The sequence below is a fragment of the Nocardia elegans NBRC 108235 genome (genome assembly GCF_001612845.1).
Lineage (GTDB): Bacteria > Actinomycetota > Actinomycetes > Mycobacteriales > Mycobacteriaceae > Nocardia > Nocardia nova.
The window spans coordinates 1-56,124 of sequence record NZ_BDBF01000053.1; the positions used below are offsets into that span (position 1 = coordinate 1).

General features: G+C 66.9%; 53 protein-coding genes, 2 tRNA genes and 1 pseudogene. 27 read left to right on the forward strand and 29 right to left on the reverse strand.

What is annotated here, in order from left to right:
• Positions 1 to 21 precede the first annotated feature (21 nt).
• Both ilvD and NE2_RS29120 read right to left on the reverse strand, forming a co-directional pair.
• Positions 22 to 1,863 carry a dihydroxy-acid dehydratase gene (gene ilvD, locus NE2_RS29115; RefSeq protein WP_063031268.1) on the reverse strand — a complete coding sequence of 614 codons (1,842 nt, stop codon included), beginning with the start codon at positions 1,861 to 1,863 and terminating at the stop codon, positions 22 to 24.
• Between the two features lie 508 nt (positions 1,864 to 2,371).
• The gene (locus tag NE2_RS29120; protein ID WP_233429908.1) at positions 2,372 to 2,944 is read right to left on the reverse strand and encodes a PH domain-containing protein; all 573 of its coding nucleotides are present in this window, start codon (positions 2,942 to 2,944) and stop codon (positions 2,372 to 2,374) included.
• A 350-nt stretch (positions 2,945 to 3,294) separates the two neighbouring features.
• Between NE2_RS29120 and NE2_RS29125 the strand changes: the two genes are divergently transcribed.
• The 3 genes from NE2_RS29125 to ilvC are packed head-to-tail and all read left to right on the forward strand — an operon-like array spanning position 3,295 to position 6,811.
• Positions 3,295 to 5,259 carry an acetolactate synthase large subunit gene (locus NE2_RS29125; protein WP_063031272.1) on the forward strand — a complete coding sequence of 655 codons (1,965 nt, stop codon included), beginning with the start codon at positions 3,295 to 3,297 and terminating at the stop codon, positions 5,257 to 5,259.
• Positions 5,256 to 5,759, forward strand: a complete 504-nt coding sequence (gene ilvN / locus NE2_RS29130) for an acetolactate synthase small subunit (protein ID WP_040720620.1) — start codon at positions 5,256 to 5,258, stop codon at positions 5,757 to 5,759. Before NE2_RS29125 ends, ilvN begins: the two co-directional genes overlap by 4 nt.
• Positions 5,760 to 5,797: 38 nt before the next feature.
• On the forward strand, positions 5,798 to 6,811 hold the full coding sequence (gene ilvC / locus NE2_RS29135; RefSeq protein WP_063031274.1) for a ketol-acid reductoisomerase: 1,014 nt from the start codon (positions 5,798 to 5,800) through the stop codon (positions 6,809 to 6,811).
• Between the two features lie 236 nt (positions 6,812 to 7,047).
• On the opposite strand, the gene NE2_RS29140 is transcribed toward ilvC, so the two are convergent.
• From NE2_RS29140 to NE2_RS29155, 4 genes are read right to left on the reverse strand one after another with little or no spacing between them, the layout of a single operon-like run.
• Positions 7,048 to 8,322 carry a CHAT domain-containing protein gene (locus NE2_RS29140; protein ID WP_063031276.1) on the reverse strand — a complete coding sequence of 425 codons (1,275 nt, stop codon included), beginning with the start codon at positions 8,320 to 8,322 and terminating at the stop codon, positions 7,048 to 7,050.
• Entirely contained in the window at positions 8,319 to 9,839 is a 1,521-nt protein-coding gene (locus NE2_RS29145) for a tetratricopeptide repeat protein (RefSeq protein ID WP_063031279.1), read from the reverse strand. Before NE2_RS29145 ends, NE2_RS29140 begins: the two co-directional genes overlap by 4 nt.
• A complete protein-coding gene (locus tag NE2_RS29150) occupies positions 9,839 to 10,864 on the reverse strand; it encodes a hypothetical protein (protein WP_063909512.1) in 1,026 nt (341 codons plus the stop codon). Before NE2_RS29150 ends, NE2_RS29145 begins: the two co-directional genes overlap by 1 nt.
• Positions 10,861 to 12,264 carry a hypothetical protein gene (locus NE2_RS29155; RefSeq protein WP_063031282.1) on the reverse strand — a complete coding sequence of 468 codons (1,404 nt, stop codon included), beginning with the start codon at positions 12,262 to 12,264 and terminating at the stop codon, positions 10,861 to 10,863. The genes NE2_RS29150 and NE2_RS29155 overlap by 4 nt, the downstream gene beginning before the upstream one ends.
• Before the next feature lie 154 nt (positions 12,265 to 12,418).
• On the opposite strand from NE2_RS29155, the gene NE2_RS29160 reads away from it, so the two are divergent.
• The 4 genes from NE2_RS29160 to NE2_RS29175 all read left to right on the forward strand — a co-directional run bounded on the left by NE2_RS29160 (position 12,419) and on the right by NE2_RS29175 (position 16,483).
• Positions 12,419 to 12,955, forward strand: a complete 537-nt coding sequence (locus tag NE2_RS29160; protein ID WP_030512959.1) for a lipoprotein LpqH — start codon at positions 12,419 to 12,421, stop codon at positions 12,953 to 12,955.
• A 17-nt stretch (positions 12,956 to 12,972) separates the two neighbouring features.
• A complete protein-coding gene (locus NE2_RS29165; RefSeq protein WP_063031284.1) occupies positions 12,973 to 13,776 on the forward strand; it encodes a hypothetical protein in 804 nt (267 codons plus the stop codon).
• A 127-nt stretch (positions 13,777 to 13,903) separates the two neighbouring features.
• Entirely contained in the window at positions 13,904 to 15,265 is a 1,362-nt protein-coding gene (locus NE2_RS29170; protein ID WP_063031286.1) for a DUF2252 domain-containing protein, read from the forward strand.
• A gap of 183 nt (positions 15,266 to 15,448) precedes the next feature.
• Positions 15,449 to 16,483, forward strand: coding sequence for an acyl-CoA thioesterase (locus tag NE2_RS29175; protein ID WP_063909513.1), 1,035 nt, complete (start codon positions 15,449 to 15,451; stop codon positions 16,481 to 16,483).
• Here NE2_RS29175 and NE2_RS29180 read toward each other — a convergent pair.
• Complete coding sequence (locus NE2_RS29180; protein ID WP_081879183.1) at positions 16,480 to 17,085, reverse strand: TetR/AcrR family transcriptional regulator; 606 nt, start codon at positions 17,083 to 17,085, stop codon at positions 16,480 to 16,482. The genes NE2_RS29175 and NE2_RS29180 overlap by 4 nt on opposite strands.
• 113 nt (positions 17,086 to 17,198) lie before the next feature.
• Between NE2_RS29180 and NE2_RS29185 the strand changes: the two genes are divergently transcribed.
• The gene (locus NE2_RS29185; protein WP_030512964.1) at positions 17,199 to 17,945 is read left to right on the forward strand and encodes an SDR family oxidoreductase; all 747 of its coding nucleotides are present in this window, start codon (positions 17,199 to 17,201) and stop codon (positions 17,943 to 17,945) included.
• Between the two features lie 8 nt (positions 17,946 to 17,953).
• Here the strand turns inward: NE2_RS29185 and NE2_RS29190 are convergent, their stop codons facing one another.
• Together NE2_RS29190 and NE2_RS29195 are read right to left on the reverse strand one after the other, a co-directional pair.
• Complete coding sequence (locus tag NE2_RS29190) at positions 17,954 to 18,790, reverse strand: enoyl-CoA hydratase/isomerase family protein (RefSeq protein ID WP_063031288.1); 837 nt, start codon at positions 18,788 to 18,790, stop codon at positions 17,954 to 17,956.
• Positions 18,791 to 18,807: 17 nt separating this feature from the next.
• Entirely contained in the window at positions 18,808 to 19,578 is a 771-nt protein-coding gene (locus NE2_RS29195; RefSeq protein ID WP_063031290.1) for an SDR family NAD(P)-dependent oxidoreductase, read from the reverse strand.
• A 262-nt stretch (positions 19,579 to 19,840) separates the two neighbouring features.
• On the opposite strand from NE2_RS29195, the gene NE2_RS29200 reads away from it, so the two are divergent.
• Both NE2_RS29200 and NE2_RS29205 read left to right on the forward strand, forming a co-directional pair.
• Positions 19,841 to 21,508, forward strand: a complete 1,668-nt coding sequence (locus tag NE2_RS29200; protein ID WP_507756721.1) for an SEL1-like repeat protein — start codon at positions 19,841 to 19,843, stop codon at positions 21,506 to 21,508.
• A 107-nt stretch (positions 21,509 to 21,615) separates the two neighbouring features.
• A complete protein-coding gene (locus NE2_RS29205; protein ID WP_373862289.1) occupies positions 21,616 to 22,419 on the forward strand; it encodes a DUF1460 domain-containing protein in 804 nt (267 codons plus the stop codon).
• A gap of 26 nt (positions 22,420 to 22,445) precedes the next feature.
• Here NE2_RS29205 and NE2_RS36040 read toward each other — a convergent pair whose 3' ends face one another.
• The 7 genes from NE2_RS36040 to NE2_RS29245 form a co-directional block, all read right to left on the reverse strand.
• A complete protein-coding gene (locus tag NE2_RS36040) occupies positions 22,446 to 22,844 on the reverse strand; it encodes a hypothetical protein (protein ID WP_063909515.1) in 399 nt (132 codons plus the stop codon).
• 80 nt (positions 22,845 to 22,924) lie between these two features.
• On the reverse strand, positions 22,925 to 23,815 hold the full coding sequence (locus tag NE2_RS29215; RefSeq protein ID WP_063031304.1) for an HNH endonuclease: 891 nt from the start codon (positions 23,813 to 23,815) through the stop codon (positions 22,925 to 22,927).
• Positions 23,816 to 23,923: 108 nt separating this feature from the next.
• Complete coding sequence (locus NE2_RS29220; RefSeq protein WP_063031306.1) at positions 23,924 to 24,523, reverse strand: GNAT family N-acetyltransferase; 600 nt, start codon at positions 24,521 to 24,523, stop codon at positions 23,924 to 23,926.
• On the reverse strand, positions 24,520 to 25,872 hold the full coding sequence (locus NE2_RS29225; protein WP_063031308.1) for a helix-turn-helix domain-containing protein: 1,353 nt from the start codon (positions 25,870 to 25,872) through the stop codon (positions 24,520 to 24,522). The genes NE2_RS29220 and NE2_RS29225 overlap by 4 nt, the downstream gene beginning before the upstream one ends.
• A 1,020-nt stretch (positions 25,873 to 26,892) precedes the next feature.
• Positions 26,893 to 28,410, reverse strand: a complete 1,518-nt coding sequence (locus NE2_RS29235) for an HNH endonuclease signature motif containing protein (protein ID WP_063031312.1) — start codon at positions 28,408 to 28,410, stop codon at positions 26,893 to 26,895.
• A 170-nt stretch (positions 28,411 to 28,580) separates the two neighbouring features.
• Entirely contained in the window at positions 28,581 to 28,955 is a 375-nt protein-coding gene (locus NE2_RS29240; protein WP_063031314.1) for a pyridoxamine 5'-phosphate oxidase family protein, read from the reverse strand.
• Between the two features lie 57 nt (positions 28,956 to 29,012).
• Positions 29,013 to 29,633, reverse strand: a complete 621-nt coding sequence (locus NE2_RS29245; protein WP_063031316.1) for a LysE/ArgO family amino acid transporter — start codon at positions 29,631 to 29,633, stop codon at positions 29,013 to 29,015.
• 69 nt (positions 29,634 to 29,702) lie between these two features.
• Here NE2_RS29245 and NE2_RS29250 point away from each other — a divergent pair, with 69 nt between their 5' ends.
• The gene (locus NE2_RS29250) at positions 29,703 to 30,602 is read left to right on the forward strand and encodes a LysR family transcriptional regulator ArgP (protein WP_063031318.1); all 900 of its coding nucleotides are present in this window, start codon (positions 29,703 to 29,705) and stop codon (positions 30,600 to 30,602) included.
• Between the two features lie 54 nt (positions 30,603 to 30,656).
• Here the strand turns inward: NE2_RS29250 and NE2_RS29255 are convergent, their stop codons facing one another.
• Positions 30,657 to 31,343: a hypothetical protein gene (locus tag NE2_RS29255; protein WP_174553995.1), complete on the reverse strand. Its 687-nt coding sequence runs from the start codon at positions 31,341 to 31,343 to the stop codon at positions 30,657 to 30,659.
• Positions 31,344 to 31,446: 103 nt separating this feature from the next.
• On the opposite strand from NE2_RS29255, the gene NE2_RS29260 reads away from it, so the two are divergent.
• On the forward strand, positions 31,447 to 32,196 hold the full coding sequence (locus NE2_RS29260) for a TetR/AcrR family transcriptional regulator (RefSeq protein WP_174553996.1): 750 nt from the start codon (positions 31,447 to 31,449) through the stop codon (positions 32,194 to 32,196).
• A 51-nt stretch (positions 32,197 to 32,247) separates the two neighbouring features.
• On the opposite strand, the gene NE2_RS29265 is transcribed toward NE2_RS29260, so the two are convergent.
• The 6 genes from NE2_RS29265 to NE2_RS29290 form a co-directional block, all read right to left on the reverse strand.
• Complete coding sequence (locus NE2_RS29265) at positions 32,248 to 32,583, reverse strand: hypothetical protein (RefSeq protein ID WP_146165262.1); 336 nt, start codon at positions 32,581 to 32,583, stop codon at positions 32,248 to 32,250.
• A 138-nt stretch (positions 32,584 to 32,721) separates the two neighbouring features.
• Positions 32,722 to 32,997, reverse strand: coding sequence for a hypothetical protein (locus NE2_RS29270; RefSeq protein ID WP_146165263.1), 276 nt, complete (start codon positions 32,995 to 32,997; stop codon positions 32,722 to 32,724).
• Between the two features lie 91 nt (positions 32,998 to 33,088).
• Positions 33,089 to 33,505, reverse strand: a complete 417-nt coding sequence (locus tag NE2_RS29275; RefSeq protein WP_063031324.1) for a PPOX class F420-dependent oxidoreductase — start codon at positions 33,503 to 33,505, stop codon at positions 33,089 to 33,091.
• 33 nt (positions 33,506 to 33,538) lie between these two features.
• Positions 33,539 to 34,207: a dihydrofolate reductase family protein gene (locus tag NE2_RS29280; protein ID WP_063031326.1), complete on the reverse strand. Its 669-nt coding sequence runs from the start codon at positions 34,205 to 34,207 to the stop codon at positions 33,539 to 33,541.
• 80 nt (positions 34,208 to 34,287) lie between these two features.
• Positions 34,288 to 34,848, reverse strand: coding sequence for a carboxymuconolactone decarboxylase family protein (locus NE2_RS29285; protein WP_063031328.1), 561 nt, complete (start codon positions 34,846 to 34,848; stop codon positions 34,288 to 34,290).
• Between the two features lie 96 nt (positions 34,849 to 34,944).
• Positions 34,945 to 35,436, reverse strand: coding sequence for a MarR family winged helix-turn-helix transcriptional regulator (locus NE2_RS29290; RefSeq protein WP_063031330.1), 492 nt, complete (start codon positions 35,434 to 35,436; stop codon positions 34,945 to 34,947).
• Positions 35,437 to 35,588: 152 nt separating this feature from the next.
• Between NE2_RS29290 and NE2_RS29295 the strand changes: the two genes are divergently transcribed.
• From NE2_RS29295 to NE2_RS29330, 8 genes are all read left to right on the forward strand, one after another.
• Positions 35,589 to 36,620, forward strand: coding sequence for a sugar ABC transporter substrate-binding protein (locus NE2_RS29295; RefSeq protein ID WP_084494408.1), 1,032 nt, complete (start codon positions 35,589 to 35,591; stop codon positions 36,618 to 36,620).
• 13 nt (positions 36,621 to 36,633) lie between these two features.
• Positions 36,634 to 37,683 carry an ABC transporter permease gene (locus tag NE2_RS29300; protein WP_063031332.1) on the forward strand — a complete coding sequence of 350 codons (1,050 nt, stop codon included), beginning with the start codon at positions 36,634 to 36,636 and terminating at the stop codon, positions 37,681 to 37,683.
• The gene (locus NE2_RS29305; protein WP_063031334.1) at positions 37,680 to 38,495 is read left to right on the forward strand and encodes an ATP-binding cassette domain-containing protein; all 816 of its coding nucleotides are present in this window, start codon (positions 37,680 to 37,682) and stop codon (positions 38,493 to 38,495) included. Before NE2_RS29300 ends, NE2_RS29305 begins: the two co-directional genes overlap by 4 nt.
• A 97-nt stretch (positions 38,496 to 38,592) precedes the next feature.
• Positions 38,593 to 38,829: a cold shock domain-containing protein gene (locus tag NE2_RS29310; RefSeq protein ID WP_063031336.1), complete on the forward strand. Its 237-nt coding sequence runs from the start codon at positions 38,593 to 38,595 to the stop codon at positions 38,827 to 38,829.
• Positions 38,830 to 39,376: 547 nt separating this feature from the next.
• Positions 39,377 to 39,580, forward strand: a complete 204-nt coding sequence (locus NE2_RS29315) for a cold-shock protein (RefSeq protein WP_063031338.1) — start codon at positions 39,377 to 39,379, stop codon at positions 39,578 to 39,580.
• A gap of 235 nt (positions 39,581 to 39,815) precedes the next feature.
• Entirely contained in the window at positions 39,816 to 41,414 is a 1,599-nt protein-coding gene (serA, locus tag NE2_RS29320; RefSeq protein ID WP_063031340.1) for a phosphoglycerate dehydrogenase, read from the forward strand.
• Between the two features lie 485 nt (positions 41,415 to 41,899).
• A complete protein-coding gene (locus NE2_RS29325) occupies positions 41,900 to 42,907 on the forward strand; it encodes a 3-isopropylmalate dehydrogenase (RefSeq protein ID WP_030512992.1) in 1,008 nt (335 codons plus the stop codon).
• A gap of 313 nt (positions 42,908 to 43,220) precedes the next feature.
• On the forward strand, positions 43,221 to 43,775 hold the full coding sequence (locus NE2_RS29330) for a Uma2 family endonuclease (protein WP_233429910.1): 555 nt from the start codon (positions 43,221 to 43,223) through the stop codon (positions 43,773 to 43,775).
• A 193-nt stretch (positions 43,776 to 43,968) separates the two neighbouring features.
• Here the strand turns inward: NE2_RS29330 and NE2_RS29335 are convergent, their stop codons facing one another.
• Complete coding sequence (locus tag NE2_RS29335) at positions 43,969 to 45,144, reverse strand: MFS transporter (protein ID WP_063031365.1); 1,176 nt, start codon at positions 45,142 to 45,144, stop codon at positions 43,969 to 43,971.
• Positions 45,145 to 45,309: 165 nt separating this feature from the next.
• Here NE2_RS29335 and NE2_RS29340 point away from each other — a divergent pair, with 165 nt between their 5' ends.
• From NE2_RS29340 to NE2_RS29355, 4 genes are all read left to right on the forward strand, one after another.
• Entirely contained in the window at positions 45,310 to 46,083 is a 774-nt protein-coding gene (locus NE2_RS29340) for a fumarylacetoacetate hydrolase family protein (RefSeq protein ID WP_030512995.1), read from the forward strand.
• A gap of 14 nt (positions 46,084 to 46,097) precedes the next feature.
• The gene (gene gltX, locus NE2_RS29345) at positions 46,098 to 47,555 is read left to right on the forward strand and encodes a glutamate--tRNA ligase (RefSeq protein ID WP_063031342.1); all 1,458 of its coding nucleotides are present in this window, start codon (positions 46,098 to 46,100) and stop codon (positions 47,553 to 47,555) included.
• Between the two features lie 215 nt (positions 47,556 to 47,770).
• Positions 47,771 to 47,842: transfer RNA gene (locus NE2_RS29350), tRNA-Gln, on the forward strand.
• Positions 47,843 to 47,980: 138 nt separating this feature from the next.
• Positions 47,981 to 48,053 (forward strand) — tRNA-Glu (locus NE2_RS29355).
• A gap of 55 nt (positions 48,054 to 48,108) precedes the next feature.
• Here NE2_RS29355 and NE2_RS29360 read toward each other — a convergent pair.
• Both NE2_RS29360 and NE2_RS29365 read right to left on the reverse strand, forming a co-directional pair.
• The gene (locus tag NE2_RS29360; RefSeq protein ID WP_063031344.1) at positions 48,109 to 48,609 is read right to left on the reverse strand and encodes a PPOX class F420-dependent oxidoreductase; all 501 of its coding nucleotides are present in this window, start codon (positions 48,607 to 48,609) and stop codon (positions 48,109 to 48,111) included.
• Positions 48,610 to 48,662: 53 nt separating this feature from the next.
• The gene (locus tag NE2_RS29365; protein ID WP_030512998.1) at positions 48,663 to 49,364 is read right to left on the reverse strand and encodes an IclR family transcriptional regulator; all 702 of its coding nucleotides are present in this window, start codon (positions 49,362 to 49,364) and stop codon (positions 48,663 to 48,665) included.
• Between the two features lie 146 nt (positions 49,365 to 49,510).
• Here NE2_RS29365 and leuC point away from each other — a divergent pair, with 146 nt between their 5' ends.
• From leuC to NE2_RS29380, 3 genes are all read left to right on the forward strand, one after another.
• Positions 49,511 to 50,935, forward strand: a complete 1,425-nt coding sequence (leuC, locus tag NE2_RS29370; RefSeq protein WP_063031346.1) for a 3-isopropylmalate dehydratase large subunit — start codon at positions 49,511 to 49,513, stop codon at positions 50,933 to 50,935.
• Positions 50,936 to 50,971: 36 nt separating this feature from the next.
• Complete coding sequence (leuD, locus tag NE2_RS29375) at positions 50,972 to 51,580, forward strand: 3-isopropylmalate dehydratase small subunit (RefSeq protein ID WP_063015191.1); 609 nt, start codon at positions 50,972 to 50,974, stop codon at positions 51,578 to 51,580.
• A 156-nt stretch (positions 51,581 to 51,736) separates the two neighbouring features.
• Positions 51,737 to 52,390, forward strand: a complete 654-nt coding sequence (locus NE2_RS29380) for an HU family DNA-binding protein (protein ID WP_063031354.1) — start codon at positions 51,737 to 51,739, stop codon at positions 52,388 to 52,390.
• Between the two features lie 96 nt (positions 52,391 to 52,486).
• Here the strand turns inward: NE2_RS29380 and NE2_RS29385 are convergent, their stop codons facing one another.
• The 3 genes and pseudogenes from NE2_RS29385 to NE2_RS37345 form a co-directional block, all read right to left on the reverse strand.
• On the reverse strand, positions 52,487 to 53,386 hold the full coding sequence (locus tag NE2_RS29385) for an NUDIX hydrolase (protein WP_063031367.1): 900 nt from the start codon (positions 53,384 to 53,386) through the stop codon (positions 52,487 to 52,489).
• A gap of 146 nt (positions 53,387 to 53,532) precedes the next feature.
• Positions 53,533 to 55,749, reverse strand: coding sequence for an RNA degradosome polyphosphate kinase (locus NE2_RS29390; protein ID WP_063015193.1), 2,217 nt, complete (start codon positions 55,747 to 55,749; stop codon positions 53,533 to 53,535).
• Positions 55,750 to 55,820: 71 nt separating this feature from the next.
• Positions 55,821 to 56,124 (reverse strand): annotated as a pseudogene (locus tag NE2_RS37345) (2-phospho-L-lactate guanylyltransferase); the annotation flags it as partial.

A 56,124-nucleotide genomic window follows, 5' to 3' on the forward strand; every position in this document is an offset into this window, starting at 1 on the left:
ACTGCCAGCGTAGTTCAAAAGCTAGGGCACGCGGCGGACGGCGCCCTTGTCGGCGGAGGTCGCCAATGCGGCGTACGCGCGCAGCGCGGTGGTGATCGGCCGATCACGCTGGACCGGCTGCCACGGCCGCTCCCGCGCCTCCATCTTGGCGCGGCGCTCGGCGAGCACCTCGTCGTCGACCAGCAGCTCGAGCGCGCGGGTGTGCACGTCGATGCGGATGCGGTCGCCGTTCTCGATCAGGCCGATAGCGCCGCCGCTGGCCGCCTCGGGGGAGATGTGGCCGATGGACAGGCCGGAGGTGCCGCCGGAGAAGCGGCCGTCGGTGATCAGGGCGCACACCTTGCCCAGTCCGAGGCCCTTCAGGAACGAGGTGGGGTGCAGCATCTCCTGCATACCGGGGCCGCCGGCGGGGCCCTCGTACCGGATCACGACGACGTCGCCGGGGGTGATCTTCTTGCCGAGGATCGCCGAGACCGCGTCTTCCTGGGATTCCAGCACCACGGCCGGTCCTTCGAAGGTGAACAGGTCCTCGTCGATACCGGCGGTTTTCAGGATGGCGCCGTCGAGGGCGATATTGCCCCGCAGCACGCACAGCCCGCCCTCGACGGTGTAGGCGTGCGCGATATCGCGAATACACCCGCCCTCGGCGTCGGTGTCGAGCGAGGACCAGCGGTTCTCGGTGGAGAACGGCACGGTGGTCCGCACTCCGCCGGGCGCGGCGTGAAACAGTTCGATCGCTTCGTCGGAGGCCTTGCCGGAGCGGATGTCCCAGGTGTCGAGCCACTCGTCGAGGGTGGCGGTGTGCACGGTGGTCACATCGGTTTCCAGCAGTCCGCCGCGGCGCAGTTCGCCCAGGATGGCGGGAATGCCACCGGCGCGGTGAACATCTTCCATGTGATAGTCGGAGTTGGGGGAGACCTTCGACAGGCAGGGCACCCGGCGCGAGATCTCGTCGATGGTGGTGAGGTCGAAATCGATCTCGCCTTCCTGGGCGGCGGCCAGGGTGTGCAGCACCGTGTTGGTGGAACCGCCCATCGCGACGTCGAGGGCCATCGCGTTGCGGAAGGCCTTGGCGCCCGCCACGTTTCGCGGCAGGACGGAGTCGTCGTCCTCGCGGTACCAGCGGTTGGCGATCTCGACGACGGTGCTGCCGGCCCGCTCGAACAGCGCGCGCCGCGCCGCGTGGGTGGCGAGGGTGGAACCGTTGCCGGGCAGAGCGAGGCCCAGTGCCTCGGTGAGGCAGTTCATCGAGTTCGCGGTGAACATGCCGGAACAGGAACCGCAGGTAGGGCAGGCGCTGCGCTCGACCTCGCTCAGCCCCTCGTCGCTGACCTCGGTGGAGGCGCTGGCGGCGATCGCGGTGATCAGATCGGTCGGCGCCTGCGCCACACCGCCGACGACCACGGCCTTGCCCGCCTCCATCGGACCGCCGGAGACGAACACGGTCGGGATGTTGAGCCGCATGGCGGCGTTCAGCATGCCGGGAGTGATCTTGTCGCAGTTGGAGATACACACCAGCGCGTCGGCGGTGTGCGCGTTGACCATGTATTCGACCGAGTCCGCGATGATTTCGCGGCTGGGCAGCGAGTAGAGCATGCCGCCGTGACCCATCGCGATCCCGTCGTCGACGGCGATGGTGTGGAATTCGCGCGGCACACCACCGGCGGCGCGCACCGCGTCGGCGACGATCTCGCCGACATCCTTCAGATGCACGTGGCCGGGCACGAATTGGGTGTAGGAGTTCGCGATCGCGACGATCGGCTTACCGAAATCGGAGTCGGTCAGGCCGGTGGCCCGCCAGAGTGCGCGTGCGCCTGCGGCATTGCGTCCGGCGGTGGTGGTGCGTGAGCGAAGCGGTGGCATGAATTCGGTCCTCGGTGGTCGGCGCGGTGGCCGGAGCGGCTCTACTCGGGCAGGGCTCTGCTCGTCGGTGCTCATCGTCCGGTGGGTCGCCGGGGCCGGGGCCGAGGGCTGGTCGGCCGCCGTGCGGAGCGTCTCTTCGGCGAGTGGTGTCGTCGGCAGAGGTGTCTGTTCGCAAGAGCAGAGTGTCTGTTCGGCGCTTCAACGTTACTCCCGCCACCGGAGCGTGCTCACCGGAGGCAGGTGGTCGTGCGGCCGCGGGGTGGCGCGGCAGCACGACGCACGTCGAGCCGGTCCGAGCGGCCGTCACCGGGTGGGGTCTCGACCACGGACCCGCACCGCGACGCGATGATCGCGGCGACTGCGCCCCGAGTGGGGACGTAGTCAGGGCAGCATCGCGAAAGCGCGGATTTGTTCCCGGAGTTCGAGGTTGGCGGGAGAGTGTGAAACATCCCACTCGAGGGAGAGCTGCGACAATCTGCCGAAGTGGCGGAGCTGGAGTGGAGCCCGCTCAGTCGTCCGTGGAGGTGTCCGGCTTCTCGGCAGCTTCGGCCGACGGGCTGTCCGCTGCGCCGGATTCCGCGCTCTCGGCCTCGACGCCGTCCTGATCGCCGTTCTTGTCGCCGATGCTCGCCGCGCTCTTCTCCGGCCGCGCGAACGGATCCGGAATCCGCCCGTCCGATGCCGCGACCAGATCCTTCAGCCGGTCGTAGCTCACCGCCGGCAGGGCCACCTCGGAGTCGTCGCTCAGATGCGCTCGCACCCAGCCGCGCTTGGGGATCCGCAGTCCCTGGATCTGCGACCAGTCGAGGTGCCGGGAGCCGAAGATCGTGCGCAGGTCGAGCCCGCTCGTCGATACCGTGGTGCGGGACCGCTCCACCCACCACGCGACCGCGGCCGGGATGAGAAACAGGATCCACAGCACCGCGGGCCAGCCGAAGAACGGGAACGCCGCGCAGAACAGCAGAATGAACACCCCGAGGTGCGCGAGCCGGGGGATACGGATCACACGCCCCGTATCGGTTCCGCCCTCGGTGGTGTGGGACGATTGAGCTGGTGGCACGGACTGCTGCGGCGATGACACACCTCCATCCTCGCATCATGGTGAAGCGACACTCGAACCGCCCCGTCTCACATAATGAGACACCGCACGTCAAGTAATTTGACTCATCGACTCTCGCGCGCATACCGTCGAGCGCGTGAATCGAAACGAGCTTCTCGTAATCGGCCGGCGCGTCCAGCGCTGAGCCTGACGACTCGAGGTCGACTACGTCAGCTCGCAACTGCGACGCGCCACCCTCGCTCAGCCATCGGCTGACGGGGGCTTTTTTGTGTTCGGACAAGTTGTGTTCATGGCTTCGAAGGTCGCTCGAGCGCCGCGCAGGCGCCGCGTGACAACGAAGCGGTGAACGACAAGCAGTAAGGAAAAAGACGGTGAGCGCACCAACTGCACGGCCCGGGCCCTCGGCCCGCAGGCCAGCGCCCTCGGCCTCCCAGCCGACCCCCGCGGCTGCCGCCGCGACCGGAAACCGCCGCCAGGTCCCGCCCGAGAAGGTGACCGGCGCCCAGTCCGTCGTCCGCTCCCTCGAGGAGCTCGGCGTCGACACGGTATTCGGCATTCCGGGTGGTGCGATTCTCCCCGTCTACGACCCGCTCTTCGACTCCACCCGCGTGCGTCACGTCCTGGTCCGCCACGAGCAGGGCGCCGGTCACGCGGCGACCGGTTATGCCCAGGCCACCGGCAAGGTCGGTGTGTGTATGGCCACATCCGGTCCGGGTGCGACCAACCTCGTCACCCCGATCGCGGACGCGCAGATGGATTCGGTGCCGCTGGTGGCGATCACCGGACAGGTCGGCCGCGGCCTGATCGGTACCGACGCCTTCCAGGAAGCCGACATCTCCGGCATCACCATGGCGTGCACCAAGCACAACTTCCTGGTCAACGACGCCATCGACATCCCGCGCATCATCGCCGAGGCGTTCCACCTCGCCTCGTCGGGCCGTCCGGGCGCGGTGCTGGTCGACATCCCGAAGGATGTGCTGCAGGCGCAGACCACCTTCAGCTGGCCGCCGGAGATGCGGCTGCCCGGCTACCGTCCGGTGACCAAGCCGCACGGCAAGCAGGTGCGTGAAGCCGCGCGGATGATCGCCGAGGCCAAGGCGCCCGTGCTCTACGTCGGCGGCGGCGTGATCAAGGCCGATGCCTCGCCCGAGCTGCTGGAACTGGCCGAGCTCACCGGCATCCCGGTGGTCACCACCCTGATGGCGCGCGGCGCGTTCCCCGACAGCCACACCCTCAACATGGGCATGCCCGGTATGCACGGCACCGTGGGAGCCGTTGCGGCCCTGCAGAAGTCGGACCTGCTGATCACGCTGGGCGCCCGCTTCGACGACCGCGTCACCGGCCAGCTGGACTCCTTCGCCCCGCACGCGAAGGTGATCCACGCCGATATCGACCCCGCCGAGATCGGCAAGAACCGCCACGCGGATGTGCCGATCGTGGGTGACTGCCGCGAGGTCATCACCGAACTGATCGAGACCCTGAAGTCCGATCCGGCCTTCACCAACGCCGAGGCGCCGCTGCTGGACCTGGAGTCCTGGTGGACCTACCTCGACGGTGTGCGCAAGCAGTACCCGCTCGGCTACGGCCCCACCTCCGACGGCTCGCTGTCGCCGGAGTACGTCATCGAGACCCTGGGCCGCCTGGCCGGACCCGATGCCATCTATGTGGCCGGTGTCGGCCAGCACCAGATGTGGGCCGCGCAGTTCGTCAAGTACGAGAAGCCGCGCACCTGGCTGAACTCCGGTGGTCTGGGCACCATGGGCTACGCCGTGCCCGCGGCGATGGGCGCCAAGATGGGCGCGCCGGACAAAGAGGTGTGGGCGGTCGACGGTGACGGCTGCTTCCAGATGACCAACCAGGAGCTCGCGACCTGTGCCGTCGAGGGCGTGCCGATCAAGGTCGCGCTGATCAACAACGGCAACCTGGGCATGGTCCGGCAGTGGCAGACCCTGTTCTACGAACAGCGCTACTCCAACACCGACCTGGGCACCCACACCCTGCGCATCCCCGATTTCGTGAAGCTCGCCGAAGCGCTGGGCTGCCACGGCATCCGGGTGGAGAAGGAAGAGGACGTCGAGGCCGCGATCCGCGAGGCGCAGTCGATCAACGACCGTCCCGTGGTGATCGACTTCATCGTCGGCAAGGACGCGCAGGTGTGGCCGATGGTCGCCGCCGGCACCTCCAACGACGAGATCATGGCAGCGCGCGGCATTCGCCCGCTGTTCGACGAGGACGAGCAGGCCTCCGAGCCGGCCGTCATCCATGAGGCCATGTCCCACGACAAGGCGACCCTGGCGGCGCACGAACGGGCCTCGCAGAAGGAGACCAACCTGTGAGCACGACCCATACCCTCAGCGTGCTGGTGGAGGACAAACCCGGCGTGCTGGCCCGGGTGGCGAGTCTGTTCTCCCGGCGTGGATTCAACATCGAATCCCTGGCCGTGGGTGGCACCGAGGTTCCGGACATCTCGCGGATGACCATCGTCGTCACCGTGGAGGATCTGCCGCTGGAACAGGTGACCAAGCAGCTCAACAAGTTGGTGAACGTCATCAAGATCGTGGAGCAGGACGCCGACGCCTCGGTGGCCCGCGAGCTGATCCTGGTGAAGGTGCGCGCCGATGCCAGCGTGCGCACCCAGGTGATCGAATCGGCCAACCTGTTCCGGGCTAAGGTCATCGACGTGTCGCCCGACGCGCTGACCATCGAGGCGACCGGCACCCGGTCCAAGCTCGAGGCGCTGCTGCGGATGCTGGAACCGTACGGCATCCGTGAGATCGTGCAGTCCGGCGTGGTGGCCGTCGGTCGCGGGCCGAAGTCCATCACCGCGACCCGCTAACACTTATTCAGAAGAATCAACGAAGGGACACAACCACAGTGGCAGTCGAGATGTTCTACGACGACGACGCCGACCTGTCGATCATCCAGGGCCGCAAGGTCGCCGTGATCGGCTACGGCTCCCAGGGCCACGCACACTCGCTGAGCCTGCGTGACTCCGGCGTCGAGGTGCGCATCGGCCTCAAGGAAGGCTCCAAGTCGCGGGCCAAGGCCGAAGAGGCCGGCCTGACGGTCGGCACTCCCGCCGAGGTCTCGGAGTGGGCGGACGTCATCATGCTGCTCGCCCCCGACACCGCGCAGGCCAAGATCTTCACCGAGGACATCGAGCCGAACCTGAAGGACGGCGACGCCCTGTTCTTCGGCCACGGCCTGAACATCCACTTCGGCCTGATCAAGGCTCCGGCAGGCGTCACCATCGGCATGGTCGCCCCCAAGGGCCCCGGCCACCTGGTGCGCCGCCAGTTCGTCGACGGCAAGGGTGTTCCGGCCCTCATCGCCATCGACCAGGACCCGAAGGGCGAGGGCCAGGCCCTGGCGCTGTCCTATGCCAAGGGCATCGGCGGCACCCGCGCCGGCGTCATCAAGACCACCTTCAAGGAGGAGACCGAGACCGACCTGTTCGGTGAGCAGGCCGTCCTCTGCGGTGGTACCGAAGAGCTGGTCAAGACCGGTTTCGAGGTTATGGTCGAGGCCGGCTACGCGCCGGAGATGGCCTACTTCGAGGTGCTGCACGAGCTGAAGCTGATCGTCGACCTGATGTACGAGGGCGGCATCGCCCGCATGAACTACTCGGTCTCCGACACCGCCGAGTTCGGTGGCTACCTGTCGGGCCCGCGGGTCATCGACGCCGACACCAAGGAGCGCATGAAGGCGATCCTGAAGGACATCCAGGACGGCACCTTCGTCAAGCGCCTGGTCGCCAACGTCGAGGGCGGCAACAAGGAGCTCGAGAGCCTGCGCAAGCAGAACGCCGAGCACCCGATCGAGGTCACCGGCAAGAAGCTGCGCGAGCTGATGAGCTGGGTCGACCGGCCGATCACCGAAACCGCGTAAGGTTTCACACCCGAACGACCCGCTGGGCAGTGTGCCCGGCGGGTCGTCGTGTTCATGGGGCCACTCGGGCCGCGCTGGTTTCCGTGCTCGACGACGCCCGGACAGGCCGGGCGGTGCGTCGTGCGCGCTGAATTCGCCGGGGCGGCAAGTGGATCGGCCTCTTCGTGTACCGAGTAGATGACGTTCTATTGCGGCGCCGCATCGGTAGTCCCGACGCGATGTGTCGTACTGTCCGCTCAGCTCCCGGCGTCGACGGTCGCGAAGGCCGCCCACAGTAGCGGTGAATCCGCCACAGCACCCGTCTCACGCCAAGCGGCAAGCCGTCCACGCTGCCACTTCGCCAGGCCGGCAACAGGTTCTACTTGTTCGTGCGCGTCATCGACGGCGCAGATGACTTGTTGCAGCGGCGCCGCGTCGTTGGCGCCGGCGAACCGTTCGAATGCCAGATCGGTGGGCAGCGGCCAGCGGGTGGCGGTGACCAGTTCGGCGCCGCCGTGGATCATCGCGGCGACCAAGCCCAGTGCCTCGGTGAAGCGCAGGTCGCCACCGCTCTCGCACGCGATCAGCGCGACTCGGCTCGGGATGGGCCAGAGTTGCGGTCCCGCAACGGGTTCGGGCTCGAGCGTATGAGTGCCCAGCAGCAGATCCTTGGCCGACAGCGGGCGATGCGTGCGCAGCGGCCGGGCGAAACCGGTGGTATCGGCGGTGCAGGCGAGGTGCAGTCCGGCGTTCTCGCTCAGACCGGATTCCGGACGTTCGGCGGTGACATGGCCGACGTAGACCAGCCGGGCGGCCCCGTCCCGCAGTAGCGCGCTCAGGCGGCCCCGGTCGAGATCGGTGCGCCGGAAGGCGTGCAGCGGGTCGTCGACAACGGGTCGAAGTCGCTGTCGCGCAACATATTCGGATACCCGCTCGGTGAGCGGCGAGCTGGAACTCATCCGCCCGAGCACCGAACCGAGCTCGGAATCGGCCCGGAATCCGGGCACGCGCGGATCGAGCACCGCGACCACCGGCAGATCGCGGTCGTCGGCCCATCTGCGCGCGGTGCGGCCGGGTGCGTGGACGATGCTCGCCGGTGCGAGCAGGCCGACATCCGCGATGTCGATCAGCCGCAGGGCCGGATCGGGGGCGATGATCTCCCACGGCACCTGCGCGACCCGCGGTGACGGCTGCAGCCGGATGTGCGGGCGGATTCCGCGCACGAGCAGGTCGTGCAGTTGGATCGCGAGCGCCTGCGGAAGCAACGCACGGCTGAGTGCCTGCGCCAGTGCGTATTCCGATTCGCGATCGGCGAAAGCACCTGTGGTGAGCGCCTGTTCGAGACCGCCGGGACGAGCGGGATCGGGCAGCGCCGCCGCGAGCCGGCGCACCGCGGCGTCGATGTCCGCGCCGGGCAGCATGGCCACACCAGCGCTCGCGGTATCCCCGAGCCAGCGCCAGGACATGTACAGATCGCCCGCATCGGCCATCCGCACGATCACCGTCGGTCGCGCACCGGGTGCCTCGTTCATATCGCCAGGACCCGATCTTCCCGCACGGTCCGGCCGTACCGGTGTTCGGCGGCGGTGAGGTAGGTGTCCAAGGCGATGTGACCATCCGGGGACACCGACAGCCGTGGCGGTGGCGAAACGGGCAACCCGGCCGCGGCGGCAACCTGGGCCAGCGCCGAGCCCAGCTGCAGGGAACCGGCGCCGGGACCGTCGAGTGCGTCGCCGGGTGCCGGTATCGGGTCGAACGGAAGCCTCGGCGGTCCGCCGTCGGCGGCGGTGCCGCTGTCGAAAGAGGTTCCAGCGCACACGGTTTCGACCAGATCGGCGATCAGCTCGCCGTTACCGCACAGGTAGGCGAAGCGGAAGGCCAGTCGCACGGCGGGTGCGGCCATCTCACGATTCCACCGCTCCCGCTGTGTTCCGTTGGTGAAGCTGTAGCGCACCGCGTCGATGGCGATGGCGGAGGTGACGGCCAGATCCCGAGCCAGGGCGAGTACCTCCGCGGGCGGCGGTGTGACCATGTCGCCGATGAGCGATTCCCACAGCGCGGCATGCCAGTAGTCGACCCGCGCGCACTGCAGGCCGAGCCCGCGCACGGCGTAGATCTCGTACGCGGCCGCGAGCTGTGCTTGTCCCTCTCCGACCCGGCCGTGCGCGAAATCCAGTGTCGCCAAACGGATTCGAACACCCGCCGATTCGAGCGCCGCCCCGGATTGCTCGAACGATGTCAGCGCCCGGCGATACAGCTGTTCGACGTGGTCGAGGTCGCCGTGCCGTTCGGCGAGATAGCCCATCAGCTGCAGCCCCAGTCCGGCGCGGTAGCCGAGGCCGGCCCGTTCGACATACTGCTGGGCGGCACGAAGATGCGGCTCGGCGTCGTCGGGGCGGCCCAGCCGGGCGTACATCATCGCGAGCGTCTGCCGGGATTCGGCCGCCGCGTTCCCGTCGCCGGCCGCCTCGAATGCGGCGAGGGCCTGGTGGGCGAAGTCGAGCCCGAGCTCGCCGCGACCGGATTCGAAGTGGGCGGCCGCGAGATTGCCGAGCGGGTAGCCGCGCAGCTGCGGCGCGAAGCGCGTGGCGAACTCGAGTGATTCGGTGGCCAGCTCGATCGTCCGCGCCCACTGACTGCGATGCATCGCGACGGCGGTGAGCGAGACCATGCACGACACCTGCAACGTCGACAGTTCACTGTGGCCGGTGAGTAGGTCGCGCGCCTGTTCCAACGCCGTGTGCGCGGCGTCGAGATCACCCACGTGTTGCAGTGCCTGCGAATAGTTGACGAGCGTGGATGCGCGCTTTTCCGTCGCGTCGCCGGGGATTTCGGTGAGCGCGGCGCGGAATCCGGTGATGGCGCCCGCGTGGTCGCCGAGTTCGTCGCGCATACTCGCCGCATTGACCAGAGCGCTGACCCGGACGCCCCCGGTGGTGGTGTGTGCGGCGTGCTCGAATATCCGCAGGGCCTCGGTGACCTCGCCGCGGGCGTAGGCCGCGGCGCCCTCGTGGAGCAGTTCGAGGCCGGGCGGGGGAGTGTCGGCCATCAGAAGTCCGTATCCGATGCGGCGGCGACGCGCTCGGCCTCGAGCAGCGGCATGGCCGGCTGGGGCGACCGCAATCGGTCGATCACGAATCCCCTGATCCGCTGCCGTTGTCTCGGCCCGTAAATGTTCGCCGATGCCGATGCCGATGTCTCGTCGGGGGCAGGCCCCACCCCGGGCACGTAGATATCCACGCGCACAACATTGTCCGCGTCGATCAGCGCCTCGCCGATCCAGGTGTCACCGCCGGGCTGCAGCGCGAGAACCGTTGGCACGGAGTCTGTCACGACACGAGCGTGAGGCCACAGATGCCCGGGCAGACCGGCATCGAGGTGCGGAGCCGCGGCCGCGCGCACCTCGACCGACGTACTGCCGGACTCTCTGGTCAGACGCCACGAGACGGCGAATTCGGAGGCATCCAGCACGCCGGCGGGACACCGGCGCCAATCCCAGCCCGAGGTGCCGGTCGCCAGCACCAATCCGGTGCGCCCGGGGCCGGCGGGACCGGCCGCCAAGGCATAGTCCTGCCGGCGCGCCACAGCCGCATCGAACGAGGGACCCACCGGCGACGGTTGTGCGTCGGCCCCGTCGACGATCGATTCGCAGGCTTCGGTGAGAGCCGCGATGTCCCCGCCGAGTACCTCGGAATCGAGTGCGGGAATGCCGTCGATGGTGGAGGCGGGCCACCAGTGCGCGGCCCACTGCGCATAGCCGAGTTGCCGTGCGGCCTCGGCCAATTCGGGACGGGCGGACGTCGCGAGCAGCTCTCCCGACCGGCCGTCGGCGACAGCGAGCGCCACCGGTTCGCCGTACACGGCCCACAGCCACTCCTGTGCGGCATCCGGATCGTGCAGCACCGCCGCCGGAACTGTCTGCTCGGACAGTAAACCCCACGACAGATGACCGCCGATCACCTCGAGAACCAGCGTATCGAGTCCTGGCATCGCGTCGTGAACGGTGGGAGCATCGGCCGGTGAGATGATGACGCCCTCGTCCTCACGGTGCAGGAATACGGTCTCGGGCATCATCCGGCCCTCGATTCCAGCGAATCGGACATGTTCGCAAAGGAATTGGCGGTCAGTGCCTTTCGTACCCGGGCTCGGTGATCGAGGATGACCGAGCGTGCGACCCCGTCGAGCAGATCCCACAGCTCGGCTGTCTCCGGCGCGGTCGGTGACACGGATGCGCCGCGAACATCGCGCCCGTGCAGGCGAACCCACAGTCGCCGCAGATACGAACGCCAGGGACGGCGAAGCTCGGCCGCGATCACGGCGAGCGGATCGGACGGCTCCCCGGTGTCGTGCACGGCGAGGCGGCGTGCCTGCAGTACATACGCCTCGCGGCGCCACCTCCCGTTGATCGCCCGATGCGCGGCGGTGCTGTCGCGCAGAACAGAAACCCCTTGACGTGCGGAATTTTTCGACTCCATGACGCAGTCGCCGCCGCTCGAGGCCACCGGCTCGCTCCCGGGCGTCCTACCGGTTCCGGTGACAGGTGCCAGGCCACGTGCCAGTGCCACTCCCGCTGCCGCTGTCACCCGAAGTGATTCGTCGAGCAACGCCCACGGCGCGCAACTCCGGGCGATCTCGTCGGTCACCAGTTCCGGGATCGTGGGCAGGTCCGAGCGCTCGGTGGAGGCTTGCAACACCGTGAAGACACGTTCGTAGATGGTGCGGTCGAACGGCAGCGCCAGTGTCGCGGTCGATGCCCCGGTGCCGAGCGCGGGGGCGACCGGCAGGCGGTGCGCGGTCAGGCCCAGCTCCTGGGCAGAGTCTCCGGAAGCGTTGTACCACAGCGCAATTCCTGTGTGCGTCCCCGCTCGCTCCATGATCAGGGTGCGCAGTTCCCGGGCGGCGTCGTCGGCTCGGGCGGTGGCGCACGAATCGAGTAGTGCGGCGAGGGCGGTGGTGTGGTCGGCGATCGCGGGCGCGGAATGCGGTCGCCGGCGCCACGCGGTATCGATCAACGCCACGAGTTCGCCGGCCGTGGACCGATCGGTGAGATGGTCCTTCAACGCCTGCGTGGTGCGCCCGGCCGCGAGGTGATGGATGTCGTGCAATGTGGCTGTGGCGGTGGGCCGGTCGCGGGCCGGATCCGGTGGCCCGGACACCGTCGCCAGTTCGAAACAGCGCTGGAAGTACAGGTCCTGCGGATTGCCGTCGGTGATGCGCAATGCCCGTCGGACCTGTTTGAGGAGGGTGAACCAGGCCGCGGTCGCGCGCAGGACATCGGCGGCGGCATGGACGCGGGCCGCGAGCAGCGTGGCGCCGTCCGCGGTGAGTATCGGCCCGGCGCAGGCGGGGTGCTGGACAGGCCGGATCACCAGCGGGTCGAGGATCAGTTTCACGGTGCGGCGCAACGGTCCCCCCTGGGCGCCGCTGAGCGCCTCGACGCCCTCGATACCGCGCCACACCTCGTCGAGCACCATGGCGCGCGGTCGTCGCATTCGGTCAGATTAACCGACCGTCGCTGCCGCTGCCCGGGCCCGAAACCTGGGATCGGTAGGCGGCGAACCGTTCCTACTTTGTGAACAACGGCCCGATCACAGGGCCGGACTCACCGAGAACGAAGGAACGAACACCATGCGTACCAAGCAGATCCGGATCGCCGCCGCCACCCTCGCCGCCGCCGGTCTCACCCTGGCCCTCGGCGCCTGCGGCGACGACTCCGGCACCGCCGCCCCGGCATCGACCACCGCGGCGCCCGCGACCCAGGCCCCCTCGGGCGGTAAGTCGGCGGCCCTCGTCGACGGCAAGGCGCTGAGCGCGAACTTCGACACCACCTGCGCCCAGCACGCCGGAACCCTCGCACTGGCACTGAACGATGCCGCCAACTCCACCTACGGCCGGCTGACCGTCAGCGCCACCCTCACCGCGGGCGGCGACACTGTGCAGGCCGTCGCCATCGGCGGCAGCAAGGGCGGCGCCTCCGGTATGCCGTATGCCGTCGGCTTCGGCAACGGCCAGCCCGGCGGCTCGGCCACCGTCAGCAAGGACGGCAAGACGTACAAGATCACCGGTGAGGGCGTCGCCGCCCCGGATATGACCAACCCGATGGCCGGCCCCGCCACCGCGAAGTTCGAGCTCACCTTCGCCTGCCCCACTATCGTCAACGGCTGAGCAGAGGAGGAACCGTCATGCGCACCACAGCACGAGCCGGGGCCGTCGCATTCGAGGTCTTCGCGGTCGGCGTCTACCTCTGGCACGGGCTCACCTATCGAGCCGACAGTCCGTGGGAACCGGGTTTCGCCGCTTGGCTCAACGGTTTTCTGGCACTGCCGATCATCGCGTTCACCACGGTGGTGATGGTCTTCGTGTTCACCGGCGAGGGCGTGCTGTCGGCGCTCACGGGCCGCAACAGCGCGGAGTTCCGCGATGGCCTGCTCGGCCTGGGAACCGTCAAGTCGGTTCGCGAGACGGGGGTGAGCGTGAACGATCAGCCGCAGCTACGCATCGAGTTCAGCGTCGAGGGCGCCCGGGGCGAGATCTTCGACTCGACCGCCAAGATGATCGTGCCCCTCGCCGAACTGGCGCTGCTGCGCCCCGGCGTCGTGCTTCCCGTGCGCTATCTGCCCGGACGGACCGACAAGGTGGAAGTCGACCGATCCGGCGACAGCGCTTCGGCGCAGCAGGCGATGAACGAATCGATGATCCGCAAGGGAGTGACCACGCGGGCCAAGCTCGACATCGCCGGTCGCGGCGTCGCCGCGCAGGCGGTCGTGCAGTCGCTGTCGGTGCCCGGCGAAATCCGCAACGGCTACGCGAAAATCGACCTCGGCCTCGCGGTCACCCGCCCGGACGGCAGCACGTTCAGCACCCACGCGGAGAAGTTCCTTCCGCCGGCGAGCGTCTCGAATGTGCAGGTAGGGCGGATCGTGCAGGTGCACTACCTGCCGGAGAACGAGCAGGAGGTCGTCATCGCCATTCCGCTCAACGCATGAGCCGCGGGGTGTGCCGCCCTTCGCAGAACCAGTGCTGCGGAGGGCGGCACGGTCGTGTCGGCGGCAAGCGGATCACGGTGGTCGCCAGATGGTTGCCACAAACGCGTTCCGGGGCAAAACTTGGTGGATGACGAATGCGGTGGCCGGCCCGGTTCCCAGCGAATCCCTCTCCGTGGGACGTGCGGTACGAGCCGACGTCCCTCGCTCGTCGCTCGCCGAATTCCATCGGGCACCGGATCGCGATCCCGTCGCGATCCTGCAGCGGCAGGCGGAAACCCGGCTTCCGGACCTCGTCCCGATCCGCTATGCGCGCATGGCGGCCGGCGAGTTCCCGTTCCTGCGCGGCGCTCCCGCGATCATGGCGGCCGACCTGGCCACCACCCGCGACACCGGTCTGACCGTCCAGCTCTGCGGTGACGCGCACCTGTCCAACTTCGGGGTCTTCGCGTCACCAGAAAGATCACTGGTGTTCGACCTCAACGATTTCGACGAAACCCTGCCGGGGCCGTTCGAATGGGATGTGAAGCGCCTGGTCGCCAGCATCGCCGTGGCCGCCCGTGCCAACGGCTACGAGGACGGCGACGCCCGCGAACTCGCGCGCACCGCCGCATCGGCCTACCGGCAGTGCATGCGCCGCCTGGCCGGTCTCGATTCGCTCGAGGTGTGGTACGAACGGGTCGAGGCCGACACCTTGACCGATTTGGTGCAAAACCCCAAGCAGCGCAAAGACGTAACGAAATCTCTCGATGCCGCTCGCAAACGCACCAGCTTGCAGGCGTTGCGCAAACTGACCGAGCCCGGTCCGGGCGGTGAGCCCCGTATCCGATTCCAGCCGCCGCTGCTGGTGGCCCTCGACCCGCCCGAGGCCGGCGCCGTCGACAAGGTCTTCGCCGAGTACTGCCGGACGCTGCCCGAGGAACGCCGCGTGCTGGTCAACCGCTATCGCATCGTGGATTTCGCGCGCAAGGTGGTCGGAGTCGGCAGCGTCGGGACCCGCTGCTACGTGCTGCTGCTGGTCGACCGCGATACCGGTGGACCGCTTTTTCTCCAGGTCAAAGAAGCGGAGTCATCCGTGCTGGCACCATATCTGGCGCCCAGCCCGTTCCACCAGGAAGGTCACCGGGTGGTCCACGGCCAGCGTCTGTTGCAGACCGCGAGCGATATCTTCCTCGGCTGGACCACCGGCCCCGGCGGCCGCTACTTCTACGTTCGGCAGTTGCGGGATATGAAAGGCAGCGCCGATATCGAGAACATGACCCGAACGGGCCTGCGCGACTACAGCGCCCTGTGCGGCTACACCCTCGCCCGGGCCCACGCCAGATCCGGCGACCGCATCGCGATCGCCGACTATCTCGGCGGGGGAGAGAGCTTCGATAAGGCGATGGGCGAATTCGCCCTCACCTATGCCGACCAGACCGCCGCCGACCATCGAGAACTGTTGCGCGCCATCGACTCCGGACGGGTGCAAGCAGCGGCGAACCCATATTGAGACTGCGCGCGCCCGGCTCCGTTGATCGAGGATGGTTCGGGTCTCGGCGCGGCTGACGTGTGCAGCCGGGGCGTGTTTCGCCTGGGAAGTCGGTTACTCGCCCGTATGGCATGCGGCCTCTACTGTGCTCCAGGACAACGGTGTCAGCGAATCGACCGCACGTCCCCGAACGGAATTGTCGCTGTGCCCGACACACTCACCGCTACCGCGCCCGCCGCCCACTCGACCGGATCTCGCGCCGAGGTCATCCACCGGTTTCTCGTCAAGCCCGCCGACGCCGGCATCGTCGGCACGGTGGACGGCGGCAAGCTTCTCGAATGGATCGACAAGGTCGCCTACGCGGGCGCTGCCCGGTGGAGCGGTCACTACTGCGTCACCGCCTACGTGGGCAACATCCACCTCGACCGTCCCATCGAGGTCGGCGAGTTGGTGGAACTGCACGCCAATCTGGTCCATACCGGCCGCACCAGCATGCACATCCTGGTCACCGTCTATTCGACCGACCCGACCCGCGTGAAGCCGGTCCAGAGCGCCCAGTGCCTGACCATCTTCGTCGCCGTCGACGACGAGCGACGTACCGTCGAAGTGCCGCAATGGAATCCGACCACGGCTCTGGAACTGCGGCGGCACCGGCAGGCGAAGGTCCGGATCGCCGTCCGCAAGGAAATCGAGGCCGCGATGGCCGCCCAGCGCTACACCGCCGAAGGGACGGCGCCCAGCGCGACCTTGCGCTTCCTCGCCGCCCCCTCCGACATCAACTGGGGCGGCAAGGTCCACGGCGGCCGCACCATGCAGTGGATCGACGAAGCGGCCTACGTCTGCGGCGCGAAGTGGGCCGGCCAGCACGTCCTCACCTCGTACTTCGGCGGCATCCGCTTCTACCGGCCGATCGTCATCGGCCACGCCGTCGAGGCGACGGCCCGGCTGATCCACACCGGACCCCGCAGCATGCACATCAGCGTGCACGTCACCTCCACCGATCCGCATTCCGGCGAACCGGAACTGGCGGCCCACGGACTGGCCGTGGTCGTGGCTCTGGACCCGGATGCCAAAGCGCGCTCGATCCGGCAGTGGATTCCGGCCTCCGACGAGGACGTCGCCCTGGACGCCCACGCCCGTCACCTGATCGGATTACGTTCGCTGGTCGAGGATTTCACGCCCGCAGACGCCGTTCCGGAAGACGCCGAGCCCAACCATTTCCGGATCGCGCCAAACTAGGACGGCGTCCGGAGGCCGTCCATCACGATGTCGAGCATGCGTCGGGTGCGGTCCTCCCACATGTCGTCGAGATCGATCCGCCACAGGAACCCGACCATGAGCAATACCTCGTCGGGCGTGACGTCGGGGCGCAGCGAACCGTTACGCACGCCTGCGTCGAGCAGCGACCTGATCGCGGCGACGACCGGTCCGTAACCTTCGTCGGCGAGTTCGGCGTGCATCGCGGTGTGGAGCGCGCCGGCGAGGCCGTGCTTGATGCGGCCGTATCGCGCGAGCCGGTCGAACCAGAGGCGCAGGGCAACTGCGGGCGGGTGATCGTCGAGAAGCTGTGGAGCGGCGTCGACGAGTTCTCGGACGTCGTTTCTGTGCACGGTCATGACGAGCGCTTCGCGGGTGGGAAAATGCCGATACAGCGTGCCTTGCCCGACGCCTGCGGCCTTCGCGATCGCGTGCATCGAAGCGTCGCCGTCGGCATCGAGCGCCGCTCGCGCGGCCTCGATGATCAGTGCGCGGTTGCGTTCGGCGTCCCGGCGTCCCGACCGCGCCGCGCGCACGGGAGATGCGTTGTGTGCCGCCTGTTCTGGTCGACTCGCCTTCGTCATCACCGCTCCGTCTGTTTCGGTAGCACCCTATATCGATTGCAAAACGGACAGTTGTCCGTTACATTTGAGGACAGTTCCGGACAATTGTCCGTTTTATCGTACCGGGAGGTCACATGACGGAACCGCACGCCGGCGGCGGCATCCAGGGCAAGATTGTCGCGATCACGGGAGCGAGCAGTGGGATCGGTGCGGCGATCGCCGAGTACTTGGCCGAACGGGGCGCGGCCGTCGTGCTCGGTGCGCGACGCCAGGACCGCCTCGCCGAAGTGGTCGCGCGCATCCAGGCGAGAGGCGGAATGGCATTCGGCCTCGGTGTGGATGTGCGTCGCAGGGAGGATCTCGCGCGGCTCGTCGCGGAGGCGCAACAGCGGTACGGGAGCCTCGACGTACTCGTCTCGAATGCCGGCAGCATGGCGATCTCCAAATTCGACGAGCTGCGACAGGACGACTGGGACGACATGGTCGCCACGAATCTGACCGGAGTGCTCAATGGGATCGGTGCGGCCCTGCCCGTGTTCCGTGCGCAGGGGGCGGGGCATTTCGTGCACATGGCGTCGACCTCGGCGCATCGGATCGTTCCCACGCAGGGCGTATACGCGGCGACGAAGACCGCGGTCCGCGTGCTGTCGGAGGCGTTGCGGCAGGAGGCCGGTCCCGGCCTGCGCGTCACAGTCGTGTCGCCGGGCATGACGAATACCGAAGGAGTGCGTTCGGGTTCGATCGACGACGAGTACGCCGCCCGGATTCAGGCAATCGCGCAGCCACCAGCCGCGATCGCGCGTGCGGTGGCGTTCGCGATCGAACAGCCCGCCGATGTGGATGTGGGGGAAGTGATCGTCCGCCCGACCGCGCAGAGCTAGCTACGCGATCACAGCGGCCCCCAAGCGAACTCGGTCCCCTCGCGAAACGCTCCGAACGATTCCGCGAGTTCTCCGGTGGCGCTGCACATCACCTGAGTCCGGTTCTCGATGTCGAGGGCGTGGCGCAGACTCGGCGCATCCACCGTCTGCCACATCGTCTCCTTGGTCATCCACACCGCGAGCGGGGAATGGGCGGCGATCTCCTCCGCCTTGGCGATCGCCCGGCCCAGTAGTTCGTCCTCGTCGACGACCTCGAGTACCAGCCCGATCCGCTCGGCCTCCTCGGCGTCGAAAACCCTTCCGGTGAGCAGCAATTCGGCCGACCGGGACGCGCCCACCAATCGCGGCAGGTGATAGCTGGTGCCCATATCGCAGGCCGAGATCCCGTGCCGGATGAACACCGCGCCGAAGCGGGCACTGTGACTCGCGTACCGGATATCGCAGGCCAGCGCGAGCGCGAACCCGCCGCCGACCGCGGCGCCGTTCACTGCCGCGATCACCGGCTGCCGCAGCCGATGGATCTTCTCGAACGCCGAGGCCATCAACTCCTGGCTGGCGTAGATCTGCGCGACCGGCGACTGCGCCGCACCCAGCAGCGCCGCGGTCGGACTCGCATCGGTGGCCGTGAAATCCTCCGGCTTCGACTTCAGATCCGCTCCGGAGGAGAACCCGGCTCCCGCGCCGGCGATCACCAGCGCCCGCACCTCCGGTTTCCCGTTCACCTCGTCGAGCACCCGATGCAGCTCGGCGACGGTCTGGTTGTCCAGCGCATTGCGCCGGTGTGGCCGGTCGATGGTCAACACCACGACACCCGAGGACCGGTATTCGATATTCAGCGCGGACATGCCTGTCTCCTTCGCGTTCAGCGCGGAACGGTGCCACCGTCGATGACGAACGTCTGTCCCGTGATGAAACTGCCCGCGTCCGAACACAACAGCAGCGCGGGCCCGACCAGCTCGTCCGGCTCACCGAGCCGCCGCAGCAACGGTGCCGCGGCCATCGCGTCCACCACTTCCTGCGGATTGTTGCGGACCATATCGGTATCCACCGCACCCGGCGCGATCGCGTTCACCCGAATCTCGTCGGCGGCGAATTCGGCGGCCATCGAGCGAGTGAACGACAGCAACGCCGCCTTTCCCGCCGAGTACATCGCCAGCCCGCCGGAGAACCCGAACGCCCCGATCGACGCGAAGTTCAATACCGCCGCATGCTCGCTCTCCCGCAGATACGGCAGCGCGGCCTGCACCAGGAACAACGGTCCCTGCACATTCACCGCGAACGACTTGTCCACCGCCGCTTTCTGCATCACCGCCAACGGCTGAGCCAGCGCATTCGCGGCATTGTTGATCACGATGTCGACCCCGCCGAACCTCTCCACCGTCTGCGCGACCAACGCCCGCACCTCCTCGATCTCCCCCAGATGAGTCGGCACCCCGATAGCCTCGGCCCCCAACTCCCGCAGCCGCTCCACCGCCTTCTCACAAGCCTCCGGCTTCCGACTGGCGACAACGACATTCGCCCCCGCACAAGCCAACCCCTCGGCCAGCGCGAGCCCGATACCCCGAGTGCCGCCGGTGACGATCGCGGTCCGCCCGCTGAGGTCGAAAAGTTTCTGGAATGAGCTGCGGTCCACGGGATGAGCCTCTCTGCTTGGTGTCGCTCTGCCGAGCAGAACTGACGACGGTCGCAGTCAGTTCTATCAGGCGAGTCGCGCGGCGTGTTCCGAACGGCGGGGCTCGCCGCGCAGGTCCACGTCCTGTCGCCCGTCCGAGGTTCCGTGCACCGTCGGCACACCGACGTCGGGCGACTCGCTCCCGCGGAGTTGTCGGTGGGCCCCGCAATACTGATCGTGGGGAGAGGCGGGAGGACTCGACATTAACTTCGTTATTACGCTCGTGGCCTCGGCGATAGCGTCGGGAAGCGCTGAAGATGTTGTGGCACAACAGGTTACGGACGCTTACGGCGAGTTGAAGCGACTGATCAGCGATAGATATCCGGACGTGGACGTTTCGGCGCTGGAGCGGAAGCCACATTCCGAAGCCAAGAAGGCGTCGCTGGCCGAGGATCTCTACGATGCCGGTGCGGCGGATGATCGTGCGTTGGAGGCAGCGGCCCAGTGCGTTCTGCGCGGAGTGGACGCGGCGGTCCTGGGGCTTCCGGACGCAGCGCCTGCCGGAGCGGAGGAGTCGACAAGATCCGCCGCCCTGTTCGGCGGGGCCGTCGCGGCTGAAGACACGGGGCGTATGCAGGAGGCTGAAGCCCTGTACCGACGCGCCGCCGACAATGAGCATCCCGGCGCGATGAACAACCTTGGGCTGCTTCTGGAAGATACGGGTCGGTCGCCCGAAGCCGAGGGGTGGTTTCGCCGCGCCGCAGACCTCGGGAACGCCAATGCCATGTCGAACCTGGCGGTGAGGTTGCGTGATGCCGGGCAGGTGGCGGAAGCCGAAAGATGGTTTCGCCGCGCCGCAGACCTCGGCCACGTGACGGCGATGAACAACCTTGCCCTACTCTTCGAGGCGACGGAACGTCCCGAATGTGCCGACGAGTGGTTCCGCAAGGCAGCCGACGCCGGGCACACCGGCGCGATGACCACGCTGGGCGTTCTGCTGGAGAAGCAAGGACAGATCGAGGAAGGCGAGGCCTGGTACCGCCGAGCCGCCGACACCGGCGAGCCCAACGCGATGTTCAACCTCGGGTTGCTTCTCGAAGACGCCGGCAAGGCCGAGCCCGCCGAGCTGTGGATCCGCCGCGCTGCCGACGCCGGCCATGTCACTGCCATGTTCAACCTGGGCGTGCTCGCGGACGACTCGGGCCGGACACAAGAGGCAGAAACCTGGTGGCGCAAGGCCGCCGACGCCGGTCACCCAAAGGCGATGTTCAACCTGGCGATCACGTTGGAGGAGACGGGCAGGCCGGAGGACGCCGAAACCTGGTATCGGCGGGCCGGCGAAGCCGGACATCCGGCCTCAGTGCTTAACCTGGCCTGCACATTGCGGCAGACGGGTAGGCAACGCGAGGCCGAGACCTGGTATCGAAAGGCCGCCGATGCCGGGAACGTGGCAGCGATGTTCGACTTGGGCTTGTTACTCGAAGCCTTCGGCGAAGTGGGGGAGGCCGAGTCGTGGTACCGCAAAGCCGCCGAGGCGGGCGAAGCCGTTGCGATGACCAACCTGGGCGCACTGCTGATGGAATCGGGCCGGTCCGAGGAGGGCGAGTGGTGGTACCGCAAAGCCGCCGAGGCGGGACGTCCCGTCGCCATGTGCAACCTGGCGGTCGCGATGGAGCGGACCGGCCGAATGACGGAAGCCGAAACGTGGCACCGCCGCGCCGCCGAGACCGGTCATCCCAGAGCGATGTTTCTCCTCGGCGGCATCCTCGAGCATCGAGGACGAACCGACGAGGCCGAAACATGGTGGCGCAGAGCGGCCGACGCCGGCCACCCCGGCGCGATGTCCGGCCTGGCCTACCTACTCGCGATGGCAGGCCGTGTCGACGCCGCCGAAACCTGGAGGCGCAGAGCCGCCGCCGCGGGCGAGCCCGGCGCTACTCCCATGCGGTGACGAGCCCCGTTCCGCTCGGCATCCCCTGACCAGAACAGCAGTCCGGAGCGGCCGCCGCCTGGTCTACGGTGGATACCGGCCATTCCACTCGTCACCCGGGAGGTGTCTTGCGCTCCACCCGCATGCTGCCGGTCCTGCTCGTCCTGGTCGCCGCGGCACTCCTGTTGCCCACGCGTGCGAGCGCCGACGCCGCCATCGACGACACCCCCTCCCACCGCATCGACGAACTCGTCGCATTGCGCGCCGGTGCGACCGGAGCGAGCAAAGGCGAACTACTCGACCTGCTGTCCCGACAATTCCTGGGCACCCCCTACGCCGCGAACACCCTCATCGGCTCCGCAACCCAGCCCGAACAACTCGTCGCCGACTTCCGCCAAGTGGACTGCTTCACCTTCCTCGACTACGTCGAAGCCCTGAGCCGAACCACCGACCGAAACCGCTTCGAAGCCAACCTGATCGACACCCGCTACGCCGCCGCCCAAGTCGACTACACCCACCGCAAACACTTCTTCACCGACTGGGCGCAAGTCGTCGATGTCGCCGCCACCGACATCACCGGGAATCTGTCGCCCGCCACAGTCACGGTCCCCAAACACCTCAACGCAAAGGGCGACGGGGCTGTCTACCTGCCGGGCATCCCAGTAGTCGACCGCGACATCACCTACATCCCCAGCGCAGCGGTGGACGAGAGTGTCGTCAGCGGGCTCCGAACCGGCGACTACATCGGCGCCTACGCCGACCAACCCGGCCTCGACGTCACCCACGTCGGAATCCTCATCAACACCCCGAGCGGCCCGGTCTTCCGAAACGCGTCGTCACTCGCGGCGAACAACGAGGTCGTGGATACACCGCTGGGCGAGTACCTGCAAACTGTTCCTGGCATAGTGGTGTTGCGCCCACGACCGGCGTAGACCGGCAACGGATCCGTTGGGCGCAGTCAGTCCCACCAGTTGAAGATGGCTTCTCCGAGGGTATGCGGGCTCCAATACCGGACTTGTTCGAGTTCGGCTGGTCCCAGCTCCGAGAGATCGAAATCCGCCAGCGGCCGGCCCAATTCATGTCGTGACAACACCTGGAACCGGGAGAGGGACTTGAACGCGCCGGCAAGGCCCGGATCGTCGGCGAAGGTCAGCGTCAGCTCATACAAAGGCATCGGCTCGGCGATCGCGACCAGCGGCGCATACATGTTGCACACTACGGTTCGTTCAGTGCCCGAGTAGGCGATGGTGCACCGAAAGAAGTTGCCGGACAGGCTAGTGGAAGGCGGTGGAGAGACAACCCCTCCGGCTATTCGTGCCACCGCGTAGCAAGCATTGCGGAACTCGCTCTCGTCCAACCGATCCAACGGTAGTTCTCCGACCTGCCGGAAGCCAGTTATTCCACGAGGTAGGCGCATCAGGACAGTCTTCCGCGGTGCTATGCCGCCCGGAATGCCGCAAAGCGCTCGGCGAGGCGCTCTTTCGAGGGTCTTTCGTCTCGGTGGGCCGGAACTATCAACTGCCGTCGGTGCATCTCCTGCAGCCCGTGCTTCAACATGGGCCCATCAGTTTCGTTCAGCAAGTCACTGTTGATGTGCACCAGGTAATCAGGCGATATACCGAGGTAGTTGACGTCATACGCTGCATGGTGAATCTTGCATAGAGTGAGTCCATTATCCACGGTGGCCGTCCCGTTAGGGTGGCCATCAGCAGTGATGTGGGCGGCGTCGAGCAGCTTGATCCTCTTGAGGCTGCACACAGCACATTGGTTTTTGTATGCCGTCAGTACGCGGCTGCGAAACTCAGGTTGATGAAGCCGCTGCTTGGTTACTCTGTCTACATAACGGCGCTCGTCCGGCTTCAGGTCGAAGGGGTCATCGAATCGGCGAATTTCTTCGTCGATTGCGATTAGGAACCTTCTATTCGGCCTGTCGTCAGCAATGACGTACACAGGGAATACGGGCATGTACACGCTCGGACGGATCTTGCGGAAGAAAATGAGCGGTAAGCCGAGATCGAGCGCTCGGCGTAGCTTCGTGTTGTCGCCCTCCACTGCGTCTTGTTGGTAGTCGTACGAGAGCAGAGAGTCGCTGATCTCCTGGTCGGCATATCGGCGGCCGGTAGGATCGGACACGATGGCAAGCGTCGCCAGGAGGTCCCTGGGATTCCAAATACCCTTTGCAACGTCGATTAGCCGCCGATGGTGGTCGCCAACCCAGAAGGAGTTCAACTCTTGCCGGGTGAAGGCCCGATCCCCCTTAGCCTCGATGGCTTTGTTGAGGTGATCGAACACCATCTGGCGAAGTTGCCTCTCGACGTCGCTTGTCATGTGTGAAGTGTGCCATGTTCGGTTCGCCGGCGTTGGTCGTCGTTGGTCACGAGTCTGTGCCAGACCTGTTTGGGCACAGGGAATCTCGACGATTTGCGCTGTTGGACGTCACGAGACGACTCGTTGCTCGTTCCGTTCGTAGACGAGGACGTCGAACCGAGGTGCCGAAGGCCAGTCCGGCCGAAGGGCCCCAACCTTCTTCCAACCCCATCGTAGGTACGTCTCGTAAGCTCGGGTGTTGTCGGGGCGTACGAGCAAAGTTGCGCGGGCTTCGGCCCGATTGTGAAGAAGTTCATCGTGCAGCGAGCGGGCAATCCCCTTGCCCGTGAATTTCTTACGCACCATGAGCTCGCTCAACGCGAACGTCCGGCTCCCGGTTTCGTAGGTGAAGGCCTCTGCATCGCCCTCGTCCAGTTGCAGTCCCGACCACCACTTGCTGTTGCCTCCCAGAGGCCATCCCCACGCCTGGCCGACGGGCTCGTCGGCTGTACGCGCCATTACGAGTTCGAAGCCCGTTCGGCTCGGGTCGGTGTAGGTGTCGAAGCGGTGCATGAATGCTTCGGGCGCTTCGAATTCTTCGCCGGATTCGATGGCGTCGATGTAGGAATCTCGGAAGATCAGCTCGACTTGATCTCGGACTGCTCGCGCTTCGGCGGCCGTGTAGTGCTGGAAAGTCAGGCCGTCGATCGAAGGTGGGTCGACATTCATGAGACGCCTATCGCTTGGCGGTGGAGGTTGTCGTAGCGCCTGGCGAATTCGTCATCGGGGATGCTGTCTGTGATCGCGCGGACCGGGGCCAGCAATCGTAGGGTGCGTGTGGAGGATACGGTGCTCTCCAGTTCGGTCAGGACGTAAAGGCCTTGGGCCACGGCACTGTTGATGTCGCCCGTCCTGCCGAGTGCTGCGGCCAGACCCGCGCGGTAATTGGCGCGGTTGCGGATTCCGGTCTCCGCTGTGTCTTCGTCGGCGACCAGCAGGGCCAATGCCTTCTCGGGCTCGCCGAGGTCGCCCAGCCCGCGGGATTCTTGTGACCGAATCTCGCTCGCGTTCACGAATCGTAGCCATCGCGGGCATTCGGAAAGTGGTTCGTGGGCGATGGCGGCGTCCAGTTCGCGCCACGCGGTCGCAACTGCACGATCGAATGCCATCTTGTCGCGCAGGATTGCGTGGGCCAGTGCTTCGCGGATCGCGATCAGGGCGTGAATTCGGCCGGGCGGTCGGCCACGGGTGAGTTGGCGTGCGCGCTCCAGATGGGCGAGTGCACGGTGCGGGCTGCCATCCCCGGTTCGGCTGAGTGCGATCGATTGATGTGCGGCGTTCAGGCATACGTGGACTGTCAGATCGTTGTCACCGGCCTGATTGGCCAGCGCGAACGCGTCGGCGTAACACTGGCGGGCGAGTGGGTGGAGGTCGGCGTCATAGGCCATCCAACCGGTGATCGTTGCCAATTCGCCGGCGGCACTCATGAACAGGCATCCAGCCCGATCGGAAAAGGCGCCGGTTTCGAGCAGCCGCTTGGCGATCGCGAGGTCTCGGAGGCCGGTCATCACAAGAGGGGTGCCGCCGACAGCCTGCTCGCGCCGAGCGAGTTCAGTCACGCGTTCGGCCAACCGGCGGGCGTCGCCTACCCCGACAGTGTGGGAAAAGCGTGGAGCGTCGGCGGCTGCTGTCAGGGCAGCGAGACCCATGAACACTCCGAATTCGCGCCGCTTCACCTCGTCCTCGATTCCGTAGGTGCTCAGCTCGTCATGCTCACCCAGGTTATCGGCTGTGCGGGTTGGAATCTCGTTGTCGCGAACCGGACGATGCGGGCGCTCGTCAGGTGCAACGGCGACGGTGAAGCGATCCCGTTGCTCATCGGTGAGCCGGGACAACTCCACATCCAGCGCTGCGGCCGAGTCGCCGCGCACCGGACGCTCATGGGTTGCCCTCTCCCACTTGCGAATGGTCGGCGGTTGAAACCCCAGCCGTTCCGCGAACTGTTCCTGCGTGAGTCGAAGTGCGACCGTGCGAAGAGCACGTACCTCCGCGCCGGTCCATGTGCTGACGATCATCATTGCCCCCGATCGACACCCTCAACGGCCAGTAGCGGAAGCGTATTACTTCGGTGCGGTTCCATGCCTTCGGTTTGTGGCGTTTCTCCGTGAAGCTCGAATCGGCCCCGCCGCCGGGTCGCTGTCCGGATATCTGTGACGCCATCCACAACCGGCGGTGATCCTCGGCGGCGGGCGCTTGCCAACGAAAACCGAAGGAGCCGAATGTATCTCATTGGGACCATGGGGAGGTCGGTATGACGCTTCCAACCGCTTATGTTGCGTCGGGTGAACTGCCGAAGGGGCCGCCTCGCGCTCTCGGCTATATCGACCGGACCTTGCCGGGGTGGCCGGCGAATGAGCAGCTGGTGCTCGCGCATGCGGTGAAGTTGGGGTACGCGTTGGTGCGGGTGGTGTTTCGGACGGCTGGGGACATCGACGATCCGATCATGCGGTTGCTCGATCGAATCGGTGGGTACAACGTTGCGGCGGTTGTGGTTCCGAGCGTGGAGCATCTCGGGGAGCGGCTCCGAATTGTGTGCGCGGCATGCGATGTGGAGGCGGTTGAGCCGGAGGCTACCTATGCGCGGACGCGACCCACGATTCTTTCGGCGCCGGCCTCGGCTCCACGTGATTCGAGGGTCGAGTCGGGTGATTGAGATGTCTGGCTGGGGGTTGGTTACTTCGGTGGTGACGGTTGTCGGTGTGGCAGCGTTGGCGGTGGCAGGTGTCTCCTGTGCTTGGCCGGATGTCGGGGGCGATCAGAGGTTCGGCGAAGCCGCACGTCCTGCTGTGAAAGCTGTTGTGCCTCCGAATATTCTGTGGCTCTCGCTCACGCATGCCGCCCGGTCATCGGTGCCGACAGTGGTGGAGGCGCACGAGGATATGCAGCTGCACTTGGAATGTGATCCCGGCTTGTGCGCTGCGAAGGCGGTAGCGATGAGGACTCTCGTGGCCGCCGGGCGGGTGAGGCCGGACCGATCCCGGAGGCTGTGAGAGTCAGAGTCTTCGCGCACGGCGGTGCGCCCGACCGGGGGTCGGGTGTCAGGCCGCGCTGGTGTCAGGTGGACGCGAACGCGACTGCAACCAGCGCTCGCGCTGTTCGCGTTCGCGTTGTCGGCGTTGCAGTCGTTCCCGTTCGTCGCGTAGGTGGATGCGCGTGAGTATCGCTGCCAGGAGTTCGTCGGGGTGATGGCGGTGGTTGATGCGGGGTGTCCGACTGGGGTCGATGTGTTCGGGTGCGATCCAGGCGGTGCGGCCCGGGAACGGGGAAAGCTCGCTCTGTGCAACGGTTTTCCAGCCGCCGGGTCCGTCGTGGATCAGGGCGTGGCAGGCGTCGCAGGCGAGGACGAGGTTGGTGATATCGGTGGGGCCGCCTTTGGCGTAGTCGCGGATGTGGTGGGCGGCGCAGAGGCTGGCAGGGGCGTCGCATCCGGGGCGGGAGCAGCCGCGCAGGGCGGCGATCAGCGCCAGGCGTTGAGTTGGGGAGGCGAGTCGTTTCATGCGGCCGAGGTGCAGGGGGAGTCCGGCGTGGTCGAAGATCGCCAGGTAGGGGCGGGATCGTTCGGCCAGTCGCAGCGCCTCGCGGATCGGCACGACGCCGCCGGTGGCTGTGGTCGCGGAGCCCGAATCCTTCTCCAGGTCTTCGAGTTTCATCGTCAGCACGGTGGTCACCGGCATGCCGCGGTGGCGACCGAGGTCTTCGGTGATCAGGCCCGAGCGCAGGATCGCTGTGAGTGCGTCGTGGTTGCGTTGGGCGGCGCTGCGGTGATCGGATCGCGCTGCCTCGGCAAGCATCGCCGGGTCGGCGGTGTCGATATCGACGGCGGGGCTGTTCGGGTCCTCCGGGTTGCAGACGCCGGGGCGGGCGTACTTCGCCAGGAGTGGGTCCAGCAGGGCACGCAGCACCGGGTCGATGTCACCGCGCACGGGGGACATGCCGTCCGGGCGTTGCCGGCCCACGACGATGCCTCGCATTCGGGCGCGGTCCTGGTCGGTGGTGAGGCGGCCGTCGGGGTCCAGGTAGGCCAGGATTCGGTCGCCGACCTTGCCGATGTCGTCCGGCGAGCCGGATCGCGCGAACTCCGCCAACAGGTGTTCTGCGGCTTCGCGATCCGCGTCGGCTACGCCTCGGGGCACTCGGCTCATGACCTGCGCGATCCCGCGCACGTGATCGGCGGAGACCTCACCGTGCGCCAAAGCTGCTGCGGTGCAGAGCAATTGCGGGTCTCGCACCTCGCCGTCGAGATCGTGGAAGGTTCCTACCCAGCGCGCCGCGTTGACGCGGCTGCCCGCATCGGCGCTGGATATCCGCAGCGTCTCCATCAGGAACCGCTTCACCGTCTTCGCGCCGGTCCGGGACGGCAGGGATCGCTCCTCGGCTTCGATCAGCAGGCGATGCTGTATCGCTGTCAGCCGGCGCGCGCAACTCTCCACATCCCGCATCGCCTGTATCAGTTGTTCATCCGACAGTGGCATCAGTGATTGTTCGGACAGCTGGGAGACCGCAGCGAGCAGCGGTCTCGCGACCTGCTCGACGTCCTCCCCAGCGTTCGAATGCATGTTCGAATTCTATCAAGAAGGGGTGGGGTGTGCACCCCTTCGGTCTGTGTGGATTTCGGAACTCATTCTGAACAAGTGACCGAAAGAGATTGTGTCGCAGCTGGATTCGCCCGTGCAAGGGCGCAATGGCTCGAAGGCATCGACAATGCCCAGTGACCCCAACCCACGTCTCAGAGCGGAATAATTCGGCAGTCGTTGCCGCAATCGCCCTCGGTGGATACCTGCCCGGGTGCGGCGACGCGGTGCAGGATGGCTCGCGTGGGCGCGATGACGAGCCGGTCGTCTTCCAGCGTGCCGAGACCGTCGACGATCAATGAGTATCCCGTCGGTTCTCGCGGCGCCCATACCAGGCTGACCGCCTGGCGGGCTGCGACGTTGTCCCGGGTGTGGCTGCCGGGCGCGGGCACGTGCAGTCGGCCGGAGTGTGGAATCGGATGCACCGGTACGACGCGGGGAAGGGAACTGTCGCCGACGGTGATGAGGTGGGCGAGGTCGTAGTCGGCGATCATCCGCGCGAGCTCATCCGATTTCACCTCGGGATTCATATGTCGAGCGTACTGCGGGAACGGGCGGCGAACCGCTCGGTGAAGTGGGGCAGGCCTTCACGCGAGCTGCGTCAACAGCACCACCCCGAGCGTGAACATCGTCCCCGCTACGAAGACGTCGAGCACTCGCCACGCCGCGGGCAGCGACAACACCGGCGCGAGCAGCCGAGCCCCGTATCCGAGCCCGGCGAACCATACTCCGCTCGCGACCATCGCGCCGACGCCGAAGGCCCACCGCAACGACCCGTGCCCGGCGGCGACCGAGCCGAGCAGCAGCACGGTGTCCAGATAGACGTGCGGGTTGAGCCAGGTCATCGCCAGGCAGACCAGGATCGCGGTGCGGAGGGACGCGGTGGAATCGCCGGTGGTCGTGAGGCCGGTGGCGGGCCGCAGTGCGCGGCGGGCCGCGAGAGCGCCGCAGGCGATCAGGAAGCATCCGCCGGCGAGTCCGGCGACGGTCAGCGCTGCCGGATACGCGCTGACCAGCGCACCGAGACCGCCGACACCGCACATGATCAGAATGGCGTCGGACACGACGCAGATGACGACCACGGCTCCCACGGCTTGCCTGCGTACGCCCTGGCGCAGGACGAACGCGTTCTGCGCGCCGATGGCGACGATCAGGGATAAGCCGGCACCGAATCCGGCGAGGGCCGCCGAGAAGATACCGCTGGTCACGCAGCCGACGGTATGGGTCTTGACGTGATCAGTACAGCTAAAGGTTCTTAACTATCATTAGCAACTGTGATGTCCGAACTTCCGGTCGATCAGGTCCGCACGCTGCTCGCCGTCGTGGACGAAGGCACATTCGATGCCGCCGCGGCCGCGATGCACCTGACGCCCTCGGCGGTGAGTCAGCGGATCAAGGCACTCGAACAGCGCACCGGCCGGGTGCTGCTGATGCGCACGAAACCGGTGCGGCCCACCGAATCCGGCCAGGCGGTCGTGCGTTTCGCGCGGCAACTGGCCGCCTTGCAGGAGGCGGCGCAGCGAGAGTTGGGGATCGCCGGAGATGCCGAGTCCACCACGCTGTCCATCGCGGTCAACGCCGATTCACTGGCGACCTGGTTCCTGCCCGCCCTGTCGCAGGTGCCGCAGGATCCGCCGGTCTGCTTCGATCTGCATCGCGAGGACGAATCCCACACCGCCGCACTGCTGCGGGAGGGCACGGTGATGGCGGCGGTGACCTCGCTGGCCGAGCCCGTGACCGGATGTACGGCACGGCTCTTGGGTCTGGCGCGGTACCTGCCGGTCGCGAGCCCGGAATTCGTCGAGCGTCATTTCGCGGCAGGGCCTCTGGAGCAGCGGCTTCCCGAGGCGCCGGTCATCGTTTTCGATCGCCGGGACGAGCTGCAGGATCGCTACGTCCGCACCGTCACCTCCGGCAAGACGGGTGCGAGCCGGCTCCGGCATTACGTACCCACCTCGGAAGGCTTTCGCGACACCATCGTCGCGGGTCTCGGGTGGGGATTGGTCCCCGAAACGCACGCCGACCCACTGCTGCGTGCGGGCGCCTTGCGGAATTTCGCACCGGAGCAGTGGGTCGATGTGCCGCTCTACTGGCAGCAGTGGAAGTTGGACGTGCCGGCCCTCGCGCTGGTCGCGCAGACGATCGGCATGGCGGCGGCCGACTATCTTCGACAGTGAAAAGAATTCATCCGCAGGGGTTTCCGTGTCGGAAGCCGAGCCCGGGCGGCTCCGTCAGTCGATCAACTGCGGTGCCACCGTCCGCGAGCCGTCCGCGGCGAGAACGGCTTTCGGCGATGCCGAGGTGAGCAACGCGATTCCCGCCGCGAGCAACCAAATGATCGTGAACCCGGAAACCGTTGCGGTAGTGCCCCATCCGTTCGCCGCGTAGAAGTTCGCCGGAGTGTTCCCGAAGAACATCGACGGTGCGAACGCCACGTTCACCACCGCCAGGGCCGCGGCCGACCGCCCCGCCCACGCGGGCAGAATCCGCGTGCGCAGAATCGTGACAGCGGCCGTGGTCATGAACAAGGCGGTCAGGAGCCGGCTGACCGTTCCGTACAGCACATAGGTGCCGGACACGGTGACGGTGGGATCGATCGGTTCGGTTGCCTGGATCGTGGCGCCGATCTCGAGGCCCATGGAGACGAAAGCGACTGTGGCCCAGATCAAACCGGCGGTCGAGGCCAGTGAGCCGAGCCATTCGTAGCGGCGATCGGCGGCCTTCACCAGGTGGGCGAAGGTGGACATGAACACCACCACGCCGAGGAGTCCGACGAGGCCGATCAGGCCGCGGGTCAGGATGTTCCAGTCCGGGGGCGGGCCCTCGTAGACGAAGTAGAGCGGCAGTTCGACGAGCATGAGCGCGGCGCCGCAGACAGCGGCGATACCCGCCGTGCGGCGGAGGGTTTCGGTGTGCACGGATCGTCCTTCCGATCGGCGGCAATAGTAAGTATATGTCTTATACTATATCGACCATACTAAACTCCGGAAGGATGACTATTCGACGACGGGATGCGCGCTGATGACCGATCGGAAGGTGCCCGACCAGCTGGCGCGGCTGTGGCGGCTGCCGGTGGACACCAAACTCGGCCGTCCGGCCGCACTCGATGTGGACCAGGTGGTGGCGACGGCGGTCCAGCTGGCCGACCGGGACGGTCTCGCCGCCGCGACGCTGCCGAAAATCGCTGCGGCTCTGGGTGTTACGCCGATGTCGCTCTACCGCCACATCGGATCGAAGGACGAACTGCTGGGCTTGATGTCCGATGCCGGATTGGGTGCGTCACCCGAATTGCCCAGCGGCTCATGGCGTTCGATGCTGCGCGCCTGGGCGTTCGCGCAACTCGAGCAGCACCGTGCCCGTCCGTGGCTCACCGAGCTGCCGATCACCGGACCGCCGAGTGGACCGAACGCTGTGGCCTGGATGGACGCCGGGCTGCGCGCACTGCGCGACACCACGCTGGACTGGCCGGCGAAGGTCGGGGCCATCATGGTGGTCAGCGGATACGTCCGCGAGGCGTTCGTCACCGCCCGCCAACTCGAACACGCCATGGCGGCAGCCGAGCTCGACCCGGCCGGTGCCTTGCACGACTACAGCCGTAATCTGCGCGCACTGGTGGATCGAGAGCGGCTGCCCGATATGGCCGCATTGCTGGACTCGGGACTGTTCGACGCCATCCAGCCCGCCGAGGCCGACCCCGCCTCCGACTTCACTTTCGGTCTCGACCTGGTCCTCGACGGCGTGGCGGCGACGATAGCCGCGAACAGCCGGTAACGACAAACGGCCCGGCGCCGTGGAGGCGCCGGGCCGCGAATCAGCTGCCGATCAGCTGCTGCCGAACCATCCCGGCGGAACGACCTGACGGAAACCGTTCCAGCCGTTGCCGTGCCGGTCCCACGGGTTGCAGTCGTCGCCGCGGTGGTGGCGGTCCCAATCGCCGCGGTGGTCCCAGTCGCCACGGCGGTCCCAGTCGCCACGGTCGCGGCCGTCCCACGGGCCGTGCCCGTGACCCGGATGTGCGATCTCGGTGGCCGCCGGGGCGCTCACGACCTCGGCCTGGGCCGGAATGGCAAGCGCGGCAAGCGGCGCGGCCACGATGGCGCCGGCAACGGCGATGCGCGCCGCCGTGCGCTTGGTGCGATGTTCGGTTCTGGCAATCACGGTGAATCCTTCCAATCAGTTACACCGCACGCAGTCTCTCGCAAATCGGACACCGCGTCACGGGTGGTGGCACGAGGTTCAGGGCGGAATCGGCCGCGAGGATGACGGGGACTCAGGGTTGCCCCTCAGTCCTGCGATTCAGCTGCTGCCGAACCACCCCGGCGGGTAAACGGGCCTATACCAGGAGTAGTACGGCCGATACCACGAATTCCAGCCGTACAGATAGTCCAGCGGTATCGGATCGAACGGCGTCACTTCCGGGTAGTACCGGCCGACCGAACTCGGCTCGCTCACCGGCGCCTGCGCCGAACCCTGCCCGGCGGTCGCGGTGACCATGCCGATCAGAATCAAGCCCGCTATCGCCGTCCTCGCCAGGATTCGGCGTACCCGGACGGACGTGGCAGTCGCGAACACGACCAGCCCCTTTCAACTCGCTTGTCCCGCAACCCTCGCCGATTTCGGCGCGAACGTCACGGCCGCGATACGCCCAGGGCTGAGAAGAGACTCAGCTCACATCACGCGCCCCGCCGTCCGGACTCGCGGGATCGATGTGCCAGCTGCGGATCCGCCGCGGATGAATGCGAATGATGGTGTGCGCGAACCAGTCCGGCGCCACCGGAGGCGTATCGACATCGAGGATCTCGCCGACGCCGCGGATCTCCACTCCACGCCCCCACCCGGGCTTCACCTCGGCCGGATCGTCCGGCGTCATATCGTCGACGACCAGGCTCACATTCGGATTACCCCGCACATTGCGGTAGCGCTGCGCGCTCGGATTCGGTCCGCCGATATCGATCGTGCCGTCGTCGTTCACCCGAAATCCCACCGGAACCAACTGCGGCCGCCCGTCCGCCGTCACAGTGGCCAGCCGGCCCAGCGACTGGGAGGTCAGATAGGTGCGTTCGGCCGCGGTGAAAGTCATGCCGCCACGCTAAGAGCTCGAGTGCGGTTGAGGTCAAGCGGTATGCGGGCTCGGTCGGTCGGCCGCTTTCGTGAGATGGAAGTGGGTGACGTTGTCGCCTTGGCGGGCGGGAGACGCGGTGTAGCCGGGAAGGCTGCCGAGGTCGTCGTAGAGGCGTTCGCCGGCGCCGAGGAGAGTGGGGACGAGAGCCAGGTGGAGGTCGTCGACGAGCCCGGCCCGCAGGAAGCGGCGGACGGTCGCGGCTCCGCCGCCGAGGCGGACGTCCTTGCCTCCGGCGGCGGAGAAGGCTCGTGCCAGCACGTTTTCGGGGGTGTCGTCGACGAAGTGGAAGGTGGTGCCGCCGTCCATCTCGAGCGCCGGGCGCGGGTGGTGGGTGAGGACGAAGACCGGGTGGTGATAGGGCGGGTTGGGCCCCCACCAGCCGGTCCAGGAATCATCGGGCCATTCCCCGCGAACGGGCCCGAACATGTTGCGGCCCATGATGGTCGCGCCGACATTCGCTTCACCGGCGGCGAGCTGTTCGTCGTCGATTCCGGTGCTGCCGCCGTCGTGGCCGATCATCCGCCGGCCGGTGCGGGTGACGAAAACCCAATCGTGCAGGCGTTCGCCGCCGACACCGAGCGGATGATCCCGACCTTGGTCGGGGCCCGCGATGTACCCGTCCAGTGAGATCGAGAGATTGTGGACACGGAGACGGGGCATGGCGGGTCCTCTCACGGAGTGCTTGCTGATTGCAATTGCCCTGCACTCTATCGCCGGTGCTTGTCGATTGCAATCAGTTGTCAGGCCATGTGCAGGCCCGCCGACCACGCGAATGCGGTCAGCGTGGGGTCGAGTGGCGCCGCGGTGAGCCGATTGCCCAGCGTGGACAGCGTGTAGGTGCCGATTCCCAGCACCACCTCGAGGGCCTGTTCGGTGGTGTAGCCGTGCGAGAGGAAATCGCTCGCTCGTTCGTCGGGGACTTTGCCTGCGGTTTCGACGACGGTGAGGGTGAACTCCTGGAGTGCGGCCAGGCGGGGATCGGGGAGGGGTCGCTGTTCGCGCAGCGCGGTGATCAGTTCCGGGTCGGCGCCGATCTCGGTCAGCTTGGCGGTGTGCATGGCGACGCACAGGTGACATTCGTTGCGCGTGGCCATGGTCATCACCAGCACCTCGCGCGACAGTTGGTCGAGGGTGCTGCCTTCGAAGAGGGCGTTGAGTTTCATGAAGCCGTCGAGCAGTCGTGGCGACGTCGCCATTTTCCCCACCGCGGCGGGGAGGTAGCCGAAGTGCGCGGCGGTCGCGGTCATGGTGCGACGGGCCTCGGCGGGCGCGGAGTCGAGGGTGTGGGTGGGGAAGTGCATGCGTCGATCCGTTCAAGTTAGACAACCAGGTTGTCTAAATAGTAAACCGGGTTGTCGAATTGGGCAAGCCTCGACGGCCGCCCGGGGCGGAGCCGGTCAGCTCCCGAACCACCCCGCGACATCGAGCCGGAACGATTCCGGCGGGACCATCGTGCGCAACGCGGCCTCCATATCGCGCACGCGCTGGGAGCCCAGCTCGTGCACCCAGCGGCGTCGCAACCGCTCGAAGATCTCGGCCGACTGCCGCAGCGCGTCGATTCCGCGCGGGGTCAGGCAGACGATCTTGCGCCGGGCGTCGTCGGGATCCTCGATACGTTCGGCATAGCCCAGCGCGGTCAGCTTCTCGACCGTCTTGCCCGCCGCCTGCTTGGAGACGCCCAGCTTGCGGCCGATATCGCTGGCCGTCGCCCCCTGCACTCCGATCGCCTGCATCGCGAATCCGTGGGCCGGGCGCATATCGGGATGCCCCCGCTCCGCCAGCTCGGCATGCAATTCATCGATGAGCGAGCGGAACCCGGCGAACAGCAACAGCGGCAGCTCGAACCCGGGGCTGTCGACCGGGGCCCTCCCGCGTTTTCCGACAACCATGTTGACGAGGGTAGTCGCCGTGACGGAGGACGACGCGAGGCGCCACCCGTGGGGCGCGTGTCACCGGTCGCGGCCGGTCCGGTGGTGTTCAATACACCTGGAGTGCTCCGGAACGAGTACCCGCCTTGTTCTGCCGAATGCCCGGAGGCGCGATGACCACACGGCCACAGCGGATTCCCGCCCGTCCTCCCGCGCCGCGACATGCTCGCGGCCTCGCACGCCGGCTCGCGCCAGGGCTGGCTCTCACCGCGATACTCGCGGCGTGCAGTGGACCTGGCGCCGATGTCTCCGAATCACACACTCCCGCAACGGTTTCGACGGCTCCGCTGAGCTCGGTCGCGGTGGTCACGCACGGCAGCCCCGGCGACGCGTTCTGGAATGTGGTGAAGAACGGCGCCGAGGCGGCCGGTAAGGATCTGGGCATCCGGGTCGAATACAACTCCTCGGGGGATCCGGGGGAGCAGGCCAAGCTGGTGGACAACGCGGTGGCCCAGCATGTGGACGGGTTGGTGGTGTCGATGGCCAATCCGCAGGCGCTGCGCCCGTCCGTCGAGCATGCAGTCGCGGCGGGAATTCCGGTCGTCACGATCAACTCCGGCGAAGCCGAGAGCGCGGCCGCCGGTGCGATCGGGCATGTCGGGCAGAGTGAGCGACAGGCGGGAACGGCCGCCGGCAAACGCCTGCGTGAGGCCGGCCGGACCAGGATGCTCTGCGTCATCCACGAGGCCGGCAATATCGGCGCCAACGACCGCTGCGCCGGCGCGATCGACGGAGTCGGCGGCAATGCCACCACCTTGCAAGTCGACATCAACAATCCGGCCGACGCGCAGTCGCGGATCAAGGGAGCGTTGGAGGCCGACCACACGATCGACGCGGTGCTGACACTGAATTCGCAGATCGCCGCCCGCGCGGTCGACGGGGTGCGTGAATCCCATTCCCGCGCCGCCGTCGCCACCTTCGACCTGAATTCCGATGTGGTGAGCGCGATCCGGGCGGGCACCCTGCTGTTCGCGGTCGACCAGCAGCAGTACGAACAGGGATATCTGCCGGTCGTGATGCTGCAGCTGTATCGGCGCAATCTCAACACGGTCGGTGGCGGAATGCCGGTGCAGACCGGACCCGCCTTCGTGGACAAGACCAACGTCGACGCCATCGCCGCCCTCGTGGCACAGGGCACGCGCTGAGCAGGGAGCTGTCATGACCGACACCACAACGGTTTCCGAAGCCACCGCCACGGCAGCGATCCGGCCGTCGCTGCTGAACCGGCTGATCGTCCGGCCCGAAATCGGCGCCGGTCTGGGCGCGCTGGTGGTATTCGTCTTCTTCGCCGTGATCACCGACCGGTTCCTCAGCCCCCTCGGGGTGGCCACCTGGCTCGACGACGCCTCGACGCTCGGCATCATGGCCGTCGCGGTGGCGCTGCTGATGATCGGAGGCGAATTCGATCTCTCCGCCGGGGTGATGACCGCGTCGACGGCCTTGGTGACGGCCATGCTCGCGGTACACGCGGGATGGAATGTGTGGTTCGCGCTGGGTGTTTCGCTGCTCTTCGCGCTCGCGGTCGGCGCGCTGAACGGGTGGGTGGTGATGCGCTCCGGCCTGCCCAGTTTCATCGTCACACTGGGTACGTTCCTGGCTCTGCAGGGCCTCAACCTCGGCGTGACACGGCTGGTCACGGGGACCGTGCAGGTGTCGGGCATCCGTTCGGCGCCCGGATACGCCTCGGCCGGTTGGGTTTTCGCGGCGACGACGAATCTCGGTGACGCCCGCATCCAAGCGTCGGTGCTGTGGTGGATCGCCGTCACCGCGGTGGCGACGCTGGTGCTGGTGCGCACCCGCTTCGGCAACTGGATCTACGCGGTCGGCGGTTCGCTGCCCAGCGCTCGTGCCGTCGGTGTCCCGGCGGCTCGGACCAAGATCCTGCTGTTCATGGGCACCGCCTTCGCGGGCTGGATCGTCGGCTCGTGCAATCTGCTGCGTTTCGCGAGTGTGCAGGCGAACCAGGGCGTGGGACTGGAATTCCAGTACATCATCGCCGCGGTGGTCGGCGGTTGCCTGCTCACCGGCGGTTTCGGATCGGTGCTGGGCGCGGCCATCGGCGCGCTGATCTTCGGCATGGCCCGGCAGGGAATCGTGTTCGCGCGCTGGGACAGCGACTGGTTCATGCTCTTCCTCGGGGTGCTGCTGCTCGCCGCGGTTCTGGTCAACAACGCCTTCGCCAAGCGCGCGGAAAGGTTGCGCCGATGACTCCTCAGCACACGGCGGCGCAGACCACAGCCGCGCCGCTGATCGAGACGGTGAACATCGGGAAGAGCTACGGCGGCGTCGTCGCCCTTGCGGATATCTCGATGGTCGTTCGCGCCGGGGAGGTCACGTGCGTACTCGGCGACAACGGCGCCGGGAAGTCGACCCTGATCAAAATCCTCGCCGGCGTTCATCGCCACGATGCCGGTGAGCTGCGCATCGACGGTGAGCCGACCCGGTTCTCCTCGCCACGCGAGGCATTGGACCGCGGTATCGCCACCGTCTACCAGGACCTGGCGGTCGTGCCGCTGATGAGTGTGTGGCGCAATTTCGTCCTCGGCTCCGAACCGACCCGCGGCGCCGGACCCTTTCGCCTGCTGGATCGAGCGACCGCGCGCGAGATCACGCGAACCGCGTTGTCGGACATGGGAATCGAGATTCGCGATCTCGAGCAGCCGGTCGGCACGCTGTCGGGCGGGCAGCGGCAGTGTGTGGCGATCGCCCGTGCGGTGCATTACGGCGCGAAGGTCCTCATCCTCGACGAACCGACCGCCGCGCTCGGCGTCAAGCAATCCGGCGTGGTGCTGCGGTATGTCGCGCAGGCCCGTGATCGCGGCCTCGGAGTCGTGCTGATCACGCACAACCCGCATCACGCCTATCCGGTCGGCGACCGATTCCTGCTGCTGCGGCGCGGCCGCGCACTCGGCGGCTACGACAAGTCGCAGATCGACCTGCCGGAGCTGACCCGGCAGATGGCCGGCGGCGCGGAACTGGAAGCGCTGCAACATGAATTGCGTCGTCCGCTGCCGGAGTGAGCGGCGGTGGGCGCGGCGGGCGCGAGCGCTGGACTGTCGGTGGGGGTCCGGTTACCCTCTGCCTGGCCCGACGTCGAGAAGTAAGTGAGAAGCGTAGTTGCACGGCACGGTGAAGTGGTTCGACAGTGAGAAAGGCTTCGGTTTCATAATCCCGGATGCCGGCGGGGCGGAAGTTTTCGTCGAATACACCGAGGTTCACGGCGACGGTTTCCGGCGATTGGTGCAGGGCCAGCGCGTCGAGTTCGACGTACGCCACACCAAGGCGGGCCCGGAAGCCAAGGGCGTCCGAATCGAGCCGATGCGCCGACTGTGGCCCGACCCACACGAACTGTGACCTGTCGGGCAGATCACTATTCCCGAAAACGAGTTAACGCCCCTTTATGGGCCCTCGATATGTTGATCGTCAGTTTGTACGACTGAATTGAAACAACGAAGAGGTATTTATGATCCCCGTTATCATCGACACCGGTAGTGCTGCTGTGAACGGCCTGTTCGACACCCTGGGTGCCGCCTTCCACGGCCTGGTCAACACCCTGTGGACCGGCTCTTTCGGTGGCTGATCACTGATTTCGGTCGCATGATGCGACCTCGGGTCGACCCCGGACCGCAGTGTCCGGGGTCGACCCATTTCTGCGGCCGGACGACGGCGCACGCACGATTCCCGCCGCTCGCCGCGACGTGACGAGCGTGGCCCGCCGCGCTATCACGGGACAATCACAGCGTGCCCCACGCGAAAAGCTGACTTTTCGCTTCGGGTGCGGTTTCCCTCCCCCGGGGTGACCACTGTGGTGGCGCGACGGCGCAGTCCGTGGCAGGCTTGATCACTGAGACCGGCCCGACCGTGAAGTTGGTCGGTTCGGCTCGTCTACAGAAGGTATGAAATGGCGCAAGGCGTAGTGAAGTGGTTCAACAGCGAGAAGGGCTTCGGGTTCATCGCTCAGGACGACGGTGGTCCCGATGTGTTCGTGCACTACTCGGCTGTGAGCGGTAGCGGATTCCGGTCCCTCGACGAGGGGCAGCGCGTGCAGTTCGAGATCGGCCAGGGCCAGAAGGGCCCGCAGGCTCAGAACGTAAGCGTTCTCTGATCGAGTCCGCTGACTGCGCGCCACTTTACGTAGCGTGAACTGTCCGCGACTTACAGTGGGGCCCCGTATCTTTCGAGATGCGGGGCTCTTTCGCGTCCGGGGCCCGATGCGCTGCGGCCCGGGGTCGGCGGCGGTGTGAGGGCGGCTGCCTACCGGGCGGTACACCGGCGCCGAAGCGCGACCATTAAGCTGGTCCGCGGTAAATGCCGACCTCTTTCCCCAGGAGTGCCCCACAGTGAGCCAAAATGGCCGTCCTGTTGTTCTGATCGCCGACAAGCTCGCCCAGTCGACCGTCGATGCGCTCGGTGACGGTGTCGAGGTTCGCTGGGTCGACGGCCCCAATCGACCCGAGTTGCTGGCCGCCGTGCCCGAGGCCGACGCGCTGCTGGTCCGTTCGGCCACCACCGTCGACGCCGAGGTGCTCGAGGCCGGCAAGAACCTCAAGATCGTCGCCCGCGCGGGCGTCGGCCTCGACAATGTCGACGTGCCCGCGGCCACCGAGCGCGGTGTCATGGTCGTCAACGCGCCGACCTCCAACATCCACACCGCCGCCGAGCACGCCGTCACCCTGCTGCTGGCCGCCGCCCGCCAGATCCCGGCAGCCGACGCCACCCTGCGCGAGCACACCTGGCAGCGCAGCAAGTTCAACGGTGTCGAGATCTTCGGCAAGACCGTCGGCGTCATCGGCCTCGGCCGCATCGGCCAGCTGTTCGCGCAGCGCCTGGCCGCTTTCGAGACCAAGGTCATCGCGTACGACCCCTACACCTCCCCGGCCCGCGCCGCCCAGCTGGGCATCGAGCTGCTGAGCCTGGACGAGGTGCTCGAGCGTGCCGACTTCATCTCCATTCACCTGCCCAAGACCCCTGAGACCAAGGGCATGCTGAACAAGGAGACCCTGGCCAAGACCAAGAAGGGCGTCATCATCGTCAACGCCGCCCGTGGCGGTCTGATCGACGAGCAGGCCCTGGCCGACGCCATCACCTCCGGCCACGTGCGCGCCGCCGGCATCGACGTGTTCGAGACCGAGCCGTCGACCGACAGCCCGCTGTTCGAGCTGCCGCAGGTCGTCGTGACCCCGCACCTGGGCGCCTCCACCGCCGAGGCCCAGGACCGCGCCGGAACCGATGTCGCCAAGTCGGTGCAGCTCGCCCTCGCGGGTGAGTTCGTGCCCGGTGCGGTGAACGTCGCCGGTGGTGCGGTCAACGAGATCGTCGCCCCCTGGCTGGACATCGTGCGCAAGCAGGGTGTGCTGCTGGGCGCCCTCGCCGACGAGCTGCCGGTTTCGCTCGAACTCCAGGTGCGCGGCGAGCTGTCCTCGGAAGAGGTTGCGGTGCTGGAACTCTCGGCGCTGCGCGGCGTGTTCTCCGCGCACGTCGAAGACGCGGTCACCTTCGTCAACGCCCCGTCGCTGGCCGCGGAACGGGGTCTCGAGGCCTCCGTCACCACCCACAGCGAGAGCCCGACCCACCGCAGCCTGGTCGACCTGCGCGCCGTATTCGGCGACGGCCGCACCCTGAACGTCGCCGGCACCCTGACCGAGCCCGCTCAGGTCGAGAAGATCGTCAACATCAACGGCCGCAACTACGACATGCGCGCCGAGGGCCTCAACCTGGCGATCCTCAACTACGACGACCGCCCGGGTGCCCTGGGCAAGATCGGCACCAAGCTGGGCGAGGCGGCCATCGATATCAAGGCCGCTCAGCTGAGCCAGGACATCGACAAGGAAGGCGCGACGGTCATCCTGCGCGTCGAGGAGTCCGTCCCGGCCGAGGTGCAGTCCTCGATCGCCGAGGCCGTGGGTGCCGCGAAGGTCGTTCAGGTCGACCTGAGCTGAGACGTTCCGGGCCGGAATCGGATCGGCCGCAGTACGTTACAGTGCGCGCGAATCCAATCGCCATGGCGCGGAGCGGGATTCGCGCGCATTGTGCGTTGCTGGGTGATCCCCGGCACGACACAACTGCCACTCCTTCCGCGAGGAACTCGCGGCCGCCGAGAGCGTGACTTGTGCGGTCGCGGGCGGACGTGCTTGCTGCGGGCGTGTCGCGCTGTTGGCGGTCCGGTACGGGTGCTCTCGCGGGGACGCGCGCCGATTTCGGTCCGTGGTCGAGGTCGGCCTGCACTGTGATTCGGGGGAGCCCGTGCCGATCGATCTCACTCATTGGGAGCGGCTTGCCCTGGTTATCGGGGTGATTCGGGGGACCGATAGTGTGACGGTGTCGGCGATCCGGCCGGGCGCAACGCCGCCGATCGACCGCCCTTGGCTGATTCGGCCGCATACGTGTTGCGAGCCGCGAGCAGGAACGAACGGAGCGTTGTCATATGAAGCTGGCTGTCATCGCCGGTGACGGTATCGGGCCCGAGGTCATCGCCGAGGCGCTCAAGGTACTCGACGTGGTCGTGCCCGGGGTCGAGAAGACCGAATACGACCTGGGCGCCAAGCGCTACCACGCGACCGGCGAGGTACTGCCGGAGTCGGTGCTGCCGGAGCTGAAGCAGCACGACGCCATCCTGCTGGGCGCGATCGGTGATCCGTCGGTCCCCAGCGGCCTGCTCGAGCGCGGTCTGCTGCTGCACACCCGCTTCGCGCTCGACCACCACGTGAACCTGCGTCCGTCGAAGCTGTACCCGGGCGTCACCAGCCCGCTGTCCGGTGATCCGGAGATCGACTTCGTCGTCGTGCGTGAGGGCACCGAGGGTCCGTACACCGGTACCGGCGGCGCGATCCGCGTGAACACCCCGCACGAGGTGGCCACCGAGGTCTCCACCAACACCCGCTTCGGCATCGAGCGGGTGGTGCGCTACGCCTTCGACAAGGCTCAGCAGCGCCGCAAGCACCTGACGCTGGTCCACAAGACCAATGTGCTGAGCTTCGCCGGTTCGCTGTGGCAGCGCACCGTCACCGAGGTCGGCGCGGAGTACCCCGAGGTCGAGGTCGCCTATCAGCACATCGATGCCGCGACGATCCACATGGTCAACGATCCGGGCCGCTTCGACGTGATCGTCACCGACAACCTGTTCGGCGACATCATCACCGACCTCGCCGCGGCGGTGTCCGGTGGCATCGGCCTGGCCGCCTCGGGCAACATCGACGCCTCGGGCACCAACCCGAGCATGTTCGAACCGGTCCACGGCAGCGCCCCCGATATCGCCGGCCAGTCCAAGGCCGACCCGACCGCCGCCATCCTCTCGGTGTCGCTGCTGCTGAACCACCTCGGCCGGTCCGAGGAAGCCGCCCGCATCGAAGCCGCGGTAGCCAAGGACCTCGCCGCCCGCACCGGTACCGCCTCCACGGTCGAAATCGGCGACCGCATCGCCGCGTCTCTCTGAGCTCTCCCAGCCGATCCTCCTGTCGCGAAACGGATTGCGCGGCAGGAGGATTGTGTGTTGAGCGGCCCTGCCGCACGACGGCCGGCCAAGTGTTGGGAAACGGCGGACCGGGGAAGGGCGTGGATTTGTCTGTGCCGCGGCGCGGACGGACACTACCCCGGTCCACTGCGGCGGGATCGCGGCGCTGGTTGGCATCGATCGCCACCGGCCAGCATTGATCGCGACTGATGCAGGCCATCGACGTGTGCAAAGACCTGGAGGCGGTATGACGGCGGAGCACATCACCGGTGCCGTCGGATTCGGTCCGTACACCGTGCTCGACTTGCACGAACAACCGGAAGACGGCAAAGGGCTGGAACTCGAGGACGGGTGGTTGATCGAGGTGGCGGCGGGGGCTCGGCACAATTGGATCGCACGCACCTTGGCGCGGGTCGTCGAATCTGCGGCGCGTGAGGCTGAGGTCGTTGTACTCGAAGGCGGGGTGTGGGAGATCAGCACGCCCAGTGGCGTGCGGAAACCCGATGCCTCCGTGATCCCGCGCGAGGTGGCGCGAGCAGCGGTGCTGGATGGGACCCCGAAGTTGATTCCGGGCACCGAGTTGCTACTCGTGGTGGAAGTCGTGTCGCCCGGCAGCGGGAGCGAGCGCACGGACCGGGTGCGCAAGGTTCGCGAGTACGCGGCACTCGGGATCCCGCAGTATTGGATCATCGAGCATCAGCCGCATATCCGAATTCATCGCTCCGTGCTTGGCGACGACGGCTACCGATGGGAGCCGACGGTCGGCGAAGGAAGCCGGTTCAGCGCGGATGTCGAGGCGGACAAGGTTTTTCGGGTCGAGTTCGATCCAGCCGCGCTGATCGAAATTTGATCGTACGGCCCGCATATGGTCGGGCGTCGATCGCGAACGGTTCCGACCTTGTTGTTCCGGCGTCGCCTGTCAGCATTGTTCGTCGAACTGAGGTTGTAGGTACAACCTCGAAAGTTGTTGGCGGCGTGGTGTTTCCCCACGGTCGCGCTCCGTACTGTGACGGAAAGGGGTGCGGCCGTGAGGAACCCGGGCGTCAGCGGGTGCGGGCGATCGGCACCATGGGGACGGCGGCCGCGGCGATGATCGCGGCGATCAGATAGGCCGCCGGGAAGCCGGCGGCGGTGATCAGCGCGCCGAAAATCGGTGCGACAGCGGCGGATGCGAGGTTCTGGCCGGTGTTCTGGATGCCCAGGCCGCGGCCGCTCCAGTACGGGCCGGCGATTTCGGCGACGGCGGTGAAGGCCAGGCCGTTGTCCGCGACGGTGATCACCGACGCGGCGAACAGGATCGGGATCGCCGCCCACCACCAGTGCAACCAGGCGGCACCGGCCAGGGCTGCCATCGAGACCACGGCCGCGATCGCCACGGTGTGCAACGGACGCAGGCGGCTGCCGACACGGTCGGACCAGATACCGGCGCCGATGCGCCCGGCAGCCCCCAGAATCTGGGTGGCGGTGACGATCGCCCCGGCCACCGGCAGCGACAGCCCGGCATCGCGATGCAGCCACAGCAGGGCGAACGTCCACAGGGTGGCCTGCGGAACCACCAGCAGCACCGAGACCGCGTGGATGCGCCACAGCGTGGAATCACCCCGATACGGGTTGTCCGGATGCGCGCCGGTGCTCGCCGGTCGGGGCGGGTCGACGATTCCGATCAGACAGCCGATCGCCGCGACACCCGCCATCGCCGCCGGAACCAGGATCGCCGTGGAAAACCCGTGTGCGGCAGCGACAGCCGGTATCGACATCGCCGCGATCGCGACACCCAGCGGCTGGGCGGTCTGGCGGATACCCATCGCGAGCCCGCGCTGATCGACCGGGAACCAGCCGACGATCACCCGGCCGCTCGCGCCGTTGGTACTGGCAGCGCCCATACCGGCCAGAAACAGCAGCACGCCCAGGATGCCGTAGTTCGTCACCGTCGCAGCAGCCACACCTGCCACACACATCACGACCGGACCGGCGACCAGGACGGTGCGCTCACCCACCCGGTCCACGATGTATCCCCAGGCGATCAGCGTGCACACCAGGCCGACCGTCGGCATCGCGACCAGCAGACCCGCTGTGGCCAAGGGCATTCCGCGATCGGTCAGCGCCGGCAACAGGAACGGGGTGCCGTGCACGATGACCGCGCTCGAGGACTGGGCGAAGACTCCGAGCGCGAGCATGGTCCACCGCCGGGTCGCGCGCACGTCTGTCACGGCGGTCATCGCCCACACCTCGAATCTCATATTTTGGGATCAGAGTCTTACTCTGTGAACCGGCTCTTACCGTACACCCAGGACGCGGCGGGTAGGCAAGTCGAAATTCGTCACATGCGCCCGTCGCAGACCGGGTGGTCGGCCGCGTTCGGGCAGGTGGATAGACTCTTCGCCATGCGTCTAGGTCGTGTTGCCAGCCCCGATGGGGTCGCGTTCGTGAGTATCGAAACCGACGGTTCCGACGAGATCGCTCGTGAAATCGCCGAGCATCCGTTCGGTACCCCGACATTCACCGGCCGTACCTGGCCGCTGGCCGATGTGCGACTGCTGGCCCCCATTCTGGCCAGCAAGGTCGTGTGCGTCGGAAAGAACTACGCCGCGCACGCGGCGGAGATGGGCGGAGCGGCGCCGGAGGATCCTGTGATCTTCCTCAAGCCGAACACCTCCATCGTCGGGCCGAACCTGCCGATCCTGTTGCCGCCCAATTCCTCTCAGGTCGACTACGAGGGGGAGCTGGCGGTGGTGATCGGCCGCCCGTGCAAGGACGTGCCGGCCGCCCGGGCCGCCGACGTCATTCTCGGCTACACCGTCGCCAACGACGTGACCGCGCGTGACCAGCAGCGCCACGACGGACAGTGGACGCGCGCCAAGGGCTACGACACCTTCTGCCCGCTGGGACCGTGGATCGAAACCGAACTCGATCCGGGCGATCTCGAGATCACTACCGAACTCGACGGTGAGGTGCGCCAGCGCAGCCGGACTTCACTTCTGCTGCACGACATTCCGACGGTGATCGAGTGGGTCACCAAGGTGATGACCTTGCTGCCCGGCGATGTCATCCTCACCGGAACGCCGGAAGGTGTAGGACCGATGACGGATGGGCAAACCGTATCCGTGACGGTTCAGGGTATCGGCACCCTCACCAATCCTGTTGCCGCCAAACGTTGATCGAGAGAAGGAATATGACTGACGTACGGGTCCGATTCTGCCCGTCACCCACCGGCACACCGCATGTCGGCCTGATCCGGACCGCGCTGTTCAACTGGGCGTTCGCTCGCCACCACGGCGGCACCTTCGTCTTCCGTATCGAAGACACCGATGCCGCACGCGATTCCGAGGAGTCGTACCACGCGATTCTGGACGCGTTGCGGTGGCTCGGACTGACGTGGGACGAGGGGCCGGAGGTCGGCGGGCCCTACGGTCCTTACCGTCAGTCGCAGCGGCGTGAGCTTCATCTCGATGTCGTCCAGAGGTTGCTGGCGGCCGGTGAGGCCTATGAATCCTTCTCCACCCCAGACGAAGTCGAGGCCCGTCACCGGGCCGCCGGACGCGATCCGAAGCTCGGTTACGACAACTTCGACCGCGATCTGACCCCCGAGCAGATCGCCGCCTACAAGGCCGAGGGCCGCCCGGCGGTGGTGCGCCTGCGGATGCCCGAGCACGATCTGGTGTGGAACGATCTGGTTCGCGGGGAGATCACTGCCAAGGCCGGGACGGTGCCCGATTTCGCGTTGACCCGCGGCACCGGTGATCCGCTCTATACGCTGGTGAATCCCGTGGACGACGCGCTGATGAAAATCACACACGTGTTGCGCGGGGAAGACCTGCTTTCCTCCACACCGCGGCAGTTGGCGTTGTATGCCGCATTGCAGCGGATCGGGGTGGCGGAGTTCACTCCGGAGTTCGGACATCTGCCCTTCGTGATGGGCCAGGGCAACAAGAAGTTGTCCAAACGTGATCCGGAGTCGAATCTCTTCGCGCACCGGGATCGCGGATTCATTCCTGAAGGTTTGCTGAATTACCTGGCTTTGCTCGGATGGAGCCTCGCCGAGGACCGTGATGTCTTCTCCATGGCGGAGATGGTCGATGCGTTCGAGATATCGAAAGTAAATTCGAATCCGGCCCGCTTCGACCAGAAGAAGGCGGATGCGATCAACGCCGAACACATTCGTTTGCTGGACACCGGGGATTTCGCCCGTAGGTTGCGGGAGTTCCTCACTGCGCACGGTCACATCGGCGCCGAAGTGGACGACCGAGTTTTCGCCGCGGCGGCGGAGTTGGTGCAGACCCGGATCGTGGTTCTCGGTGATGCGTGGGATCTATTGAAGTTTCTGTTCGTGCCGGCCGAGGAGTTTGCTGTCGACGAGGCCGCGGCGCAAAAGAATCTGGGGCCCGATGCGGTGCCGGTGTTGCAGGCCGCCGTGGCGGCGCTCGACGGTGTTTCCGAATGGACGCCGCCCGTGCTCGAGGAGGCGCTGAAAAAGGCACTGGTGGACGATCTGGGGCTCAAACCGCGTAAGGCCTTCGGTCCCGTGCGCGTGGCGGTCACCGGCTCGCACATCAGCCCGCCGCTCTACGAATCGCTGGAACTGCTCGGCCGTGAGGCGACCATGCGGCGGCTGCGGGCCGCGCTGGTGTAGTAGCCGCGCCGGCCTCGGGTGCTCACCGACTCGGTCGTTCCGTCGGGCGGTCGCGGCTTCGTGACCACCCGGCGGGAGCCCGGAGGCCGTATCGGCCCTGAAAAACGGCTCTGACCAGACGATTTGTATAAATACGGGAGGGGTTTGGTACTCTTCTTCTCGGCCCGGAACGAGGGCCTCGAACCGGCAGGGGAGAGGCTGAAAGCCCAGGTCATTGGGGTATGGTGTAATTGGCAACACAGCTGATTCTGGTTCAGCCATTCTAGGTTCGAGTCCTGGTACCCCAGCGGAGAATGTTGATTCGCTTCGTTCGGTCGAGTCGGAACAGCATCCCCGGCGATTTGGTCGCCGGGTCTCGGCCGGTTAAGCTTGCCGAGCCTCCTCGATCGAAAGATCCACGGAGTCTCCCTTCGGGGAAGTCCTCTGGCCCCGTCGTCTAGCGGCCTAGGACGCCGCCCTCTCAAGGCGGTAGCGCGGGTTCAAATCCCGTCGGGGCTACATTCGAAAGCCCTCCAGCGCGAGCTGGAGGGCTTTTCTCGTTCCCGGGTGCGGATCAGTCCTGCACCGGCCAGGTGGATCCGCCCGGCGGCATCGCGGGCATACCGAGCTTGCGGTGATCCCAGCTGCGCACCCGTTCCGGCACCACGCGGATCGCGACGCGCTTGTTCAGCATCGCCTCCACCATCGGGCGCAATTCCTCGGTGTAGGGGCCGGTGTAGCGCTCCCAGACGCTGACGCCGACCTTGAACAGCGCGTCGGGGTCCTCCACGATCTCCGCGCGGCCCTCGATCGACACCCCGCGCAGCTGGTCGTAGGTGTCGCCCGCCTCGACCAGCACGGTGACGCGGGGATCGCGCCGCAGATTCACCGCCTTCTGCGACTTACCCTTCGTCTCGAACCAGATTTCACCGTCGACCAGGCCGTACCACATCGCCGTGAGATGCGGCGTTCCGTTCTTGCCCAGGCTCGCCAGCGTCATGATGCGGCTGCGTTTCAGGAATTCGGTGATCTCCGTCTCGGACATCACGATCTGTGCGCGTTGGTTCACTCCCATGCGGTCACGATACTTTACGGCGTATGGCCAGGATCACAGCTCGTGATCGGGATTCAGAGTCGCTTGTGCAAGGCATCGGCGGCGGCGACGAGGTCGGCGGCCCAGCGCGCGCCCGGGCGCCGGCCCATGCGATCGATCGGGCCGGATACCGAGACCGCGGCGATCACCTGGGACGACCCGTCGCGCACCGGCGCGGAGACGCTGGCCACACCCGCGGACCGTTCCGCGGCGCTCTGTGCCCAGCCGCGGCGGCGGACCTCGGCCAGGGCGCGCTCACCGAAGACCGCGTCGGCCAGCACGCCTCGCTGCAGTTCCGGATCGGCCCAGGCCAGCAGGACCTTCGCGGCCGATCCGGCGGTCAGCGGCAGGCGAGCGCCGACCGGGACGGTGTCACGCAGGCCGGAGGTGGGCTCGAGCGCGGCCACGCAGATGCGGGAGTGTCCGTCGAGCCGGTAGAGCTGCACGCTCTCGCCGGTGATCTCGCGCAGCCGGGGCAGGATGACGGCGGCGGCGTCGAGCAGCGGATCCTCGGCGGTGGTGGCCAGTTCCGACAGCGCCGGGCCGGGCCGCCAGGAACCGGCGGCGTCGCGGGCCAGCATGCGATGGGTCTCCAGCCCCACGGCCAGTCGATGCGCGGTGGCCCGGGGCAGTCCGGTGCGGGTGCACAGCTCGTTGAGTCCACACGGTTGTTCGGCCACGGCGTAAAGCACGGCCATGGCTTTGTCGAGCACCCCGATACCGCTATGCTGTCTCATAGAACGATATTAGCGTCTCGCATAGTGAGATTGGCAAGTCTGATCGAACCCCGCGAGTACGCACCTCCGGTGGACCTTGGATAGGGGATCCACCTGCGAGTTCGCGACGGCGAAGCCGTCGCAGATGACACAGAGAGGTGGTTGTCATGGCCGAACGGCCACGCACGCTGGCGGAGAAGGTCTGGGATCAGCATGTCGTCGTACGGGGTGCGGGTGAGGGTGCGCAGCGCGAACCCGATCTCATCTACATCGATCTGCACCTGGTGCACGAGGTCACGAGCCCGCAGGCCTTCGACGGGCTGCGGGCGGCGGGGCGCCCGGTGCGCCGGCCGGATCTGACCATCGCGACCGAGGACCACAATGTGCCGACGGTCGATATCGATAAGCCGATCGCGGATCCGATCTCGCGCACCCAGGTGGAAACCCTGCGGCGTAATTGCGAGGAATTCGGCGTGCGGCTGTATCCGATGGGTGATATCGAACAGGGCATCGTGCACGTGGTCGGTCCGCAGCTGGGTTTGACGCAGCCGGGCATGACCGTGGTGTGTGGTGATTCGCACACCTCGACCCACGGCGCATTCGGCGCGCTGGCGATGGGTATCGGCACCAGCGAGGTCGAACATGTGATGGCGACGCAGACGTTGTCGCTGCGCCCGTTCAAGACCATGGCGATCAATATCGATGGCGAGTTGCCGCCCGGCGTGACGAGCAAGGACGTGATTCTGGCGGTCATCGCCAAGATCGGCACCGGCGGCGGGCAGGGTTATGTGCTCGAATACCGTGGTGAGGCCGTGCGCGCCATGTCCATGGAGGCGCGGATGACGATGTGCAACATGTCCATCGAGGCCGGCGCCCGGGCGGGCATGGTGGCCCCCGACGAGGTCACCTACGAATTCCTGAGGGGCCGCGAACATGCCCCCACCGGCGCGGACTGGGATGCGGCGGTGGCCGCGTGGGAGGCGCTGAAGACCGATCCGGACGCCACCTTCGACGCCGAGGTGCACCTGGACGCCTCGACGTTGACGCCGTTCGTCACCTGGGGCACCAACCCCGGTCAGGGCGCCCCGCTGGGCGATGTGGTGCCGAATCCGGAGGATTTCGCCGACGAAAACGAGCGAGCGGCCGCCGAGAAGGCTCTGACTTACATGGATTTGGAGCCCGGAACTCCGCTTCGTGAGGTCCCTGTGGATACGGTTTTCGTGGGTTCGTGCACCAACGGCCGGATCGAGGATTTGCGGGCGGTGGCGGACGTTTTGAAGGGTCGCAAGGTCGCCGACAGCGTGCGGATGTTGATCGTTCCGGGCTCGATGCGGGTGCGCGCCCAGGCCGAATCCGAGGGTTTGGGCGAGATTTTCACTGCGGCGGGCGCGGAATGGCGCCAGGCCGGCTGCTCGATGTGCCTGGGAATGAATCCGGATCAGCTTTCTCCCGGTCAGCGCTGTGCTTCGACATCGAACCGCAACTTCGAGGGACGCCAGGGTAAAGGCGGCCGTACGCATCTGGTTTCGCCGCAGGTCGCGGCCGCGACGGCGGTCCGGGGCCGGTTGTCGGCGCCGGCGGATCTGAACTGACCGGCCGGAATTCACCTCAGGACTACAGGAGCAACTATGGAACCGTTCAAGGTGCACAAGGGGATCGGCGTGCCGTTGCGCCGGTCGAATGTCGATACCGACCAGATCATCCCGGCGGTCTATCTGAAACGGGTGACGCGAACGGGATTCGAGGACGGTCTGTTCGCCGCCTGGCGTTCGGATCCGGGCTTCATTTTGAACACCAGCCCGTTCGACCGGGGAAGTGTGTTGGTCGCCGGACCGGATTTCGGTACGGGATCGTCGCGAGAGCATGCGGTTTGGGCATTGATGGACTACGGCTTCCGGGTGGTGATCTCTTCCCGCTTCGCCGACATCTTCCGGGGCAACGCCGGTAAGGGCGGCTTGGTGGCCGCGCAGATGTCACAACATGATGTCGAATTGCTCTGGAAGTTGATCGAAGAACATCCCGGCCTGGAATTGATCGTCGATCTCGAGGCACGCACTGTGGCCGCTGGAACCACCGTGTTGCCCTTCGATATTGACGACTACACCCGGTGGCGGCTGCTGGAAGGTCTGGACGACATCGGACTGACACTTCGGCAGGAAGAGGCCATCGAGCAGTTCGAAAAGGCAAGGCCGTCTTGGAAACCGACCACCATTCCAGCGGCTATTTCACGGGACTGAACAGTCTCGAGTGTTAGCTGAGAGCAACCAATCGAGGTTGCTGCGCGTGTGCCACGCCACATGAAATTTGGCGTGGCACATAGACTCTTGCCCATTCAGGGTTTACCGTGGTACCTAGTCGGTCCGACGACGGGCCATTAGTCTGCGGAGGATTCAATGAACAAGGCGGAACTGATCGATGTTCTGACCGAGAAGTTGGGTACTGACAGGCGCACGGCCACTGCGGCAGTCGAGCACATTGTCGACACGATCGTGCGTGCGGTGAACAAGGGGCAGAGCGTCACAATCACCGGATTCGGTGTATTCGAACAGCGCAAGCGGGCGGCACGGGTGGCGCGTAATCCCCGAACCGGCGAGACGGTGAAGGTGAAGCCCACTTCGGTGCCCGCGTTCCGCCCGGGTGCGCAGTTCAAGGCGATCATCTCGGGCAAGCAGAAGATCGCGGCGGCCGGTCCGGCCGTGAAACGCGGTGTGGCAGCGCCGGTGTCGGGTGCGGCGAAGAAGACCGCCGCCAAGAAGACCACGGCCAAGAAGACCGCCGCGAAGAAGACCACGGCGAAGAAGGCGGCCCCGGCCAAGAAGACGACCGCCAAGAAGACGGCCGCGAAGGCGCCTGCGAAGAAGGTGACCACGGCGAAGAAGACGGCCCCGGCCAAGAAGACGACCGCCAAGAAGACGGCCGCGAAGGCGCCTGCGAAGAAGGTGACCACGGCGAAGAAGACGACCGCGACCAAGACCGCGGCCAAGAAGACCGCCGCGAAGAAGACCGCTGCCAAGCGCACGGCAACCAAGCGCACCACGCGGCGATAGCGAGTGACGCGACGGTAATGACCCCGGTCCTTTCGGTCCGGGGTCATTGCGTTTTCGGGTTCGACGCGTTTTCGGGTAGACCGTGTTTTCTCGGATTCAGTGGGTACGCAGGGACCGATCGAGATGATCGGCGGCGACCAGCCGCCCGTCGGCGACCGACAGCACCCAGACGCTGCCCTTGCGGTTCCGGGCCGGCGGCAGGGTGAGACCGTCGTCGTCCGCCCAGCGCTGCAGCAGATCCGGAATGACCTTGCCCTGACTGCACACGAGCGGAACGATGTCGGGTGAGACCAGTTCCCGCAGCCGGTCCACACCGGCCTGCGGTGCTGCGGCATAACCGCTTTCCGACAGCAGCGGCTCCGGGGTGATATCGAGGCCGAGGGCCTCGGCGACCGGCGCGACGGTCTGCGCACAGCGCAGCGGAGGCGCCGAATGGACCGCTCCCGGCCCGAAGGCGAGCAGATTCGGCGTCAGCACCTCGACCTGTGCGCGACCGGCTTTTTCCAGTGGCCGTTGGTCGTCGGGGCCGGTGAATCGGTCGCGGCGGCCCGCTTTCGCATGCCGCACCAGCACCAGGGTCGCGGTATCGGCCGGCAGGCGCAGGAAATTGCGGATGATTCGGCGATCCATCGGGTAGGAGAGTTGGTCCATCACCCGGTCCACCCGGTGCCACCGCAGCTGGTCGACTTCGGAATTCGTGACGAACTCGCCGCCGACGGGTGTGGCCGCCCAATAGTCGACACGCTTGAGTTTGCGATGTCCGGGCACCGGATATGTGACCCGACCGAGATAGCGCCCCAGACGGCAGTTCAGGCCGGTTTCTTCGGTCACTTCGCGCACGGCCGCGACCATTGCGGTTTCGCCCGGGTCGAGCTTTCCTTTGGGCAGCGACCAATCGTCGTATTTCGGCCGGTGTACGAGGGCCACCTCGACCGGTCCGCCGTCGCGGGGCCGCCGCCACACCACGGCGCCCGCGGCGATGATGTTGGCGGTCACCCGCGGATCCGAGATGGTGTCGCCCGAGCCGCTCTCACCTGTACCCACCTCGTCGTAGCTGATCGAACCGCCGGTGTCGCCGAGGCGATCGAGGGCGGTGCCGCCGTCGTCCGGGGACCGATCGAAATCTCGTGTCGCCGAGGATTTCACTGCTGATCCGGCCTCCGCAGTCGCATGAGGAACTCCTGATGGTCGCGCACCTGCACGCCGCGGCTGTCGGCGTCGGGGCTCGGCTGGGCCGCCCAGCTGCCGTCGGGCTGCAACACCCAGCACCGGGTCGCGGGATCGAGTGCGGAATCGAACACCACCGCCAGCCGCTCGCGCAGCTTCGGATCCTTCACCTGCGCCATGACCTCCACGCGCCGGTCGAGATTGCGGTGCATCATGTCGGCGCTGCCGATCCAGTACTCGTCCTGGGCCTGGAAATGCAGGATGCGCGAATGTTCCAGGAATCGGCCGAGAATCGAGCGCACCTCGATGTTGTCGCTCATCCCGGGCACACCGGGACGCAGCCCGCAGATGCCGCGCACCACGATCTGCACCGGAACCCCGGCCTGGGACGCGCGATAGAGCGCGTCGATGATCTGCTCGTCGACGATGGCGTTGGCCTTGAGGCGAATACGGGCCGGCACGCCCTGGGCGGCCAGCTCGGTCTCGCGGCGGATCCGCTCCACGATGCCCGAACGCACGCTGCTCGGCGCGACCAACAGGTTGCGGTAGTTGGCCTTTCGCGAATAGCCGGTCAGCGAGTTGAACAGGTCGGTCAGGTCGGCGCCGATCTCCGGTGCCGCGGTGAGGAGTCCGACGTCCTCGTAGAGCCGCGCGGTCTTCGGGTTGTAGTTGCCGGTCCCGATATGGCAATAGCGACGGATGGTGGCACCCTCGCGGCGCACCACCAGACAGGTCTTGCAGTGCGTCTTGAGGCCGATGAGGCCGTAGACCACGTGCACGCCCGCCTGCTCCAGCGCGCGTGCCCATTTGATGTTGGCCTGTTCGTCGAAGCGGGCCTTGATCTCGACCAGCGCGACGACCTGTTTACCGGCCTCGGCAGCATCGATGAGCGCGTTGACGATGGGAGAGTCGCCGGAGGTGCGGTAGAGGGTCTGCTTGATGGCCAGCACCTGCGGATCGGCCGCCGCCTGCTCGATGAAACGCTGCACGCTGGTGGAGAACGAATCGTAGGGGTGATGCACCAGCACGTCGCCCTCGCGCAGGGCGGCGAAAACGTTTCGCGGCGTTTCTCTTTCGCCGAACGCGGGCGGTGTGGCCGGAACGTAGGGCGCGTCCTTGAGCAGCGGCCGGTCGACGCCGTAGACCTGCCACAGGCACGACAGGTCGAGCAGGCCGGGCACCTGGATCACGTCGCCGGGGTCGACGTCGAGTTCGCGCAGCAGCAGCTCGAGCATGTGCTCGGTCATATCGTCGGAAACTTCCAGGCGCACCGGCGATCCGAAGCGGCGGCGGGCCAGTTCCCGTTCGAGGGCCTGCAGCAGATCCTCGTCGCGGTCCTCGTCGACCTCGAAGTCGGCGTTGCGGGTGATGCGGAACGAATGGTGTTCCACCACTTCCATTCCCGGGAAGAGCTGATCGAGGTGGGCGGCGATCAGATCTTCCATCGGCAGGAAGGCGGCCAGCCGGGGGACAGCGGTGATGTCGGAATCTCGGCGGGCGCCGGGGGTTTCGTTGAGCGTGCGGCGCACCCGGACGAAGCGGTCGACGTTGTCGGGCACCTTCACGCGGGCGAAATGCTCACCGCCGGTCTCGGAATCCTTCACCGTGACAGCCAGATTCAAACTCAGGCCGCTGATGTAGGGGAAGGGATGGGCGGGATCGACGGCGAGCGGGGTCAGCACCGGGAACACCTGGTCGAGGAAGTAGCCGGACAGCCGGCGGCGTTCGTCGTCGTCCAGATCGGCCCAGCCGATGATGGCGATACCCTCGTCGGCCAGTGCCGGGCGCACCTGGTCGAGGAAGACCCGCGCATGGCGTCCGGCCAGTTCCTGGGTGCGCTCGGCGATGAGGGTGAGTTGTTCGGTGGGGGACAGGCCGTCGGCGGAGCGGACCGAGAGTCCGGCCTCGGCGCGGCGTTTGAGGCCGGCCACCCGCACCATGTAGAACTCGTCGAGATTCGAGGAGAAGATGGCCAGGAATTTGGCGCGTTCCAGCAGCGGTTCCGAGGGGTCCTCGGCCAGGGCCAGCACGCGGGCGTTGAAATCCAGCCAGCTCAGTTCTCGATTGAGGTAGCGATCGGCGGGCAACTGTGCCGCGGCGGCCGTGGTGGGCGGTGGCGTGGCCGCCGGCGGGGCCGCCGGTAGCCGGGGCTGTTGCGGGACGGTCTCCGTTTCGCTCACGCTCACGATCATTCCTTACGGCTCGGGTGGTGTCGCGCCCGACACCACCGTTGTGCGGCCTCTCATCGAGGCCTGGCGATCATCTAGCACACATGTGACGGTGCGGCACACCTCCGAATGAGGTTCTCGTGAACACCTACCGGCCAGCCGATGTCGCGCACCAGCGCCGCGGTGGCCGTGCCGACCCCGAGCGACAGCGCGCGGTCGAGATCCTCGGCGGTGTCGACGTCCAGGCGCAGACCCGGCCAGTGCCCGCCCACTTCGACCGCACCCGATTCCCGATGGCGGCGCGCGGAATCTGCTCCGAAGCGGGGCATCAGGGGCGCGGAATCGGCCGTCGCCGACGGTGCGAGCGAATCCCGCGCATGGGTGTGGCCCGCCGCGCGG

Bases quoted from the DNA above. Each gene is read 5' to 3' on its own strand.
- NE2_RS29235 (WP_063031312.1), bottom strand. From the start codon at position 28,410: ATGCATTCGAACGCTGGGGAGGACGTCGAGCAGGTCGCGAGACCGCTG.
- leuC (WP_063031346.1), top strand. From the start codon at position 49,511: ATGGCCGAACGGCCACGCACGCTGGCGGAGAAGGTCTGGGATCAGCAT.
- NE2_RS29295 (WP_084494408.1), top strand. From the start codon at position 35,589: ATGACCACACGGCCACAGCGGATTCCCGCCCGTCCTCCCGCGCCGCGA.
- NE2_RS29140 (WP_063031276.1), bottom strand. From the start codon at position 8,322: ATGAACGAGGCACCCGGTGCGCGACCGACGGTGATCGTGCGGATGGCC.
- NE2_RS29285 (WP_063031328.1), bottom strand. From the start codon at position 34,848: ATGCACTTCCCCACCCACACCCTCGACTCCGCGCCCGCCGAGGCCCGT.
- NE2_RS29380 (WP_063031354.1), top strand. From the start codon at position 51,737: ATGAACAAGGCGGAACTGATCGATGTTCTGACCGAGAAGTTGGGTACT.
- NE2_RS29325 (WP_030512992.1), top strand. From the start codon at position 41,900: ATGAAGCTGGCTGTCATCGCCGGTGACGGTATCGGGCCCGAGGTCATC.
- NE2_RS29170 (WP_063031286.1), top strand. From the start codon at position 13,904: ATGACGAATGCGGTGGCCGGCCCGGTTCCCAGCGAATCCCTCTCCGTG.
- leuD (WP_063015191.1), top strand. From the start codon at position 50,972: ATGGAACCGTTCAAGGTGCACAAGGGGATCGGCGTGCCGTTGCGCCGG.
- NE2_RS29315 (WP_063031338.1), top strand. From the start codon at position 39,377: ATGGCGCAAGGCGTAGTGAAGTGGTTCAACAGCGAGAAGGGCTTCGGG.
- NE2_RS29225 (WP_063031308.1), bottom strand. From the start codon at position 25,872: ATGATGATCGTCAGCACATGGACCGGCGCGGAGGTACGTGCTCTTCGC.
- NE2_RS29305 (WP_063031334.1), top strand. From the start codon at position 37,680: ATGACTCCTCAGCACACGGCGGCGCAGACCACAGCCGCGCCGCTGATC.
- NE2_RS29155 (WP_063031282.1), bottom strand. From the start codon at position 12,264: ATGGTGCTCGACGAGGTGTGGCGCGGTATCGAGGGCGTCGAGGCGCTC.
- NE2_RS29250 (WP_063031318.1), top strand. From the start codon at position 29,703: ATGTCCGAACTTCCGGTCGATCAGGTCCGCACGCTGCTCGCCGTCGTG.
- ilvD (WP_063031268.1), bottom strand. From the start codon at position 1,863: ATGCCACCGCTTCGCTCACGCACCACCACCGCCGGACGCAATGCCGCA.
- NE2_RS29185 (WP_030512964.1), top strand. From the start codon at position 17,199: ATGACGGAACCGCACGCCGGCGGCGGCATCCAGGGCAAGATTGTCGCG.
- NE2_RS29340 (WP_030512995.1), top strand. From the start codon at position 45,310: ATGCGTCTAGGTCGTGTTGCCAGCCCCGATGGGGTCGCGTTCGTGAGT.
- NE2_RS29280 (WP_063031326.1), bottom strand. From the start codon at position 34,207: ATGCCCCGTCTCCGTGTCCACAATCTCTCGATCTCACTGGACGGGTAC.
- NE2_RS29220 (WP_063031306.1), bottom strand. From the start codon at position 24,523: ATGAATGTCGACCCACCTTCGATCGACGGCCTGACTTTCCAGCACTAC.
- NE2_RS29190 (WP_063031288.1), bottom strand. From the start codon at position 18,790: ATGTCCGCGCTGAATATCGAATACCGGTCCTCGGGTGTCGTGGTGTTG.
- NE2_RS29145 (WP_063031279.1), bottom strand. From the start codon at position 9,839: ATGGCCGACACTCCCCCGCCCGGCCTCGAACTGCTCCACGAGGGCGCC.
- NE2_RS29335 (WP_063031365.1), bottom strand. From the start codon at position 45,144: ATGACCGCCGTGACAGACGTGCGCGCGACCCGGCGGTGGACCATGCTC.
- NE2_RS29360 (WP_063031344.1), bottom strand. From the start codon at position 48,609: ATGGGAGTGAACCAACGCGCACAGATCGTGATGTCCGAGACGGAGATC.
- gltX (WP_063031342.1), top strand. From the start codon at position 46,098: ATGACTGACGTACGGGTCCGATTCTGCCCGTCACCCACCGGCACACCG.
- NE2_RS29260 (WP_174553996.1), top strand. From the start codon at position 31,447: ATGACCGATCGGAAGGTGCCCGACCAGCTGGCGCGGCTGTGGCGGCTG.
- NE2_RS29300 (WP_063031332.1), top strand. From the start codon at position 36,634: ATGACCGACACCACAACGGTTTCCGAAGCCACCGCCACGGCAGCGATC.
- NE2_RS29160 (WP_030512959.1), top strand. From the start codon at position 12,419: ATGCGTACCAAGCAGATCCGGATCGCCGCCGCCACCCTCGCCGCCGCC.
- NE2_RS29275 (WP_063031324.1), bottom strand. From the start codon at position 33,505: ATGACTTTCACCGCGGCCGAACGCACCTATCTGACCTCCCAGTCGCTG.
- NE2_RS29240 (WP_063031314.1), bottom strand. From the start codon at position 28,955: ATGAATCCCGAGGTGAAATCGGATGAGCTCGCGCGGATGATCGCCGAC.
- NE2_RS29365 (WP_030512998.1), bottom strand. From the start codon at position 49,364: ATGAGACAGCATAGCGGTATCGGGGTGCTCGACAAAGCCATGGCCGTG.
- NE2_RS29150 (WP_063909512.1), bottom strand. From the start codon at position 10,864: ATGATGCCCGAGACCGTATTCCTGCACCGTGAGGACGAGGGCGTCATC.
- NE2_RS29215 (WP_063031304.1), bottom strand. From the start codon at position 23,815: ATGACAAGCGACGTCGAGAGGCAACTTCGCCAGATGGTGTTCGATCAC.
- NE2_RS29390 (WP_063015193.1), bottom strand. From the start codon at position 55,749: ATGATCGTGAGCGTGAGCGAAACGGAGACCGTCCCGCAACAGCCCCGG.
- NE2_RS29290 (WP_063031330.1), bottom strand. From the start codon at position 35,436: ATGGTTGTCGGAAAACGCGGGAGGGCCCCGGTCGACAGCCCCGGGTTC.
- NE2_RS29180 (WP_081879183.1), bottom strand. From the start codon at position 17,085: ATGACGAAGGCGAGTCGACCAGAACAGGCGGCACACAACGCATCTCCC.
- NE2_RS29165 (WP_063031284.1), top strand. From the start codon at position 12,973: ATGCGCACCACAGCACGAGCCGGGGCCGTCGCATTCGAGGTCTTCGCG.